The organism is Chryseobacterium joostei (genome assembly GCF_003815775.1).
GTDB classification, from domain to species: domain Bacteria; phylum Bacteroidota; class Bacteroidia; order Flavobacteriales; family Weeksellaceae; genus Chryseobacterium; species Chryseobacterium joostei.
The window spans coordinates 2,306,855-2,364,525 of record NZ_CP033926.1 but is presented as its reverse complement, the minus strand read 5'-3'; the positions used below and the strand labels follow the sequence as shown (position 1 = coordinate 2,364,525).

Sequence of the window (57,671 nt, the reverse complement as noted above, 5' to 3'; positions counted from 1 at the left end):
TCAGGGGCTATTTTAAAGAATAACTATATTGTTCTTAAAAATATAGGAACAACACTGGTTTCCCTTACGGGTGCCAGTATACAATATGCGCCGGCAATAGGTGCTTTTACGCAATATCATACACTGCCAGACTTGACTTTGGGACCCGAACAAACATATCTTATTCAGGAAGCTGAAATAGAGGGCGGAACAGAAAGCTTACCAACACCGGATTTTATTGCAACCACCATTACCAATTTTGATGGAACCCCTAATAAAATTCCAGGAATCAGAATATCTAGCGTTTCCGGAAAGATTGCTTTAGCGGGAAATATCGTACAGGTTACAAATCCTGCCGCATCCAACGTACTGGATTTTGTGGGCTATGGTGCAAATGCTGATCAATTCAAAGGTGATGGCCCGGCACCTTCCCCAACACCTACTGTGGCTATAAAAAGGAATTTGGAGAGTAATAGTGATAATATGGTAGATTTTTCCCTTGAAGGTTCAGCTAAGTCAGGCTTTGTACAGAATCCATTTATAAAAGATGGCAGAATTGTCTTCGGAATGGAGGTAAAGGATGTAAAATTATATGACACATTTAGACAGGTTGTTAAAAAAGCTCCCACAAAATTTGCTTCATTTCTCGATATTACAGAGCTTCCCAAGGGAACTTATATTGTAACAGGAACCATTAATAATGCTCCTATTTCGCAAAAGATTATTAAAGATTAATTTTTAAATACATGTTGATAAAGAAAGAACAGCCGATATAAGCTGTTCTTTTATTTTAATACCATCCTCTTCTTGCTGCGTTGATGATTGATCCAAGATTAAGAACCAATGTATATCTGATTCGTTTTGCATAATCCTTGAATGATGGCTCAAATCCCAATGAAGACTGTATCGGGAAATAAACCTCAAGAAAATCCGGAATGATTCTTACCTTAACTCCGGTATCCCATATGAACTTTGCAGGCATATCCTTGTTTTTATATATTCCTGCATCAGCATAAACATGGAAGATTTTCCACACACTGGAATCTACATTGGCAGAAGTGATCCATTGATTAACGGTACCGGGAATAAATGACTTAAACCCTCCGTCAGCTAGTATAAACTGTTGTGAAAGAAGTCCACTGCTGGCACTTTCCCCTAAAAGATTGTAGGAAAATGTATAGTTTGAAACCCTTGAAATTCCATAATCAAACAAGTTATTTCGAGTATCGTTTCTTAGAAAATATCCGGCAAATAATCGAAGACTTAATTTTTGTTTAGGAGCAAATTCCCATCTGTAAAATCCTTCAGCAGTAATTTTATTGAAGTCTTCCATTCCCTGTGCACTCAGGCTGAAACTTTTTTCATGAATCATCTGATTGTCACTATATCCGTATCCTACGCTCCAAAGATTATATTTTTTATAGTCATCATTGGCAATCATAAGAGGACTCAAATCTCTCTCAAAATAATTATATGAAAATCCGACACTTCTACTAACCGTACTTCTTGGGTTTTTTCTAAAGTTGAAATTGGAAAATAAAGATCCTTTTCTATACGCTAATCCATAATCATAGTGAAAATAAGAACCGGAAGCTCCAAACGTGAGGCTTCTGAAAATACTTTCAGCAGGTAGAAAAGAGTAGGAGACAGCTCCGGAACCTGTCAATTTTCCGGTTCCTGTACTGTACATGGGTGTAAATGAGTACAGAAATTTTTGATCAAAAAACGATTGGTTCTTTAAATTAACTCCCAAAAGGAATTTATCATATGTATTGTTGAAACGAACCCTTGGGCTTATATAAATCTCATTGTACTCGGGATTTGGAATATCCTTTATCAGCTTAAGCTTAATCTTTTTTGTATTTGAAAATATTCCTTTTGCGTACAGGAAGTTATCCCTGTAGTTAGACTCAGGGAAAATATATCCGTTGTTTAAAGTGATCTTATAAATATTGTCTGACGCCGGAAGAGAAAAATTTTTGACTCTTTCGTTTTCTTCATTTTCAATCCAATATTCTTTTTTTTCTCCCTCCCTGGTTTCTGTTTCCAGTTTTACAGGAATTGAGGCATCTGTATTTCTTGCTATTTTGATTTGAAGAGAATCATTTTCTTTTTTAATGCGCTTCAGCTTGAAATTTACCCTGTTTTTTTGTTTGAAAAAATCTGTAAGGTAATTTGTAGACTTATCTTTTTTAGACAGTTCTTTCAAAAATTCTTCCGGATTGATCTTCTTCCCTGAATTTTGTGAAATATAACTTTTTACAAGATCATTGAATGTGGAGTCACCTATTTTATCAGCTGAATAATTGAATAGGCTTCCTGTTTCAAAACTACTGATAGCCATATCATTAAAATTACTTAATACAGCAAAGTTCTCATCAATTTTCTGATCCAGATTTTGAAGCATAATATATTGATAGGCCAGTCCATAGCGGTCCAGAAGCTTAACCTTTGAAGCATGAAATAATTTTAAAGGTTTGAGGCCAAATAACTTGGACTCTGGTAATGTGCCTAAAAGTTTTGTGTCTTTATAGAATTTATTCAGATATTGGATTTCAATATATGATTTTAAACCATTTTTAAACCAATGATCTTTCTGCTTATCTGCAATAATATTCTCGTCAAGAATTTTTTTGGTAATGATTCCAAAATAATCTAGATCGGTTTTTTCTGCATCAGTAAATAACTGAAATCTGAATTTCCAGAAAGTAATGTCATTATTCCCGAAAAAATCTTCCTTGGCTCTAAATTTATCAGAAATGAATATGCTTTCCGGGAGAAAACCTAGTTTTTCTTTCAGGAATTTTAAATGAAGAGGTAAGTAAAATTCAAGATTCTGTTTTTCTTCAGGTTTAAGATTATAACCAAATTTAACTACAGTACTACTGCCATCCACATTGGTTGTTATAGAAGGATAGGCAGTTTGGGAAATTAAGAACTCAGGATCAGAATCCAGATAGCCCTTAAAAGAATTCATTTGAACCTGAGGTAGGTTTCCTTCAATGAAATTATTGACCGGAATATCAAAATTTACAGTCCAAAAAGTATTGAAGCTTACCGGCTCCTCAATGTCATGATAGTTATTTTGAGAAATATTGTCCGGATCAAAATGATCCGGAACAATAAAGAAATATTTTAGTGCAGTGTTTTGAGAAGATGTTCCGTATCCCGTAAATTTTTTATCGGGGAGCAACATCTTGTATTGAAGCTGCAGGGTAATGCTCTCGCCAGGTTTTAATGCTTCATTCAGAGGAAGAAAAAGATTTTCATCTGAAATGGTATTGATGGGGATCTCCTGATTTTCAGAATTTTTAATATTCAGTTCCAGAAGTTTTCCCAGTTCATCATTCTTAGCAAAATGCAAATCATTGTTTCTGTCTTCCAGTTTTCTGTAGACTAAAGATGTTCCGCGCTTGTTGTAGGCGGAAACCCAATTCAGAAGTTTTACTGTATTCAGGTCTTTGTCAGAATGATTGTAATAAACAATTTCCTGATTGACTTCCAAAGATTTCCTGTCAGGAGACAGTTTAGCCTCAATATAAATACTGTCTTTCTGTGCAGAAACCTGTACAACTCCCCAAAACAAAATAAGGCAAATGCTGATCTTTTTCAAATATCCGTGATAAAGCTCAAATATAACTTATTTTGTATATACTTTATAAGATTTTAACCCTGAATTGCTTTTTTTTCCAAAGAATTAATATAAGCGTTCCAACCCTCAGTTTTATAGGTAACAGCGGATGCTTCCGGATTATCAGACTTGTAGATTCCTCTCCCTACAATAATAAAATCTGTATGCAGGGTTTTGAAAACGTGCTCCGGCGTATTATATTGCTGTCCTTTTCCATCTCCTGAGTCGGCAAGATTTACTCCTGGAGTGAATAGTAATAGTTCTTCCGGAATTTTATTCTGTGAAACTCCACCAATTACATTAGGGTGAGATAGAGCAACTTTTAATGCTTCCTCACGATAGCTGGCAGTCGTTAAAGTTCCTTTAGAAGACATTCCTACAATTGCGACTACACCTACATTATTGAAGCAGTCTAGAGATTCAAAACCTCCGATAACCTGAGACGTTACAAAATCGGCCCAGTTTGTAATCTTAAAGACTCCGCTTGTAAATTGTAATTCCTGAGTATTTCCGATGTCTGCAAATTTTCTGTCTTCCATTAATAGGAATTGGTGTCTTGCAGCAATTTCCTTTAGAGGCGTGATCGTTTTTTCGTATTCAAAATCCGAAATAATATCAATATGCGTTTTTAAAGCAACAATGTGAGGTCCTACTTTTTCAGCAAAATCTAGTAGCTCTTGAGTCGTGGTTACGTCTGCAGAAGCAATAAGGTTTGATTTTTTAGCTAAAGCAGTTTCCAGTAATTTTTTTGAAACAGAATGTTGTGCATTCTGAAGCTTTTGTTCATAAGAAGATCGAGTTTCTTCTTCAAACTGAATGTGATTCCCTTGTAGGAAATCCTGAATTCTCTTTACTTCTTCATCAGATAACTCACCAGTTTCCTGAAGAATGTCACATACTTCCGAAATATTGAAAAGAGTGTGTACTCTATATCCTTTGCTTTCTAACAGTTGCTTTCCACCTTGCTCTCTATCCAGCACCACTACAATGTCAGAAACTTTAAGATCTTCCTGCTCTATTTCGGGAATGGTTTCCAACAAAGATTTTCCTGAAGTAATTACATCTTCTACCAAAAGACAGTTTTGTCCTTTCTGGTAAATTCCCTCAATCAGCTTCTTTGTACCATAGCTTTTCGCTTCTTTTCTTTTAATAATTAATGGAATATAGCTTTCCAATGACATTGCAGTAGCCATAGGAAGGGCAGCATAAGGAACTCCACATATTAAATCGAAATTATCCAATGGAAGCATTTCCAGTAAATAATTAGCAAGATTTTTTAAGATTTTAGGATCTGAGGCTAGAGGTCTCAGGTCTACATAAAACGGACTTTCAATACCGCTTTTCAAGGTAAACCTTCCAAATTTAATGATACCTAGCTTGTAGCACTCTAAGAAGAATTCTTTTTTACTTTCCATTATTTTTTATTAGATATTGCAAATTTAAGGATTTGAAATAAGGCTCAAAAATTTATCGCTCATTTGATAAATAAAAAACCATCCTGTACCTTACAGAATGGTTTGAAAATATAATAAACTATTGTTTTAAGATTTCAGCATCAATGACTTGGGTTCCCTTATATCTTTGTTCAGCTTCCCAAAGTAAAAATTTGTCAACCTCTTTAATGAGTTTTGGAATGGTAAGTGACAACACGGCCAGATCATCCATTACTCCGAGTACCGGTATGGCAAATTCGGGAAGAAGGTCAATAGGAGAGATGACATACAGAATTCCTAACAGAGGAAGAATAATGTCAATGGATTTTATTGGATAAACTCCTTTTCTCCACAGTTTTACCATTCTGAAAATATCAGGGATCTTTTTTACAAAGCCCTTGTGACTGATAGCTTCTTTTGCAAGATTTAATTTTGAATATTTCATTTTTGTGTTTGGATTTAAATAAATTTTTCAACACTATAAATTTCACAAATCCTGTACCAACTAATTATAAAATTTAGTTAAAAAATTATTTTATGATATTGTCAATAAACTGATGCACAGACTCTGTATCCCAATCCTTGGATGCATCTTCCTTAATAAGGATTCTTCCGCTCTTATCCAACAGGAAAGTAGTAGGAAATACTTTAGGAAGAATTTTTTCAGAAATAGGGCTTTGGGCAATGTATACGGGCACTGTATAATTATTTTCCTTTAAAAATTTTCTTACATCTTCTTCCTTATCATTCATGGCGATAAGAACAAAGTCTACATTTCCTTTTCTGGAATCATACAATTTCTGAATGGATGGCCATTCTTTTCTACACGGCGGACACCACGTTCCCCAGAAGTTCAGAAAAACGGCCTTATCCTTAAAGTTTTTAAGGTTGGTACTTGGTGCATTGATTCCCTTAAGGTCAACGTCGTAGTCCTCTTCACTTACATGCACTGCATTTTCAATGGTAGCAATAGGAAAAAACTGATTTTTCAGAAAATCCTTTACTCCCGGTACAAAAGCAATGATACCAATGATGACAATTAATACAATAAAAATGATACCTTTTTTCATAAGCTGTTTTTATAGCAGATCCAAGATTTCCTGAACAGCATCCTTTCCTCTGTTCTTTGCATAGTATATCTGCAGATCGTTATAGAACGTTTCTTTTGGATATCCTTCCGGATCAGCTTTGTATTTCATTAGTAATTCATACCCATACTTCGGACGAGGTCCCCAAGAGTTTTTTACATTAAAATCCTTATCCAGAATAAGAACCTTAGGAATAGATTCTGTTCCGTTAGTTAAAAACTGATTGATTAAGCTTTTATCACTATCTCTTAGAAACACTCTGATTTCATTATGTCCTTCAAAGAATTTGAATAAAGCAGGAACTGTTGCACTGGCATCCCCACACCAAGCTTCGGAAATAACTAAAATTTTTCCGTCAAAGTTCTTGGATGCCAATTCCTTTAGCTGTTCTTCATCCGGGACATATTTTTTTACAGTTCTGTCCATTCTCTGAAGCCCAAGCTCATAGTATTGTTTATATTCAAGTTCCTGTTCGTTAGCAGGATTCTCTAATCTTTTGTTTGCTATTTGAAGATACTCTTCAAAAGAAATTCCTTGATCCCAGTAATTTTTCATTACCAAAAATATTTATATTAAAAATTATTGATGTTTCTTGTTTTATTGATCAAAAATAGATCTGCCAATACAAATGCAGCAAGACTTTCCACTACAGGAACAGCTCTTGGTACTACACATGGATCATGGCGTCCCTTACCTTCTACAATAACAGGATTTCCATCCTTATCTATACTGTCCTGAGGTCTCAAAATAGTGGCTACAGGTTTGAAGGCTACACGGAAGTAGATATCCATTCCATTGGAAATACCTCCCTGAATACCTCCTGATAAGTTAGATTTTGTGGAAAAATCAGTATTGAAAGCATCATTATGCTCTTTTCCTGTCATTTTTGCCCCACAGAATCCGCTTCCATATTCAAAACCTTTGCAGGCATTAATATTCAGCATTGCTTTTGCTAGCTCTGCCTGAAGCTTAGAAAATATAGGTTCACCTATTCCTACAGGAACATTTTTGATCACACACGTAATCGTTCCGCCGATGGTATTGCCTTCTTTTTTGATTTCCTTGATTCTTGAAATCATTTTTTCTGCCGTTTCAGCATCCGGACAACGTACATCATTGCTTTCCGTCTTAGAAAAATCTAAAGCCTGATAAGGTTTTTCGCAGAAAATATCACCTACGGAAGAAACGTAAGCGTTGATTTCAATCTCTGGTAAAAGTTGTTTGGCAAGAGCTCCAGCCACTACCCAGTTCATGGTTTCTCTTGCAGAAGATTTTCCGCCTCCGCGGTGATCCCTAAAACCAAATTTTTGGTCATACGTAAAATCAGCATGGCTCGGACGATATGCTCCTGCAATATGGTCATAATCCTTTGATTTCTGATTTTCGTTTTCAATGATAAAACCAATAGGGGTACCTGTTGTTTTTCCGTCAAAGATCCCTGAAAGAAACTTTACAGTGTCACTTTCTTTTCTTTGAGTAACAATAGCAGACTGGCCGGGTTTTCTTCGTCCCAGTTCATATTGAACCTTATCGAGATCTACCGTTAAACCTGCCGGAAAATTATTGATGATACCGCCGTAAGCCACTCCGTGACTTTCTCCAAATGTTGTAAGACTAAGAAGATTACCTAATGAATTGAACATGATACAAAATTACCTTTTTTTCTTCAGATAATAAAGTTTCTAGATTTGTTCTATTTATCAATGTTTTCGATATTATTGATCACGGTTGCAGCTTCCTTTTTTTCCTCGGGAGTTATCTTTTTCCAGATAAATCCCTTTTTCATGTCATTTTTATTAATAAGTTGAGGAAAAATTCGAGCTTTTACATCATCAAAAATGTAGCTGCTAGAGATGGCTGGAAGTGGAGTGTCAAAATTATAGGGGTAATTTTTAGAAACATTGAAATTTAAATTTCCCACTTTAAAAGTATTGAATTGATGATATTGGTAAGTAGATGGCTGATAAAGTTGTTCCTTTTTGAATCCTGCCATGAAGCTTCCCAAGCGAAAACTTGGAATAGATTGTTGAATAAAACTAGGAAAGGACAATATTGAAATAAAAAATAAACTGAGTCCGGAAAAAACAACCAAAGATTTTCTTTTATCAAAATATTCATGAAACATTACAAGGAATATTACAAAGAAAACATCGATGAAAAATCTGTACTGTGCTGAAAAAGCAAGAACGAGTATACTTTTTATCAACAGGGAAATACAGATCAGAGTGATTAGTTTCTTTTTCTTCATCCATGTAAATGCTGAAAAAATAAGTAGGCTCAAAATGAAAAAAATATTAATCACTGATTTGATGCCTTTCAGAAAGAACCAGTTTTTAATATGATCAAATGTTGAAAACCTTTGAATTTCTTCATACGAATACTGCATGTCATAGGTTTTCATAATGGCATATTGTGATGAAGTTTTCAAAACTTCAGGATTGGGCTTCCAACTAAAACCTAAGTCAACTATTGATATCGGAAATATGGGATAACCAAATGTCCATATATTTTTAATAAAGAATAAAAGTAAGATTAAACCTCCAAAAAGCAATTTTTTGAAGCTTGATTTTAAAATAATAATACTATTCAGGAAAACCAGTATTGGCAGCCAGATCATGGTAGGTTTTATGAGAAAAACAAAAACAGAAAAAGCAAAAAGGAGAGAAGTATTTTTATTTCCGGATATCATTTCATTTAAAATGATCAAAGAAAATGCAATGACGGGAAGATCAGGACTTGGCGACTGTGAAAATAATAATAAAACAGGAAGAAAGCACAGATGAATCCAGCTTTTTCGCTCAATACTATAAAGGGTATAAACGATCAGTATGATGGAGTTTATTCTTAAAAAAGGATCTGAAAAATTTGAAAATCCTGCCTGAAAAATATGCCATACAGACATTTGTCCTAAGATAAAGTCCAGATTGGAAATTCCCTTTATCAACCCATATTCTGTAAGCCATTTGATCGTTGGGATATAGTATCCGAAATGATCTAATATATAAGGATAGTATGAACCGGATAATAAAATGATTGTAGAAACAATTCCGCCTAAGGCAATGTCTTTTTTTGTCAACTGATAAAACTCTTGATAAAGTTTTTCTTTAAAAAAATAAAGTAAGCCTAATAGAACAGTTATAATTTCTACATAAATATTCAAAGGGATCAAAAATGAAGTAACAGTCCATGCCAGACTTATTCCCATTACTCCCAAAAGAATTTTACCTGAGATTCCGTAAAATAAGATTCCGAAGACTTTCTCCATTATTTTCCCTATTCCCAGTAAGACGGGAATAATGAAAATTGAAGAAAACAGGATTAGTATCATAAAAAAAGATTGCCTAAAAATAAGCAATCTTTATATGTTATTGTGAAAAAAATTATCTACGCGGTTGTACTCTTCCGTCTTTTCTATCTTGTGATCTACCAATTGTATATCCAGTAGCTCCACCTACTACACCTCCGATTACAGCACCAAGGCCTCTGTTTTTCTTAGCAATGATTGCACCGGCAGCTGCGCCACCTACGGTACCAATGATGGTTCCTTTAGCAGCCTTGCTCATCCCTTTTTTTTGGGTAGTTCCTTGTGATGTACCACTTCCGTTATCTGCATAACCTCCATTGCTTCCACCTCCGGAATTGGAATTAGAGCTTCTGTCTCGGTATACAGTTCTGGTTTCTCTTATCACCCTAGGTTTTGAATTATTGTCAGCAGAAGCCTTAGCTTTTTTGCTTTCAGAGATGCTATCTGCTTTTTTCTGAGCTTCGTATACGAGCTTTTCTTTCTCAATGGCAAGTTTTTGCTTTTCTATTTCAAGCTGTCTGGCTTGAAATTCAAGTTTTTGTACTTCCAGTGATTTTTCAGCAACTGTGTCATCTTTCTTACAGGCCGCCAATAAAAAGACGGATAAAAAACCTGTTAATACTATCTTTTTCATAATTCAAATTTTAATAAGCTTAAGTCAAAACGACTCTAGATCTATTTTATTTTCAATTATGAAGCCAAGTTTCAGTTAAAAAATGTTAAAGTTGAGATTGATACTATTAATAAGCATTAATTCCTGATAAATTTCATGTGAAACTGTAGGTTTGTTGGGAGTTTAGGCATAAAGTTTGTCAATATGTTTACGGTTTTCAAATTTGAAAATTAATCTTCTAAACGAGATTCATCATAGTTCCCTGGTATTTCCGGGGAATTTTTTGTTAGAAGTAATTGTAAAATATAGTTAATCATTAGTTTTTGTTGAATTCATTTACGATGACTACTTTTGAGTATCAAAATTACTTTTAATATGAAAAAATCAATTTTTACAGTTGCAGCTGTTGTAGGATTACTGGCTGTTACTACTTCTTTTTCTTCTACGGATGTTATTGAAGTTCAAACTAAAGTTCGTTCAGAAGTATCTCATAAAGATGCAAAAACTCAGACTTTTAAAATTCGTTATGGTCTTCTGTCAAAGAGTGGAACAAAAATTCTTTCAGGTTCAGGATTTGATTTGGGAGGTTTTATTGCAGAAAATACAGCGACTGGAGAAACTTACTATAGTAATAATGGGTATAATACAGTACTTCCGCAGTATTCTGAGGAGGATCTTCCGGCAGGAACATATGCTTTTTCAGGAATTCAGGGCCAAGGAGGCTGGGTAGGTTATGGAACGGTAGTTGCTACAGTTTCTGAGGCAAATGTAGATGCGGATGGATACATTACGATATATGTTCCAATTACTTGGGAGGAATAACTTTGTGAAAAACAAAATATTTATCTAAATTTACAATCCTCGAAATGAGGATTTTTTAATCAATATACAGTAATAGATAATTACTAGCCCTAAGATTTAAAATTTTATATAAAAAAAATAGGGTGGGTACCATACAATATTCTGTTTAGATTTATCTAGATAGATTTTTTTCATCATTTGTGTTTTTTAGGCCTCCTGAATGGGAGGTCTTTTGTTTTTTTAGGTTAGAATGAAAAAAATGCTCTTCAAAAAATGCATTTAAGTCTAATTTTGCTTTGTGAATTATTTTTTTAATTCATGAATTATATAAATTTTATATTTTTTTTAATTATTAATTATTTATTAAATTTTATTTTGTTGTGTGTTTTTTAATTTTATATAATTAAATGTTTTAATAAAATTATTATAATGTATGTTAATACGGTTGTAAAAGTAAAAAATGGAGTAAGTAGGGTTTGGGAATAAAAAGCATTTTTTTTTCAAAATTTGTAATTCTTGGCACGATTTTTCAATATACAAACGCAACTCATGTTTAATTTGAGTTTTCATGGTTATTAGTTTTTATCCTCGGAATTTCCGAGGATTTTTTTTGTTTCTATAGGTTAAACTGAAATTTGAGATTAAAAAAGAAGTATGCTTAATTATTGAAAATATTCCATAATATCAGTTTTTCTGATGAATGCTCTGTTCTCTTTTTTCTGTAAGCAATGAATTGGATTTATATGAATGGTGTTTAAAGTATAGATTACTCTTATATTTTTGAATTCGAAGAAGGATATGGGGAAATAAAAAAACCTCTAAATAAAATTTAGAGGTTTTGAAGAGGTACCTAGCGGATTCGAACCGCTGTAGATGGTGTTGCAGACCACTGCCTAGCCGCTCGGCCAAAGTACCATGTTTTACCATTTTTGAGGTGTGCAAATATAGCAAAATTTCTTTATGAACAAAAGTTTTCTTACAATTTATTTCACTCAAAAATGGTAAATTTATCTTTCTGCCTGTGTTTCAGTCGTATAATTTTTAGTGCTAATTTACCTGTATTACTAGGTTTATATTTTAAAATCCGTTGACCAGTAATTTTAGGGTAGCATTTGTATCAATGACAGCTGTAATGCCTGTGCTGTTGAGAAGTATTTTACTTGGCTTCAGATTAAATACTTTTCCACTCATCTTTAAACCTTTGTAATATTCTTTATTAAAGGCGTCCTCAATACTTTTTCTGGATGTTTCTTCCAATTCCTGTGTAGGAATTCCGTATTCCTCTTCAATCATTTTTACAATTTTCCCTTGGAATAGGAGAGAGGCTGTTTTTTGAAGAATATTCATGGTTTTTAATTTGAACTTGGTATCAGACAAAACAATTTTTCTTTTGGTTTCATCGTAAACCGGAATTCCTGAAATAACAGCAGTTCCTTTAATATACCCATCAGTCTGAGCTTCAATGATAACTCTGTTATCTACACCGTACAGCCTAATGTCCGTTACCTTTACCTTTGAATCCCTGATGTCAAATTCTTTGTTTAAGAAAGTCTTTCTGGCCATGTTGCTGGCTTCTGTAAAAGGAATATTAGCGGTGGTTTGTAAAAGAAATTTATCTGCAACGGTAGGTGAGAAGTTAAAGTTGGTAGCTGATGCCACGGGTGGAGAAGCGGTGGGTTTGCTTCCTGTGAAAGTTTCAGAGTAGATATCAATACCAAGAGTTGCATTGATCTGGTTTCCATAAAATTTTAAAGGAGTAATATTAACGCCAACCGGGCTTATCTTCAACCATGTGTTATATTCCTCAGAAATATTAAATGGCTGCAGGAAAGTATTCCACGCCATAACAGCATATTGCTGAAAGTTCAGTTGAGTAGCCATCTGCTGATCGATGGTTTTACAGAATTTCTCTTGTTGTTCCTTAAGACTTTTTTCAACAATTGGGGTAATTGGTATTTGTATTCTTCCGTAATCCAGTACAGGTTTTGTTACCCACCTGAAACCATTAGGTTGTGTAGAAGTTGTAATGGTCCAGTTATTTTTAAAAGTAACAGTGGTATTAAAGGACATAACCGTTTCGAAAGTGGTATTCTGGTAGCTGTAAACGCCCAATGTTCCAATACCTTTTTCTGCCCATATTTTTAGGGGAACTTCAATCAACAGATTTTGGCTGGTTCCTCCTACCAAACGGATCGGTCTGGTTTTCCAGACCTTTACCTTAAACTGGTCATTATTGTTGTCAGTATAAGAATCATCCTGATATACCAAATCCTTTACGGAGGCATTAATCATGTTACTCAGCTCCGAAAGAGGAATAGTTACCGGCATAGTAATACTGGATTTGATCTTTGGAAAGTTGTAATTTGCCAATTGATTATCAACACCAGATTGTCCAAAAGCATTGATGAATGCTACTAAAAATAATATTTTAACGAGTCTCAATTTTGTATTTTTTTTATAAAACGAAAATAAGAATTTTAATTTTCAGGCTTGAAGCTTTTTTCCAGTTCAATGCTGGCTCCTTTCATTTCTCCCTGCATTGGAGGAGCGGTCTTGGTTATTTTTAACTTAATATAGTCGATTTGTGGAAAACGTGTATGAATTGTTGAAATAATTCTTCCGGCTACATGTTCCAAAAGTTGAGACTTTATTTTCATTTCATGATGGATAATGTCATTAAGGTCTGCATAGCTTATGGTGTCGTTCAGGTCATCAGATCCTGCGGCTTTCCACAGATCGGTATGAAGCTCTGCATTTAAAATATAATACGTTCCAATAATGTTTTCCTCAGGCAACACTCCGTGGTAGGCATATATTTTTACATCTTCAAGATATATTTTGCTCATTGCATTTAATTTTTATCAAGCAAAAATCGTCTTAATTCTTCAAAATCTGAGTTTATTTCTACAGTTTTTTTCTCCTTTTTCATCAGGTCATTCAGAGATTCCGGAATTTCAATTTTTATTTTGATGGCTTTTTCTACAGCATCAGGGAATTTTACAGGATGAGCTGTTCCTAAAATGAATCCCTTTTTCCCTGGATTTCCATTTAGGTATTGCTCCATGGAAGCAAATGCTACTGCACTATGAGGCTCGAGAATATATTTATATTTTTTATAAACTTCTGTAATGGTATCCATGGTTTGTTTATCATTAACAGAATAACCGGATATTTTATTTTTTAATGATTCAAAGTTCTGTCCAAAAAGTTCCATGATTCTTACAAAGTTGCTGGGATCTCCTACATCCATTGCATTAGATAGAGTAGCCAAAGCTTTTTTAGGCTTAAAATTCTGAGTTTTTAAATATTCAGGAACTACCTCATTGGCATTACAGGCTGCAATAAAATGTTCTGCAGGAAGTCCCCGAAGATGAGCGAGAAGTCCTGCACATATATTTCCAAAATTTCCACTGGGAACACAGATTATCGGGGCTTCTTTTTCTGATGTTTGCCATTGTTTCAAGGCCAATAAATAATAAATCTGCTGTGGAAGCCATCTCGCAATATTAATAGAGTTGGCGGAGGTTAGAAATAATTTTTTATTGATTTCTTCATTTGCAAAAGCTTGTTTTACCATGTCTTGACAATCATCAAAGCTTCCGTTCACTTCCAATGCGAAAATATTTTCACCTAATGCTGTAAGTTGTTTTTCCTGAACCGGACTTACCCTGTTTTTAGGATAAAGAATAACGACATTAATGTCCGGAAGACCGTAAAATCCATGAGCAACAGCTCCACCCGTATCTCCGGAGGTGGCAACAAGAACTGTTACTTTTCTATCTTGATCTTTCAAAAAATAGGATAGGCAGCGGCTCATAAATCTGGCTCCAATATCCTTGAATGCCAAGGTCGGTCCATGAAAAAGCTCAAGGATTGAGATTCTGTCGCTGATCTTTTGTAAAGGAATCTCAAAGCTGACAGTTTCAGCAATGATTTCCTGTAGTATTTCTGAGGGAATTTCATCTCCAATAAAATCTTTAATGCATCGGTAGGCAATTTCCTCATCAGAATATTGATGCAGATTTTGAATAAATTCCTCTTCAAATTGCGGAATATTTTCAGGGAAAAATAATCCCTTATCTTTTCCCTGCCCTTTTATTGTTGCAGTCCTGAAATCAACTTTTTCCTGACTGTCTTTTAAATTATAGTATTTCATTTTTTTATTGTTATTCGGATTCTTCAACGATTTCAATCCCGATTGGATTTATTTTTGAAACATATACAAAGCTTTCGATACTTATTTCGTCATAAACAGACTTCATCTGGGTGGCAATTTTTTCGGCAGTTTCTCTTTTTTCGGCCAACATGAAAATTGAGGGGCCGGATCCTGAAATTCCTCCTCCCAATGCACCAAGTTGAAGACTTTTCATCTTAATTTCATCAAATTTTGGAATTAAAATACTTCGTATAGGTTCTATAATGACATCATTAAGGCTTCTGCCAATCAACGAAAAATCATTTTTTTGAATACCTGCAACCAGCCCTGCAATATTTCCCCATTGCTCAATGGCGCTTTTTAGAGAGATATTTTTCTTCAGAATCTGTCTGGAGTCTGACGTTTTTACTTCAACCTGAGGATGTACAGCGGCTACAAATAAATCAGGGGTATTCAATGGAATAATATCAATAGGATCGGTTGATTTTACCAATGTGATGCCTCCATAAATGCAAGGCGCAATATTGTCTGCATGGCGAACTCCGGATGCCAGTTCCTCCCCAAACATGGCAAAGTGAATCATTTCTTCCTTAGAAAATATATTTTCTAATAAAATATTGGCCCCCAGTGCGGCTCCGGCGGCGCTAGCCGCACTGGAGCCAAGCCCGCTTCCTGGTTTTATATGTTTATGAATAACGACTTCAAAACCTTGGGTTAAGTTCAAATGTTCCTGAATTTTCAACAGAACAATTCCTGCAACATTTTTAGAAGGTTCCTCAGGAAGTTTAAATGAGTCCTTATGCTTAATGATGATTTCCGGAGTTTCCAGTAATGTGATCTCCATTTCGTCATAAGGTTCATGTATAGCCATTCCCAGAATATCAAATCCACATACCATATTGGCTACTGTAGCCGGAATTTTTAATTTTATTTTTTTCATTTTCTATGTTTTTAAATTGAACGTATAATGTCTGCAAAAATTCCACTTGCCGTTACCTCGGCACCGGCACCGGCACCTTTTATGACCAATGGCTGTTTAGAATACCTTAAAGTTTTAAAAATAACAATGTTGTCTTTTCCATAGAGGTGAAAAAGATCACTTTCCGGGGCAACATGCTGTAAGCCTACTTTTGCTTTGCCCTCCTTGAATTCGGCAACATACTTTAATATTTTTTCCTCTTGTTTAGCATCTGAAAGTAATGCTTTGAAATGCTCTTCATATTCTGAAAGTTTTTCATAGAAATGTCCTACACTTCCCTGCATACATGCTTCAGGAAGAAAACCAATATTTTCAATTTCTTCAATTTGAAGTGGATAACCTGCTTCTCTGGCAAGGATTAAAGTTTTACGGGCCACATCTGTTCCTGATAAATCCAGTCTTGGATCAGGTTCTGTATACCCTTCTTCTTGGGCCTGTGCTACCACTTCAGAAAATGTTCTGCTTCCATCATAATTATTGAATACAAAATTTAATGTCCCGCTTAGTACAGCTTCAATGGAAGTTATTTTATCACCACTTTTAATCAGGTCATTAATGGTACCTATTACCGGAAGCCCTGCCCCTACATTGGTCTCAAAGTAGAATTTACAATTATGATTTCGGGCTGTATTCTTTAAGGTTTTATACTTTTCAAAGTCTGATGAGGCAGCAATTTTGTTGCAGGCTACAATGTTAATACTTCTTTTTAATAACTTTTCATACACTTCTGGAACATCAGAACTTGCTGTAATATCTACAAAAACAGAGTTTCTTAAATTTCGGGAGATAATTCCTGTTGCAAAATCCTGAGGTGAAGATTCTACTCCTGATTCGTGCCAATTGAGGTATTCCTGCTCGGAAATTCCCTTGTCTGAAAAGATCATTTTACGACTATTGGATAATCCTGCAATTCTTAAATTAATTAAAGAATTTTCTCTCAGGTATTGATTTTGTTCATAGATCTGCTGAATCAGCTTTGAGCCTACATTACCGGTTCCACAGATGTAAAGGTGAATTTGTTTTATCTCAGCTTCAAAAAATTCTTCATGGAGGATGTTTACAGCCTTTTTAGTATCCTTTTCTGAGATGACAATGCTGATATTTCTTTCTGAGGAACCTTGGGCAATGGTTCTTATATTGATTCCGTTGTTTCCCAGACATCCGAACATTTTTGCACTTACACCACTTTTACTTTTCATGTTTTCACCTACTATGGCAACAATGGAAAGGCCACTCTCAATTTTGACAGGGTCAATTCTCTTTAAGCTAATATCATCTGCAAATGATGAATTGATGGCGCTTTCAGCAATAGATTTATCTTTTTCATGAATAGCAAGAGTAATGGAATGTTCTGATGAACCTTGTGTAATAAGAATGATATTGATTTTCTCCTGACTAAGACATTGAAATAATTTTGCTGAAATACCGGGAATACCAACCATTCCGCTCCCTTCCAAAGTAAGCAGGGCTATATTACTCATATTTGAAACCCCTACGGCTACCTGTTGTTTTTCATTTTCCGGAATATCAAGATTGTGAGAAACCAAGGTTCCTTTTGCATTCGGGTCAAAAGTGTTTTTGATTTTCAGATCAATATTTTTCACCATCACAGGTTGAATGGATGGTGGATAAAGAACTTTTGCCCCAAAATGAGAAAGTTCCATTGCTTCATGATAGGATATTTCCGAAATGGGTTTTGCATTGGAAGCCAGACGCGGATCGGCAGTCATCATGCCACTTACATCTGTCCAGATCTGAAGTTCTTCGGCATGAATGGCAGCGGCAATAAGGGAAGCTGTATAATCTGAGCCTCCTCGTCCTAATGTTGTAGCATTGTTTTTATCATCACGGGCTATGAAACCGGGACCTATGATGATTTGGTTTGGATGGTCATTAAGATAATTCTTAATGTTATTTTCTGTAATTTCAGAATTAACTTTTGCGTTGGTAAAATTACTGTCAGTTCTGATGAGATCTGCAGAATTCATCCATATACAGTCTAGTTGCTGATATTGTAGTCTTGCAGCAATGATATGAGAAGATAGAAATTCCCCATATGATGCAATCTTATCCTTGATTCTGTCTGTAAGTTCACCCAAAACAAAAATTCCGTTGTATAGGTCTTCTATGTCATTGAAATGTTTTTTAACGAAACTTAGCCATGAGCTTTGCTCTAAAATAGGGATAAGATCTTTGACTAAGCTTAAATGTTTTTCTTCAAGGTTTTTTACAATTTGTAAATAGCTTTCATCCTTGGCAGAAGCATATTCTGCTGCTTTAATGAGTTGGTCTGTAGCTCCGTGAAGTGCTGATACTATAACGACGATCCTGTCTTGCAAGGATTCTTTTTTTATAATGTTTTCCACCAGAAGTATATTCTGAGAATTGGCGACTGATGTTCCACCGAATTTTAAAATTTTCATCAATTATTTTTTTGAGGTTAGAGAAAGTAGAATGGCTACTCTTTAAAAAAAAGAGTACAGGTCCCGAAAATAATATGTGAAAATTTACCCCTTTATGGGGTAGTCGTTGTAGTTGTGAATGTAGAAACAGAAGATATGCCTGAAATAGGTGACTTCAGGGCAGAAATATCAGATATGTTTCTTAGACAATTCATTATAGTGAAACAAATGTACAAATTATTTTTGAATAACAACTTTTTAACATAATAAATTAATAATTCCTTTTTCGGAGAAATACTTGGTGTAATTGATTAAAAATCTTACATTTATATTTAAACTATAATTAAAATTAATCATGAAAAATTCAAAAAAAATTAACAGAGAGAATCTAAAGTCCATTAATGGAGGAGGAATAAGTCATTGTAATGAGTCTTGTCCTCCGGGTCCTTATGGTCCGAATGAACCAAAATCATGTGGAGAGTTTATGGGCTTACCGGAATGTTGTAAACTAAGAGTGCTGGTAAGCATGGATTGTTTTGGCCCTTATTAATTATTGTAATCATAGAATAACATTATAAGATAGTGTTCTATATTTCTCATTAACATCAAATTAAAATATCATGAAAACAATTAAAAAATTATCAAGAGAACAAAAGAAAACCATCAATGGTGGTTTTACAGACATCCAAATTGAAGCTTGCGGCGGAGCGCAGTTCGTTTGTTTCAAAGGAGGAGGGAAATGGGGATGCTCATTAAAACCGGGTGGAACGTGCTATGACCCTAAATTATAATTAAGTATATAATCTGATACTTATAATAAGTTTAATTCATAAAAATAAATAGTATGAAAAAGTTATCAAGAACAAAACTGAAGAGTATCAATGGTAAGGGAATAGCAGGATGTGCAGGGTGCCCAACCGGAGGAAATTATGGAGAGGGTCCTGAGTATACAAATAGCTGTTCCAGCTATTGGGCATTATCTCCAAACTGTAGAAATTGCGTAGATGTAAGCGTGGATTGCTATGGTCCGGATTATTCCGATTTTTATAATTAAAGATTCAAATATTTAATACCAAAAAAATAAAGCAACTATGAAAAATCTAAAAAAATTAAACAGAAAAGAACTTGAACAACTCAATGGGTCAGCGGGAGCAAGCTGTAGTGGATGTCCGAGAAATACTACTTATGGAAATGGACCTAATGATGCTCCTTGTGATGCTTATAATGCGCTTCCTTTCCGTTGCAAAATGTGTGTGATTGTAAGTATAGAATGTATGGATGGTGGTGTTTCTTAATACACCCATTCATTGAAATAAAAAAGCACTGTGAAAACAGTGCTTTCATTTTATTAACAATTAGGAGGGAAATGTTCTCCTTTTGGAATACAAATTGGTTCTCCGTTGCATCCTGATCCACAGGTTTCATGTATTTCACAAAAGTTGCAGAAATTTCCTGCTCCACCGTTTACTCTTTTAAGATTTTCTCGGTTTAATTTTTTAAGATTTTTCATATTTATTATTAGTTTGAATGCTAAATATAATAAATATTCAAAAACAAAAAAAAATTATTTTATGCTTTTGGAAAGATCAAGCATAGCCTCAATTGGCTTTAATGCTCTTAATCTTAATTCTTCGTCAATAAGAATCTCAGGAAGTTCATACTTCATACATAAGTACAATTTTTCCATGGTATTACGCTTCATGTAGAAACACTCAGAACAGTTACAGCTTTCGTCAAAAACTAAAGCTGGAATTAATTCCTTATGCGGTGCGCGTTTTCTCATTTCGTGAAGAATTCCTTCTTCAGTCGCAATAATGAATTTCTGGCAGTCATCTTTTTCTACAAAGTTAAGTAGAGCTGAAGTAGAACCAATGAAGTGAGCCAGTTTTAAAACAGCTTCTTCGCTTTCCGGGTGTGCAATCATTTTAGCGTCAGGATTGTCTGCCAACTGCTTGGCAATTCTTTCCATAGAAAATGCTTCGTGTACTATACAACTTCCATCCCAAAGGATCATATCACGACCTGTCTTTTTAGATAAATATCTTCCAAGGTTTTTATCCGGTGCAAAAATAATAGGTCTGTCAGTTGGTAGCGCTTCAATTACCGTTTCAGCGTTAGAGCTTGTTACAATGATGTCACTTTCTGCCTTAGTTTCAGCATTACAGTTAATGTAGGTTGCAATTAAGGCGTTAGGATGCTGTTCACGCATTTTTCTCAATCCTTCACCTGAGCATCCGTCTGCAAGAGAGCATCCGGCCATAGTATCAGGAAGAACTACTTTTTTAGTTGGGTTCAGAATTTTAGCCGCTTCCGCCATGAAGTGTACTCCGCAGAATACAATCATGTCAGCATTGGTATCCTTTGCCTGTCTTGCCAATTGTAGGGAATCTCCAAGGAAGTCAGCGATATCCTGAATTTCTCCCGGTTGGTAATAATGCGCAAGGATTACAGCATTTTTTTCTTCCTTAAGTTTTAGAATGGCTTTTACCAATTCTTCTCCCTGAGGAATTGCTATATCTTTTATATCCAGAAATCCTTTTACAGGAATTGCAGATTTAGCTTTTTCTAATGTTTCGGTACTCATATCAACCTCAATGTTTTTTATTATCAGAAATTAGAGATTAGAAATTAGAAGTTAGATAAGAATGGGAGTATATGACTTCCATTTTCTGACCTCTATCTTCCAGCCATTAATTGTTGATAAAACTTTTTATTAAACTTTCTATTTCTTTTTTAGCTTTGTCCAGATCAGAGTTAATCACGATCTTATCAAACTCGCCTGCATAAGACATTTCTTCTTCTGCCTTTTCTACGCGGGTTTTAATGGTTTCTGCATCATCTGTATTCCTTGTAATCAATCTTCGTTCCAGTTCTTCAATGGAAGGGGGTTCTATAAAAATAGACAATGCCTTTTCTCCGAAGTATTTTTTTAAGGAAATTCCTCCTTTTACATCTACATCAAAAATAACAACTTTTCCCTGATTCCAGATCTTTTCTACTTCAGATTTTAAAGTACCGTAATATTTATCAGTGTATACTTCCTCATATTCTACAAAAGCATCTTCTGAAATTTTCTGTCTGAATTCATCAGGAGATAAAAAATGATAATCCACTGCATGAATTTCACTTCCTCTTGGCTGTCTCGTAGTACATGAAATTGAAAATTCAAGTTCAGGAAATGTTTCCAGAGAATGTTTTACCAATGTAGTTTTTCCGCTTCCAGACGGTGCTGAAAATATAATTACCTTATCCATAGAGTTATCAGTTGGATGTTGATAGATAAAATTTTACTATCAACATTCAACTATATTATAATACGTTTAACGTTTGTTCTTTAATTTTTTCTAAATCATCTTTCATCATCACCACCAGCTTCTGGATTTCAGCATGGTTGGCTTTAGAACCTAATGTATTGATCTCTCTTCCGATTTCCTGAGAAATAAAGCCCAGTTTTTTCCCGTTGAAAGATTCATTGTCCATTACTTCCTTATAGTATTTCAAGTGCTGGGTAAGTCTTACCTTTTCTTCTGAAATATCTAATTTTTCTGTGAAGTAAGCCATTTCCTGATAAAAACGAGTTTCATCTACATTTTCGAACTCCTTCAGAGATTTTTGATAACGTTCTTTTACACTCACGATTCTTTCTTCCTCAAAAGGAATCACCTCACCCAGATATTTATCAATGTTTTGAATATTTCTGTTCAGTTCTTCGTGTAAAATACCGCCTTCAGTTTTTCTGAATTCTTCAAATCTATCAACAGCAGCATTAACGATTTTTGCTAACGACTCCCATTCACCCTCTGTAAGTTCATCAGGTCTTGATGTAATGGCATCAGGAAGTCTTACCGCCATTTTCAGATATTCGAAATCAGGTCCGTCTGATGCAATGTTTCTAAGTTCATTGACATAAGATTCAATCAAACTCTTGTTGATTTTCACATCATTGGACTCTTCAAGGTTTTCCAGGTTAACGTAGCAGTCTACCTTTCCACGGATAATTCTATCATTAAGAATTTTTCTGATCTCAAATTCTTTTTCTTTATAACGTAAAGGAATTTTGATATTTAAATCAAAGCTCTTGCTGTTCAATGATTTAATATCTATTGTTATTTTTTTTCCTTCAAAAACACCTTCGGCTCTACCGAAGCCAGTCATTGATAAAATCATAGTTTTTTATTGTTCTACAAAGATAAACATTTAAATTAGCACTGTGAAATCTGTAATGATTCCATCTGACCCATAAAATAATGAACGTGAACTGATGAAAAATCTAATTTCTGTAGTAGGACCCACCGGAATAGGTAAAACGAGACTGGCAATTGATCTGGCAAAACATTTCAATACTGAGATTGTCTCCTGTGACTCCCGGCAGTTCTTTAAGGAAATGAAAATAGGTACTGCATCTCCTTCTGAAGAGGAACTGGCTGAAGCACCTCATCATTTTATTGGAAATCTTTCAGTAGAAGACTACTATTCTATTGGGCAGTACGAAGAAGATGCCCTGCAAAAACTTAATGAACTTTTTAAAAATCATAACACCGTAATTCTTGTCGGTGGAAGTATGATGTATGAAAAAGCAGTCATTGAGGGATTGAATGATCTCCCGGAAGCTAATGCTGAAAATCAGGAAAAACTTCAGAAACTGATGGAGGAAGAGGGAATTGAAAAGCTTCAGGAAATTTTAAAGCAGCTTGATCCCGAATATGCTGAGGTAGTAGATATTCACAATCACCGAAGACTTCTGCGCGCCATTGATGTGATCTGGCAAACGAACAAAAAATATTCTGTACAAATTGCGATTTCTCAGGACTCCAGAGATTTTAATGTCATCAGAATTGGAATTGAGGCGCCTAGAGAAGAATTATATGACAGGATCAATCGCAGGGTTGATATTATGATGGAGAAAGGTCTTTTGGATGAGGTAAAAGGTTTGGAGAAATTTAAAGGTCTGACTGCTTTGAATACGGTTGGTTACTCAGAACTATTCAAATACTTTGATGGGGAATGGGATCTTGATTTTGCTGTTTCAGAAATTAAAAAGAACAGCCGCAGATATGCCAAACGCCAATTAACCTGGTATAGAAGAGCGGATGATATTCATTATTTACAATTGGGTTATTCTCAACAAGGCTTTGAAAATTTGATTTTGTGGATTGATGAGCAATTTCAAAAATAATTTTTTTAATAGGCTTAGTGTCTTATCGTTTTTCCAATATATTCATTAAGTCTGTTTAAAATTAACCACAAAAGTCACAAAAGTTTTTATTTTTTTACACTTTAGAAAGTGTAATGAAATACTGCACAATTAAGTTTACATAAGATGAAAATCTTTGATTTTCAACAAAACTTGAATGTCCTTTCTTATACATAAAGTATATCATTTAAACAGCTTTATTATAAAAAATGCGGTCCTGTAAAGAACCGCACCCTCAAACAATATAATTAAATTTACTACTTCCAACCGCCGCCTAGCGCTCTGTATAGGTCTACAATGCTGCTTAATCTCTGTCTTTTAATGGAAGCAAGATTCAGCTCGGCCTGAAGAGAATTTCCTTGTGCGGTAATTACCTCCAGATAATTGGCTGAACCTCCTCTGTAAAGAAGCTGTGCGCTTTTAATTCCATCTTTCAATGTAGTGGATTGCTCTGTTGCTTTTTGTTCCTGAATTTTTAAGTTTTCATTGGAAACAAGGGCATCAGAAACTTCGCCCACGGCATTCAATACCGATTGACGGAAAGCCAATACATTTTTTTCTCTTTGAATTTTAGCCACTTCCAAATCCGTTTTTAATTGTCTTTTCTGGAAAATAGGTTGGGTAAGCCCCCCTAAAACAGATCCAAATAATGATGCCGGAATTTGAAACCAGTTATCAATTTTGAATGAGTTAACCCCTCCGTTGGCTGTGATTTTTAATGCAGGATACATATTGGCCTGGGCAATTCCTACCATAGCATTGGATTCCAATAAAACAAGTTCCTGCTGACGTACATCAGGTCTTCTGCTTACCATAGCTGCAGGAAGTCCTGCCGTAATATTTTGTGGCAGGGAAGTGTCAGACATTTCAATCGTTCTGTTCACTTTATTAGGTGTTTCGCCTACCAAAATACTTAAAGCATTTTCCTGAATGGCAATATTTTGTTCCAATTGAGAGATCAGAAGTTCAGTAGCCTGTTTCTGAGCAGCAGCCTGTTGTACTCCTAAAGAGGTTGTATCACCACTTTCCCACATTTTTTGTGTAATCATTAAGGTATTACTGCTCAACTCCAGATTGGATTTTGCAATACCCAATTGTTTATCAAGCATCAAAAGATTGTAATATCCCTGGGCAATGGCTGCAATCACCTGCGTCTGGATAGCTTTTGAACCTTCATAAGTTTGTAGATACTGTATTCTGGAAACTTCCTGCTGATTTTTGATCTTTCCCCAAATATCAGCCTCCCAAGATAAGTTGAATGCAGCGTTGTAATCTTCAACATGGCTTTGTCCTAAAAATAAATTTAAGCTCTGCCCATTCATACTGTTTTTGGATGGTTTTGAAATCTGTGCAGATACCCCGAAGCCAACGTCCGGATATTGCATATATTTTGCCTGTTTTAGTTTTTCCTGCGAAGAGGCAACCTGTTTTAAGGCAATTTGAAGATCATAATTATTTTTAATTCCTTTTTCAATCAATCCCTGTAAAATAGGATCGTTGAAAAATTGTTTCCATTCCAGATTGGCAATGCTTGCCGTATCAGCAGTTGCTGTGTACTGAAACTTTTCCGGAAGCGGGAGGTCCGGCTCCGTGTATGCCAGTTTTGACACACATGAAACAGATCCTATAGCCAGCGCAAATGTTAGAATAATATTTTTTACTCTTTTCATAGGTTTTAAACTTTTAATTGAATACAAAACTTAGAGAGGTTCTTGTTGATACAAAAATTGTCTTTAGTAGGAGAAAATATTTAGCTTTTTAAACCAATTAAGAACAGATAAGACAATAGGCAATCTTTTGTGCTCTTAAAATTTTCTCTAAGTTTTTGTAATTCATTTTTTATTAGTGAGTAGCAGTTGAAAGTTCTTGCTCCATTTGTTTTTTCAGAAGTCTTTTCTTTTTTCTGCTAGGCATTTTTTCATGCAGATATTGGAAGACCACATACATTACCGGAATAATAAAAATCCCGAATACAACTCCTGTAAGCATTCCACCTACCGTACTATAACCAATGGAGTGGTTACCTTTTGCAGAAGCTCCCTGCGTCCATACCAATGGAAGCATCCCCACGATAAAGGCAAAAGAGGTCATCAAAATTGGTCTTAAACGTAATCTTGAAGCCTGAAGAGCAGATTCAATTAATGATCTTCCTGCTTTTCTTCTCTGAACGGCAAACTCTACGATCAGGATGGCATTTTTCGCCAATAATCCGACCAGCATGATCAATCCAACCTGTACATAGATGTTATTATCAATTCCTGCCAATCCAGTGAAAGCAAATACCCCAAAGATCCCTGTTGGAATAGTTAAGATAATGGCAAATGGAAGAATGTAACTTTCGTACTGTGCAGCCAACAGGAAGTAAACAAAAAGAATACTTAAAAGGAAGATGAATGTAGTTTGTCCACCGGTTTTAATTTCTTCACGGGTAATCCCTGTCCACTCATAGCCATATCCTCTCGGAAGTGATTGTTTTGCTACTTCTTCTACTGCTTTGATGGCATCTCCGGTACTGTACCCAGGTTTTGGAGTACCATTAATCGTCACAGCGTTGAACAAGTTATTTCTGGTTACCGTTTCAGGTCCAAAGGTTCTTTTTAAGGTAACCAATGTTTTGGCTGGAACCATTTCTGCCGATTTATTTTTCACATAGATTCCTTCCAAAGAATTGATATCTGTACGATAAGGAATATCTGCCTGTGCCATTACTCTGTAATACTTACCGAATCTGTTGAAATCTGAAACGAAGCTACTTCCGTAATAAATCTGCATAGTCTGCATTAATTCTGTAACAGAAACTCCTAACTGATTGGCTTTATCTGTATCTACATCAATCGTATATTGTGGATTTCCGGCTGCATAAGTGGTAAATGCAAATGCTATTTCAGGACGCTTCATCAACTCGCCAATGAATTGTTGCGTTGTTGTTCCCAATTGTTCAAAAGAACCGTTGGTTTTATCCTGAAGCATAAATTCAAAACCGGAAACGTTACCAAATCCCTGAATTGTTGGGAAGTTGAAGAAGAATGCGTTGGCATCTTTTACCTGACTTACTTTTCCTGTTAATGTAGCAGCAATCTGATCAGGATCTTTCATTTCACCACGTTTATCATAATCTTTAAGCTTGATGAAACCAGCAGAATAAGGCGAAGCATTGGCATTACTGATAAAGTTCATCCCATCTGCTACCCAAAGGTGATTGGTTGCTTTTTCTCCGTTAATGATTTTATCAATTTGTGCAGTTGCATTATGTGTTCTTTCCAGTGAGCTTCCCGGAGGAGTGTTCACTGCATATAAGACAAATCCCTGATCTTCCGTTGGAATAAATCCTGAAGGGGCTTTTTTAATCATAAATATGCTGACTGCAGTAATCAAAACAAGACCTCCGATAGCAACCCATTTATTTTTAATTAAAAACTTAAGGCTATAAATATATTTTTTGGTCATGTTATTGAAGCTCGCATTGAATGCGTTGAAGAATCTTGCTCCAAAACCTTTCTTATGACCGTGCTCACCATGTTCTCCCTGAGGATCATTAAGGAAAAGTGCGCATAAAGCAGGACTTAATGTCAATGCATTTACCGCTGAAATCAAAATAGCAATGGCTAGTGTAAAGGCAAACTGTCTGTAGAAAACCCCTGCAGGACCCTGCATAAAGCCTACCGGAATAAATACCGCACACATTACCAATGTAATGGAAATAATGGCTCCGGAAATTTCACTCATTGAGTTGATGGTGGCTTGTTCCACGGGCATTCCCGTTTGTTCCATTTTGGAATGGACAGCCTCCACCACTACAATGGCATCATCCACTACAATACCAATAGCCAATACCAATGCAAACAGTGTAAGCATATTGATACTGAAACCAAATAATTGAAGGAAGAAAAACGTACCAATAATGGCTACCGGAACCGCAATGGCTGGAATTAAAGTAGATCTGAAATCCTGAAGGAAAATAAATACTACGATAAATACCAAAACGAATGCAATCACCAATGTTTCCACTACCTGATGAATAGAAGCATCAAGGAAATCCTTGGAATTATACATGATAATGGGTTTCACTCCTTTTGGAAGAGAGGTTTCCATTACTTTTACCTGCTTTTCAATCTCAGTTAAGATCTCATTAGCATTTGATCCTGCAGTTTGAAGGATGGCAAATCCGGCAACAGGTTTCCCGTCTACTCTGTTAGTTGCGGTATAGGTGTAAGATCCAAATTCTACTCTTGCAACATCTTTTAATCTTAGGAATGATCCGTCACTATTTGCTTTAATCGCAATACTTTCGTAATCTTCACCCTTGTTCAGCTTTCCTTTATATTTAAGGATATATTCATAAGTTTCCTTACTTCCCTGTCCCAGACGTCCTGGAGCAGCTTCAAGGTTGTGGTCTTTAATGGCATTCAAAACTTCCTGTGGAGAAAGATTGTTGGCGGCCAGTCTATCCGGTTTTAGCCAGATTCTCATGGAATAGTCTCTAGTTCCGAAAACCTGAGCCTGAGCAACCCCCGGAATACGCTGAATCTGAGGAATCACGTTGATCTTAAGGTAATTCTGTAAGAAAAGTTCATCATATTGTTTCGGATCCTCACTGGATAATCCCATGAACATAATCATACTATTCTGAACTTTCTGTGTAGAAATTCCTGCTTGTACTACTTCCTGAGGAAGTTGGCTCATTGCTTTTGATACACGGTTTTGTACGTTTACGGCGGCATTATCAGGATCAGATCCCTGCTTGAAGAAAACGCTCAGTGTCATGGTACCATCATTACTTGAGTTAGAAGTCATGTAGGTCATATTTTCAACCCCGTTCACTGCTTCCTCAATAGGTGTTGCTACAGAACGAGCTACTACCTCAGCATTTGCTCCCGGATAAAAGGCCGTTACCTGAACACTCGGCGGAGCAATGTCCGGAAAGAGGGCAATCGGTAAATTAAAGAGAGACAAAGCTCCCAATAATAAGAGTATTATGGAGATGACCGTTGAAAGGACCGGTCTTTCTATAAATTGTTTTAACATAAGAAGTTTATTTTTTAATGTTGTTTAAACCTTTTTAAACACTTAAGTTGATTTAGTTTTAAGGCATGAGAATAGTAAGTACACCTTAGATTATAAGCTTATGTATGCTTAATCAACAGAATGATGGTGACTTCAAAAACTTAAGCGTTAAAAAAGAATAATGTTTAAACTGCTCTTAAATAATCATATTGAAATCTATTACAAAGGTTTTGCTCTCAATAAACTATCAGAAGAGATTGCTTTCGGTTTAATGGAAACTCCATCCTTTAGGCTTCCAATACCGGTAAAGACAATCTTGTCTCCTGGTGAAAGTCCTTCAGAAATAAAGTAATAGCTGTCGGTTTTTCCTGAGATCTTGATGGGTTTCCCGGTCACTTTCTTATCCTTGCCCATTACATAGACATAGGTTTTATCCTGAATTTCAAAAGTAGATTCCTGTGGAATAATTACTGCATTTGAAATAAGCTGTGGCATACGTATTCTTCCTGTATTACCGGTTCTCAAGGTTCCGTTTGCATTAGGGAAAACTGCACGTACACTGATGGAACCTGTGGTTTTGTCAAACTGTCCGTCTACAATACTTAATCTTCCCTTTTCAGGATAAGTACTATTGTCAGCAATTACCAGTTCTACCATCGGCATATTTTTTAGTTTCTCATCTAAAGTAGCCCCAGGATATTTATTTTGGAAAGCAATGAAATCAAGTTCACTTAAAGAGAAGTAGGCATAAATTTCACTGATGTCTGACAATAAAGTCAATGGATTAGGGTCTGTTCTAGAGATTAAGCTTCCTTTTTTATAAGGAATTCTACCAATATAGCCACTTACAGGCGCTGTAATTGTTGTAAATCCTACATTAATCTTTGCGCTTCCTACAGATGCTCTTGCTTGTGACGCAGCAGCAACGGCAGCTTCGTAATTGGCTTTTGCTGTTTTAAGCTGTACATCGGATACTACTTTTGCAGCAACTAGTGGTTGAAGTCTGTCAACCTCTACCTTTGCTTTCTGTATATTGGCATTAGCGGCCTGAAGATTAGCTTGCGCCATATTCATTTGCTCGCCATAGCTTCTTGAATCTATCTTGAATAAAGGCTGTCCGGCTCTTACATAAGCGCCTTCCTCTACATAAATTCTATCAAGATATCCATCTACCTGCGATCTGATTTCCACATTATTTTTTCCTTCCAAAGCGGTTGGTAATTCTTGATAAATGGTAGCAGGAGAGGTGATAACGGTATAAACCGGAAGTTCTGGAGCTGGAGGTGCGGCATTGGATCCTTCCGCAGCCTTGGTGCAGCTCTGTAAAAGAATTATACTTGATATAAGTACAATAAACCTTGTTTTTCCAGGTATTTTCATTGTGGGTTTAATTTTTTTAATGAAGTGTTAGATTTAAGTAATGTTTCTTTTTTAATAAATGCTGTTTTTTTTCCTAACAGTGTTAATGATTTGTTCAAAAAAAATTACAGAATTTTTAATGTCCGATCAGATCGATATTTTCCATAATTGAAATTGTTTTTAAAATATTTAAGTATATGAAGATGTGAGGTGTAATGTGTGTTATTTTTGCTAACAGTGTTAATTTTAAAAGAAAAAATAACTACTTTTAAAAAATGAATGGATTAAGATTCTACATAAATGATTTTGTTTTTTTATTAGGTTTAAATGAATTATGTATATTAATTCAGTGTTAAATTTCCTAACGGTGTTAATTTTTAGTTCAAAAAAATATTACAAAGACTTAATAAAAGACGAAACAGTTTCATCTAAAGCCGATTTATTCATAGTAGACGGAATATCTGCCGTACGCATCATCATAATGGAAATCATCCCATGTACCGCCGAGAACAGCGCATGAGACATATGGCATGCATTATCAGGATTTGATCCATTTTTCTGGATAATACTAGAAGTACATTCGTAGATCAGCTCCTGAAATGATGAAAATTCTTTCTTCATCTGCCCTTTCCCACAACATTGCATTCCCAAACCAAACATAAGTTGGTAATATTCCTTATTCTTAAAAGCAAAGCTCCAATAGGCGTCTACAATGGCAACAAGTTGCTCTTCCGGAGTATTGTGTTTCTGCTGTGCCTTTAATAATTCTATATGTAACTTGTGAAAGCCATCTAATGAAATCTCAAATAAAATAGCTTCCTTATTTTCAAAATAATCATACACCACCGGTGCGCTGTATTCAATAGCGTCTGCTATTTTACGCATGGAAAGTGATGCCCAGCCTTCAGTTTTAGCCAAAGTGAATGCAGCCTGCAAGATATTTGCACGAATGGATTCTTTTTCTCTTTGACGACGTTCATGTAGGCCCATGATATTTGTTTACTAACAGTGTTAGCAAAACTACAAACTTTTAAGGTTATCTTCCAAAGGTTATTTTAATTTTAACATTTAACGAAAGTTTATAAATTCCTGAATAGTCTATTAATAAAAGAAATTTTTATCTTTGTGAACTAAAGAAAAAAGGATATGAATACTCCCTCAAATATGTTGGCATTAGGAACAAAAGCTCCGTTTTTTGAGCTTCCAAACCCGTCAAAAACGAATGAACTTCAGTCTTTAGAAGAACTGAAAGGAGAAAAAGGAACATTGGTGATCTTTATGTGCAACCATTGTCCGTTTGTTCTTCATGTGATCGACAAGATCAATGAATTATACGAAGACTATAATGAAAAAGGTATTGAATTCATCGCGATTAATGCTAATGATATTGAAAAATATCCGGCTGATTCTCCTGAAAAGATGATCGAGTTTCAAATCGACAGAAATTTTGATTTTCCTTATTTATTTGATGAAAGCCAGGCAGTGGCAAGAGCATATGATGCAGCATGTACCCCTGATTTTTATTTCTTTGATGATAAACTGGACCTTGTTTACAGAGGGCAGATGGATGATTCAAGACCTGGAAATAATAAGGATGTAACCGGAGAAGATTTAATTATTGCCTTTGAAAATCTTTTAATTGGCGAACCTCAGGAAGAGATCCAAAGACCAAGTATGGGATGTAATATTAAATGGAAATAATTTTCCGATTACTAATTCTTACTAGTATAATACAGAGCTGTTCTTTGAAAAGAACAGCTTTTTTATTTCTTGCTGGTTTTATTTTTATGATATTTTGCCCGCTGATTTCGTAGATGAGGCAGATTTTTTGTGTAACCTTTCCGTTCTTTATAATAAAGAATCTGCAAAATCTGTGAGATTTGCGTGATATTTTACATTATCAGATTGAAATAAAAGTCTGTACCCATCCAAAATCATACTTACACATTCACCTTATTATGAGAATAATCCTTAATAAACTCTGAGGGGGTTTTCGCAGTATACTTTTTAAACATTCTATTGAAGTAAGTTACATTATTAAAACCGCAACTATAGCTGCATTCTGAAATGGATTTATCCTGGGCCATCAGTAAACAAGCCTTATTAATACGATAGCGGTTCACAAATTCGGTAAAAGTAATCTGGGTTGCTTTTTTAAAAAAATTACAAAAGGCCGACAAGGTGAGATTGGCGAGCTTGGCTACTTCTTCAATATTGATTTCCTTATCATAATGATGCTCTACATAGGTGAAAATATTTTCCAGGCGGGTTTTATTCTTTGAAATAATGGTGTAAGGCATGATTTCCTTATTCAAAAGGTCATAGTCCTTGCACTTTGACAGCTCGAAAAGGATTTCCAACAGCAGCAGATATCTTTTATATCCTTCAGATTCAAGCATAAGCTTTAGTTTCGGAAGCATGGCTTTTTTTACCTTATGATGGAAATGAATACCATATTTAGAAAGTTCCAGCAAATTTTTGATAGATCGGGCCTCAATTTCCTGTTGAGGAAACTGAAGAATCTCTTCCTTGAATTGCAGTACAATTTCCTCATGCGGATCAATGGAGTTTAACCCAAATCCTGAATGCGGAATATTGGAACCTATCAACACAAGATCTCCATTCGTATAATTGCTTTTATGATAGCCCACATGGCGGGTTCCACTCCCGGAAATTACACATACGAGTTCAATTTCGGGATGATAATGATATTCCCATTTGAATTCCGAAATAGGGGAGTTATTATGAATCGTGCGAAAAGAGCTTTTCTCATTGGGAATTACTCTTTCAAAAGTAACTTTCATTTAATTAATCATATTTAATCACTAAAAATACTAATTATATTAATATTGTTCAAATATTGGTTTATTGTGTTAAATTATCGTTAACACAAATGCTTCTATCTTAGCCGACAAGAAATGATCTGGATGAAAAATTTCAACATAAAGGCGGTTTTGTTTTTGAACTATTTTGTTTTCGCAATTCTTTTGAATTCTGTGGGAACGGTTATTTTGCAGGTACAGCAGAACTTTGGAATTTCAAAATCTTCTGCCAGTATATTGGAGGGATTTAAAGATCTTCCCATTGCAATCTGTTCATTCATTCTGGCTTCATTTCTTCCCAAAATCGGAATCAAAAAATCCATGCTTATTGCTTTGTTTTTGGTAAGCTGCATGTGTTTTGTAATGCCGTTTACAAATGATTTTTGGGTCTTTAAATTATTATTTGCCATTGTTGGAGTTTCCTTTGCGCTGATTAAAATATCCGTTTTTACTTCCATTGGACTGGTTACAGAAACAGATAAGGAACATTCGAGTTTTATGGGATTTCTGGAAGGGTTTTTCATGATTGGTGTATTGGCTGGAAATGTTTTATTCAGCTTATATATTGATGATCATAATCCGAAATCTACCCATTGGCTGAATGTATATTGGGTATTGGGAGTACTTTCAACACTATCGTTTTTGTTTTTATTCTTTTCAAAACTGAATGAAAGAGAGGCGAAAAGTGAAAAAACAGATTTATTGGGTGATTTAAGAAATAGTGCCAGCCTGTTCAGTTATAAAAAAGTGTTGTGCTTTTTACTATGTGCTTTCCTTTTTGTATTGGTAGAACAGAGTTTTCAGACATGGACGCCTACATTTTATAAAGAGATCTTGAAAGTTCCGACCTCAATGAGTATTCAGGCGGGCGCTGTACTGGCAGGAGCTTTTGCTCTAGGAAGATTTTTATCAGGCTTCTTTTCCAAGAAATTCAGCTGGATTTATGTTGTCTCATTCTGTGTGGTTGGTTTTGCTATAAGCTTACTTTTGGTTTTACCGCTGACGCATGATATTCATATTGACACCAATACAAATTGGCTGAATGCTCCACTGGTTGTGTATTTATTTCCCTTGATGGGAGGTTTATTGGCACCCATTTATCCGAGTATTAACTCTGTTATTCTGGCTTCCATTCCTAAATATTTACACAGTGCCATGTCGGGGTTGATTGTCGTGTTCTCTGCGATTGGAGGAACGATAGGCTCAATCATTACAGGCTTTGTATTTCAGGAGTTCAGTGGGCAGCAAGCATTTTATCTTTCACTGATCCCACTTTCATTGTTGATCACGTCAGCAATTTTCATGAATAAATTAAAAATTAATCCTAAAAAATAATAATGAGTAATCAACTTTACATCAACGAAATCCAGACTCTTTTTGATGCAGTACAGAAGTCAAAGATCTTTGAAGATCAAAAAATGATGACAGATGCAGTTCCGTTGTTTTCGATTGCTGAAATCAACGCAAAGTATGAGCAAGAAAAAGATTCTGATGGTTTTGACCTAAGAAATTTTGTGATGAGCCATTTTGATTTTTTAGGAGCAAGAGTTTCTGTTCGGAAAGAAGATCATCTTCCCATTGGACAGCATATTGAAAAGCTTTGGGATGAGCTGACACGTACAGCTTATGAAGAAAAAGGGACACTTTTAAAGTTACCCAAACCTTACATTGTTCCGGGTGGACGCTTCAATGAGTTTTTCTATTGGGACAGCTATTTTATTATGCTTGGACTACAGGTTTCCGGCAGAGTGGAAATGATGGAGAATATTGTGGAAAACTGTTCTTATCTTATTCAAAATGTTGGATTTGTACCCAATGCAAGCAGAACCCATTTTTTAAGTCGTTCACAGCCACCGTACTTTTCGCTGATGCTGGAGCTTCTTGCTGAGACTACAAATGATGAAACAATTTACACCCACTATCATGATACTTTAGAGAAAGAATATGCTTTTTGGATGGATGGGAAAGAAAAAGTTGAAAGTGGTTCAGGTCTCCAACGAGTGGTAAAAACCGTTGATGGTGATATTTTGAACAGATATTACGATGCAGCAAACGAACCGCGTCCTGAAAGTTATTTAATTGATATTGAAGATCATGAAAATGCTTCAGGAGAAGAGTTTTACAGAAATATAAGAAGCGCCTGCGAATCTGGCTGGGATTTTTCCAGCAGATGGTTTGCAGATGGAGAGCATATACAGACAATTGAAACGCTGAACCTTTCAGAGGTAGATTTGAATAGCCTTTTATGGCATTTGGAAACAACCCTGGCAAAATCTTCAGCACTTCAGAATCTGAGAGAAAAAGAAAATTATTTTACCGAAAGAGCAGCAAGCCGAAGACAGATGATCAACAAATATTTCTGGGATGAAAAGACTAAGATTTACAAAGATTATCATATTATAAAAAACACAAACACACCGTCTGAACATATTGCTGCTCTTTACCCTTTATTCCTTGGAATTGCAGATAAGGAACAAGCCGAAGCTATGGCTAAGGCTATCTCTGAAAAATTTTTATATCAGGGAGGGCTGGTAACTACTACCAAAAAATCTGGCCAGCAATGGGATTTACCGAATGCCTGGGCACCTTATCAATGGCTTGGCTTTAAGGCAATGAAGAACTACGGCTTTGATGAGTTGGCTGAGAATATTAAAAACAACTGGTGTTTTAACGTAGAAAGGGTTTATAAAAACACAGGAAAACTGATGGAAAAATACAACGCATTAGATACAGAAACAATAGCAGGAGGCGGGGAATACCCCAATCAGGATGGATTCGGTTGGACCAATGGAGTGTATTTAAAACTACAACAAAACTGAAACTAACAATAAAAAATATGGCTATGAAAAAAAAATCAATCTTTTTAATCGCCGCAACAGCTACATTATACTTTAATAATGCTTATGCTCAGGAAACTCCGAAAGATTCCGCAAAGGTTTCCTCTATCGATCAGATTGTAATTACGGGTAACTCCAATCCCAAGAAAAAAATAGAATCCAGTACTGCTATTTCAACGTTCAGTGCTAAGGAAATTCAAAAGCAAAATCCAATCAGTGCCGCTGCTTTGTTGCAGAGAGTTCCAGGATTTGCAGTGGAAACATCAGGTGGTGAAGTAGGGAATAACCTTTTTGCAAGGGGAATTCCATCTGCAGGAGCCTATGAGTTTGTGCAGGTACAGGAAGACGGTCTTCCGGTTTTTGAGGATGGGGCACTTCAGTTTGCCAATGCTGATAACTTCTTCCGTGTAGACAATACAGTGAGCCGTCTGGAGGCTTTAAGAGGAGGTTCAGGTTCCATTTATGCCAATAACTCTCCCGGAGGGCTTATCAACTTTATTTCCAAAGAGGGAACTAATGATTTTAAAGGAACGGCCAAGCTTGAAACCAGTACATATGGATTAATACGTACAGACCTTAACCTTGGCGGGGCTTTGGTGAAAGATAAACTATTTTTCAATGTCGGAGGATTCTACAGATCTGATGATGGTATCAGAAAAACAGGATTCAAGGCCAATAACGGAGGTCAAATCAGAATGAACCTTAAATATGTCTTTGATAAAGGCTACGCTAAAGTTTATTATAAAAAATTAGATGACAGGAATACATTTTTCCTTCCAATTCCATTGACGCAGGATGGAGATAAATTAAAAGGGTTCCAAGGTTTTGATCCTAATTATGGAACCTATAGTTACAGAGCCATCAGTCAGCTCAATATTCCACAGGCCGGAGGTGGTTTTTTCAATAGAAATCTGGAAGACGGAATTCATCCAAAGGTAGATGTACTAGGGGCAGAATTTAAATATGATCTGGGAAATAATTTCAGTGTTTTAAATAAAACTCGGTACACCAATATTGATATGAACTATACAGGTATTTTCCCGGCCGGAGCACCCAAAACAGGTGCTGATTTCGCAAAAGATATGAAAATGGCCAATTATCAGTATTCATTAGTAAGTACGGGAGCGGTTGTTGATCCTGCGTTTGTACAAAAACTGGGATTCTGGGCAATTGATAAGCAGATGAATAACTTTGTGAATGATCTACAGTTTAATTACAAATTTGATAAGGGAAATGTAACAGCAGGTTTTTATAAATCAAACTGGAAATCCCATCAATACTGGAACTGGAGTAATATTCTGGCTACTGCAACAGACCGCCCTGAGCTGTTGAATCTGGTAGATCCATCTCTTAGCCCAAGCAGTGTAGGGTATTCTAAAACCTATAACGGAGTTACGGACATGTCTACTTTGGTCAGAGATTCACAAATTCAGGGAAGCTTGAATGATCTTTATTTAAACCTAGATTATAATGTAACCGATGCATTAAGTTTTAATGGAGGAATTCGTTACAGCAGAGATTATTATAGAGGGTATAAAGTGAATACCACTAGAGCCAACCTTAATAATTCTGGTTTAACAGTGGATGGAACTCATGGTTTTGAAACCACTACGGCAGATGATAACATGAATGTTCTGGGAAATCAGTTTAATTATTGGTATTATGATATCGATAAAGTGTCTTATACATTGGCTTCCAATTATAAGATTAATCGTGAAAATGCTGTGTATGCCCGTTTCTCTCATGGTTTCAGATCTCCAAATGAAGAAGCGTATTACAATAATATATCAGATCTTAGTGTAATAAAACCGGTGTTGACCAATCAGTTGGAAGTAGGATACAAATATTACTCGCGTACATTTGATATTGCTGTGATTCCTTTTTACTCAGCTCTTAAAAATCTTTCATTTACAGATGTTTATATAGATGGAACATCTGAAAATAAATTTGCCAATACCACTAACTTTGGGGTAGAGATTGAGGGATATGCGAGATTATTCAATAATGTCTTTGAAGTAACTTTTAACGGAACAGTTCAGAGTCCGAAATACAAAGATTTCAAGGGTAGAAATGGTGACGGAACTGCATTTGATTACAGTGGAAATACTGTAAGAAGAATTCCTAAGTTTTACTTCAACATCTCTCCGGCGGTGAATATCACGAAAGAATGGCGAGCCTATGTAAGCATGAACTATTATGGAAAGCGTTTCCAGGATGAAGGGAATACCGATGAAAACAAACTGCCATCATTCACAGAATTTGGAGCAGGAATGTCTTATCAGCTTGGGAAAATTCGTTTTGCTGTAGATGGTACCAATATCTTTAATACCATCGGAATTACAGAGGGAGATCCAAGATCTCCGACAGGATCAGGATCCAATATCAGAATGGCAAGACCCATTATGGGGGCTGCTGCCAGAGCTTCAATTACTTTAGATTTCTAAACTCTATTTCTTTATAACACGAAACCGTCAGGAACTATTTTCTGACGGTTTTTATTTATTGTTTGCGAATCTCAGGAAAAATAAAATCTACTTTATCTGCAAAATCTGAGAGAAAAATAGTTTTGAACCTAGAGTTTGTTATTTAAAAAACGGATTATATTGTTTCTCAAAACCTATTGAGGTAGGGTTTCCATGACCCGAGAAAACCTGTGTATCAGAATCTAAAACGAAAAGTTTAGTTTTTATTCCATCAATCAATTGCTCATAGTTTCCTTTATAAAGGTCTGTTCTACCGATGCTCCCCTCAAAAAGAACATCACCGGAGATCATGAATTTTTGATTTTCGTTATGATAGACAACACTTCCCGGAGAGTGTCCCGGAACATGATAAATCTTGAATTTTTCACCATCCAGATCCAATTCATCATCCTCCTTTACATATTCCACATCTACTTTTACAGGATCAACAGGAAAACCAAATCTCATTCCACTGGCCTGAAGCATATCCAGAACTTCCTGATCCTCCTGATGCATATATACAGGCACTTTAAAGGTATCAAATGCCCACTGAAGCCCTAAAACATGATCAATGTGAGCATGAGTTAAAAGAATTTTCTGAATTTTCAGCTCATGTTCTTTGATAAAATTATCAATGGCCTGAGTTTCCTGAGCATTCATATTTCCCGGATCAATTAACCAGGCATTCTTGTTTTCGTTATAAATGATATATGTATTTTCGCTGGCAAAGTTGAATACGAAACCTTGAATCTGAAGCATAATCTGAATATTTTTTATTCAAAAATACGATATTATTAAGAAAATGGCTATTTTTCGTTATCTTCGTAATAATGAAAACTTTGCGAATACTTTTACTCTCCTTGGGTGGGCTGGTTTACGGACAAAATATCCAAAGTATCCAGTTATTCAACCCTCAGACGAATGATGAAACTCCGGTAATAAAGTTCGGTGAACAATTGGTTCTGAGCTTTGATGACCTTACCAATGGCAGCGAAATCTATAGATATACCATTAAACATTACGACAGAAACTGGAATGATGACAACCTGTTTTTCACAGAGTTTGCCAGTGGAAGCATGAATGCGCTTCTGGATAAATTTCAATATTCCTTCAATACATTACAGGCTTATACTCACTACAAGCTAACGTTTCCCAATGATAAGATACAACCAAAAGTATCGGGGAATTTTGAACTGATTGTGTACAAGGATTCAGCTGATAAACCTCTTTTCAAAAGAAGATTTTATCTGGTGGAAGACATTGCGTCGGTAGGAGTGAATGTTTCAAGGATTGCAGATGCAAAGAATCCCAATCTGAACCAAAGGGTAGAAGTAAAGGCTTCACCAAAAGGAGGAGATCTTTCCTCCAATGTGAATTCCATATCATTAAATGTGATGCAGAATAACAACCCGAATATGGTTATTTCTAATCAGAAACCAAGTACTGTTTTAGGAAATCAAATGCTTTTCCAGCAAATGAACCTTACCTTTCCGGGAGACAATGAATTCTATTATTTTGATAATAAAAATATGACTATCGCTGCAGACATGGTTCGTGCGGTAGAGGTAAAGGATGATGGCAATTATACCTATTTGCATCCGGTATGGGCATTTCCTTTAAACTATCAGTATCAGCCCGATGTAAACGGAGCCTGGTATTACAGAAGAAATGATCTGGGAAGAGAAAGAGATGCAGAAAGGGAAGCAGATTATTCATGGGTGTATTTTTACCTGGAATCAGAACCTGTGGATAAGGAAATTTATGTTCTTGGCGGATTTAATAATTTTCAGGCTAGTAAAGAAAACCAAATGCAATACGATGTGGCAGGTAAGCAATATGTGGCTAAGATTTTCCTGAAACAAGGTTTTTATAACTATATTTTAGCAACGAAGCAGGGGAATGGTCCATTGGATTTTGGCGAAGTAAATGGTAATTTCTGGCAGACTGATAACCTTTACCAGGCATTTCTATATTATGCTCCTTTTGGTAGAAACTATGATGGTTTAATAGGGTATGGAGAATTCAGAACTCCGATTAGAAAATAATTCCTTTTTTTAATTAAACTGTATAAAATATTTTTGGCTGTCTCTTTTGAGATGGCCTTTCTTTTTTTACGTAATAATTGATTGATAGAATTATTTCCAGTTTAATGTTTTGCATAACAAAAAAAATAATTCACAAAAATTTGATTTTTATTAAATTAATTAATAAAAAAATCAATTAATAATAAAATTATGTTTAATTATTTCTCTTCTTTTTAAAATCATTATTGTGTTTTGTTTAATGATTTATATTTTCTATTGAATTTTAATTAAATTATATGTCATTTTATTGTGAAAAATTTATAAATTCGTTTTCACATCAAACCAATATTATTATGAAAACAAAATTTATCCTAGCAGCAAGTGTTGCAGCTTGCTCTTTTGCTTTTGGACAAAACACACCATCAAAAGTAGTTCCTGGTAAAAGCGGACTACATGCAGAGTTTATGAGATTTGAAAAAGATGGACCTACTTTTCAGGGAAGTCCGGTTTTATTCAATGAAGCTTCTCAGCGACTTTCTTCCGGAGAATCCCGTAAGATTGGATTAGAAAAAGATGGATTGGGTTTTGAAACCCACAGATTTCAACAAACAGTCAACGGAATTCCTGTAGAATACGGAATGATGGCTGTACAAACTAAAAACGGTAAAATTGTAGGAGAGTCCGGAAAATGGATTCTTGATGTTCCTCAGGGAATAGAAAAGAAATCTAATATTTCTGAAAGTACAGCATTGCAAAGTGCACTTTCATTTGTGGGAGCAGATAAATATAAGTGGCAAAATAAAGAAGAGGAAGATTTTATTAAAAAAGAATCCGGTGATGATAAGGCCAGTTTCGCCCCTAAAGGTGAGATGGTATATTATTCAGAGCCTACAGATGAAAGCTTAAAAGAGCTTAAACTAGCTTATAAATTTGATATTTATGCAGAAAAACCACTAAGCAGACAATATGTTTTTGTAGATGCAAAGAATGGTAAAGTCTTAGGAGTAGATGCCATTATTCATGATGTAAATGCTCCGGGAACTGCTACTACAGGATACAGTGGAAGCAGAAATATCGTTGCTGATTCTTATAATGGAAGTTACAGACTGAGAGAAACCGGTAGAAATGGAGGAACAGCTGTAGAAACCTATAATTTGAAAAAAGGAACCAATTATTCTTCTGCAGTAGATTTTACAGATACCGACAATGTATGGAACAATGTGAATACCAATAAAGATCAGTATGCTACCGATGCCCACTGGGGAGCAGAAATGACACTGGATTATTTCTATACAAAGTTTGGCAGAAAAAGTATTGACAACAATAACTTTGCTATAAAATCGTATGTTCATTATTCAACCAACTATTTTAATGCATTTTGGGATGGGTCTAGAATGACTTACGGTGACGGAAGCTCTTCTACAAATGGAGGTAAACCGCTAACTGCACTTGATGTTTGCGGTCATGAAATTACCCACGGAATGACTTCTAAAACAGCAAATCTTGTTTATCAGAGAGAGCCTGGAGCTTTAAATGAAGGATTCTCGGATATTTTTGGAAATACAATAGAAAAATGGGCTAGACCAAGCCAGGCTAGCTGGACACTGGGAGAGGACTTCAGTTATGTGATCAGAAATATGGCAAATCCTAATGCTTATAGCCAGCCGGATACTTATATGGGAACTTACTGGAAAACAACTACCACTTCAGGATGTGCCAGCCCTAGCCAATCTAATGATTATTGTGGAGTTCATACCAATTCAGGTGTTCTTAATTTTTGGTACTACTTATTGGTAACTGGAGGAACAGGAACCAATGATAAAGGTTTTGCCTATAATGTTTCCGGAATAGGGTTAGATAAAGCAGGAGCAATTGCTTACAGAACTTTAACTACTTATCTTACTTCCACATCTACTTATGCTAATGCAAGAACGTATTCTCTTCAGTCAGCTGCAGATTTATACGGAGCAGGCAGTAATGAAGTAACACAGGTTACCAATGCATGGAATGCAGTAGGTGTTGGTGGTGGTACTTCTCCGGCAGGATTGGTGGCAACAGCAGCAAAAGAATCACCTTATACCATTAGTCCAAATCCGGCAACAGACAGATTTACGGTTGCATTTGACGGAAAAGCAGGTAAAGGAACAGTAGAATTGGTAAGCTTAACAGGTAAAAAAGAGATTTCTGAAAAAGTGATCCTTACTGATGGAGCTAATAAAATCAATATACAGCTTCCAACCAATATGCTTCCTGGAGTTTACATTGTAACAGTGAACGGACAGACCGCAGGAAACCTTATCAAAAAATAAACTTTAATATATTCCAAAGAAAAGGCCGTAGAAATATTCTGCGGCCTTTTTGTATATTTTGGATGAATGATTTATACCAAATAAAAATCATTCAGCTTTTCTTCACAAAGTGTCTTTACCACTTCTATCCATCGGTCTTCATCATTTAAACAAGGAATATATTGGAATGTTTCTCCACCTCCATGCATGAACTGCTCTTTTCCTTCCACAGAAATTTCCTCCAGTGTCTCAAGACAGTCTGAAACAAATGCAGGACAAACAATAGCAAGATTTTTCACTCCTTTTTTAGGAATGGTTTCCAGAGTTTCGTCCGTATAAGGTTCAATCCATTTATCTTTTCCTAATCTTGACTGGAAAGAAACGATAGTTTTTTCTTTAGGTAAATTTAATTTCTCAATGACAAGCTGCGTTGTTTTATAACATTGATGACGATAGCAGAACTGATGACTTGGATTATCTTCTCGGGAACAACAATCATTAAGATTACAGCTTTTGGTAGGATCTGTCTTATAAATATGTCTTTCAGGAACTCCATGGTAAGAAAACTGGAGTGCGTCAAAGTTCTCAGGAAGCTTTTCCTTAATACTTTCTGCAAGACAATTAATATAAATATCCCTATTGTAAAAAGGCTGAATATAATTGATCTTCACCTTTGGGAATTTTTTCTTTCTTACTTCCTCTGCTTTTTCAATAACAGTTTCGGTTGTACTCATTGCATATTGAGGATACAAAGGAAAAAGAACAATTTCAGAAATACCCTGATCCACCAGTTTTTGAATTCCGGTTTCAATGCTTGGTTCTGCATATCTCATTCCAATTTCCACGGAAACATCTACCACTTTCTGAAGTTTTTTCCGAATCTTTTCAGTAATAACGATCAAAGGCGAACCTTCATCTGTCCATACCGTTTTATAGGCTTCAGCAGACTTGGCAGGTCTTGTTTTCAGGATTACACCCTGAACAAGAAGAGCACGGAAAATCCAACGGTAATCGATGACTCTTTCGTCCATTAAAAATTCGTCAAGATATTCTTTTACATCGTTTACCTCAGTAGATCTCGGAGATCCGAGATTCACCAGTAAAATTCCTTTTTTATTCAATGTTTTTAATTTTAATTATGAAACAGAATCGTTGAAATCTGTTACTAATTTTGATACTTTAGCAAAGGTATTACTTTCAACCGTGCCATCATTACTGAACTTACCTTTTATTCCCTTTATCAAAAGCTGATGTTTATCATTAGTTTTTGCTCCAAGAGTTTTTAAAAGCAATAATAATTCTTCATGACCTTTTTCACCATTGGCAGAACCTGTAATAAAAGCAACAGGTTTGTCTGAGAAAACATTGGTAGAAACACACCATTCCAGTAAGTTCTTTAATCTGCTCGGAATACTGAAAATATATTCCGGAGTAGAAAATATTACTCCCGCCGAATGATTAATCTTCTCCCTTATCTTTACGACTTCCTCAGGGATATCAACATCAGTTAAGGATGTATCAAAGTGGGGAAGAATAGAAAGATCATGATGCATTTGGAAATTAATATTGGGATTTTTTTCCAATACCTGTTCCATCAGTTTCTGATTGCTGGAAGCTTTTGTGGCACTTCCAACAATTACAAGAATTTTTTTTTGGGAGATCATGAAGTATAGGTTATCCGTTTACAGCTTCCACTCTTTCTACAAGCTCCGGAACAAATTGTTTCAGGATGTTTTCAATACCATTCTTTAAAGTAGCGGTAGAGCTAGGACAACCTGAGCAAGCTCCCTGTAAAAGCATTTTTGCGGTTTTGGTAGATTCATCATATTCCATTAAGGAAATTTTTCCACCATCATTTTCCACAGCAGGAGCTACATATTCATTTAAGATATCAGAAATTTTCTGCTCATCATCCGTATAATCTCTGTTGATGATTTTTTCAACAGGATTTTCGTGTTTTTGAGGTTCAATATTAGAAATTTCACCTCCATTTTGAAGATAATCAGAGATAAGAGCACGAACAGTAGTCATTACTTCATGCCATTCCACAGTATGATTTTTGGTAACTGCCACAAAGTTATCTGAAATGAAAACCTCTGTTGCAAAATCAAACTCATTGAAGATAGCTGCTGCCAAAGGAACTTCGGTTGCTGCTTCTCTTGATTTTACCTCTACAAAACCCTCCATAAGTAGTTTGCTGGAAACAAACTTCATTACATTTGGGTTAGGTGTCATTTCTGAATAGATCTGATACATTTCTTTTTTCTTCTGAAGATAAAGTCTGGGATTAGCCAATAATTCATCTTCAATTACATTTTTCAGGCTTTCAGCTACATGTTCCCATTCTATGGTATCCTGCTTGGCTACTGCTACAAAATTAGCCGTAATGAAAATTCTTTCCACAAACGGATAATTGAAAAGCTCCTGTGCCAAAGGAATTTCTGAAACATCTGAATTTCTATCCAATTCCAAAGACCCGGGAATCAAGTTGTAATCTGCAACAAATTTCATCACTTTTGGGTTTTCGGTTGGTTCTATAAGTACGGTACGCATTTTTTTCGTTAAATTTGAGATACAAAAATACGCATTAGAAGTCAGAAGCTGAAAGTTGAGAGTTAGATTTTTGCTATCGCTTTAATTTAGAAGTTAGATGCTAAAAATAAAGTGTACTAAATCATAATTTTCAAACAGGCTTATTTTCAAAATTTCAAATTAAAACTATGGCACTAATAAAAGAACTTTTAGGGAAAAGCCCACAGATCGGAGAGAACACTTTTTTAGCTGAAACGGCTACTATTATCGGAGATGTTACCATGGGAAAAGATTGTAGCGTTTGGTACAATGCGGTGATCCGTGGAGATGTTCATTATATTAAAATGGGAAACAAGGTGAATGTTCAGGATAATGCAATGCTGCACTGTACCTATCAGAAACATCCCCTGAATATAGGGAATAATGTTTCCATCGGGCACAATGCAATTGTTCACGGATGTACTATTCATGATAATGTATTGATCGGAATGGGAGCTATTGTTATGGATGATTGTCTGGTTGAAGAAAATTCAATTGTAGGAGCGGGCTCAGTGGTAACACAGGGAACTCACATCAAGTCCGGAGAAGTTTGGGGAGGTGTTCCTGCCAAAAAAATCAAGGATATTAATGCTCAATTATTGGAAGGCGAAGTCAACAGAATTGCAGATAACTATGTGAAATATTCGTCTTGGTATAAAGAAAATGTAAAAGATTACGAGTTGTAGATTAAAGTTTAGGGTTCAAAGTTTAAAGTTTAGGTGTTAAACATTTGTTATTACCCATTATCTCAGCTGTACTGCTTTTCAGAAATAAGTAAAAATCCCGATCCTAGGATCGGGATTTTTGTTGATTTGATTATGGAACCTTTGCTTTATTTTTAATTATCATCGGGGGTGATAAGTCTTACTTTTCCGTGGATGCACTTCAGAGAAGTCGGGGGAGTAATCACCATACAGTCAGAAGTAATATTGTATTTTTCATTAAAAACCCTTACTTTATCTGTATATTCATTGATCCTTGGTAGAATACTGGACTCTATCTTTTTAGAATAGGCGATGTATTGCTGAGGTCCGCCGCAGGCTTTTACTCCCATCGGAGCAAATGTCCATTCACTAACATCTGTACATTTTTCTCCTGTTGCTTCAGATTCAATAGAAGCTTTTAACTTATCCAGCTGGGCCTGATCATATTTTTGACTGTCTTCATCAGCAGGTCGGTTTGCAATATCTACAGGAAGATTGGTATTAAGATTCTTAGACGAATTACAGGAAACCAGAGTTAGTGTAGTACAGAATACTACTGCAGGAATGTAGAGTAAAAATTTTTTCACAATAGACTTTTTTCTTTTTAAGAATTTTCAAAACTTATGCCAAGGTAAGAAATTCAAATTCATTTCCGTATTTTTGACAACGATGAACAATCATTTTTTTGACTTAATAGAGTACACCAATAGAAGTGTTTTCCTTACTGGGAAAGCGGGAACGGGGAAAACAACGTTTCTTAATGATTTTGTAAGACGAACCAAGAAGAAGCATATTGTAATTGCTCCTACAGGAATTGCTGCCATTAATGCAGGAGGAGTGACTATTCACTCCATGTTTGGATTACCATTGAGAACTTTTTTGCCTACAACAGAAAGAATAGACACCAGCTTGGCTAATAATATTGCCGATCTGATGCCTCATTTCAAATATCGAAAGGATAAACTTAAGCTTTTAAGAGAGGTTGAGATCATCATCATTGATGAGGTTTCCATGTTAAGGGCTGATGTTCTGGATATGATGGATTTTTCCTTACGATTTATCAGAAGAAATAATCAAAGATTTGGTGGGGTACAAATGTTATTCATCGGGGATTTGTTTCAGCTTCCACCAGTGGTGAGAGACGAACATATTCTGAAAATGTATTACAATTCCCCATTCTTTTTCGATAGTCATGCCATCAAGGATATTCCGATTGTTACTATTGAACTGACAAAGGTCTACAGGCAGTCTGATGAAGAATTTTTGGAGATTTTGAATGCCATTCGTGATGGTGATGTTGCCAATATAGATTTTGATCATCTGAACAAAAGGTATGATCCTGATTTTGATATGGGGAAAGAATCCTATGTCTATCTATGTTCACACAATAAAATGGCAGATGAGATCAATCAGGAAAAATTAACGGAAATAAAAGTTGATGCTCAAACCTACGAAGCAAAATTGGTAGGAGATTTTAAGGAAAATCAGTTTCCCAATGAACAGTTTTTAGAATTAAAAATTGGTGCTCAGATTATGTTTATCAGAAATGATATTTCCGGAGAAAAGAAATATTTCAATGGTAAATTGGGTGAAATTATTGGTCTCGATGAAAATGAAATTCGTGTAGTTCTAGATGAAAGTGAAAGAGAGATTACAGTAAAAAGAGAAACCTGGGAACAGAAAAAATATTTTCTGGATACTGATAAAACCATCAAGGAAGAAGTTTTGGGAAGCTTTGAACAGTTTCCTATTAAATTAGCCTGGGCGGTTACCATTCATAAAAGCCAGGGATTAACCTTTGATAAGGTAATTATTGACGCAGGAAAAAGTTTTACGGCCGGTCAGGTATACGTTGCATTATCACGTTGCAGAACACTGGAAGGTATTGTTTTAAAATCAAAAATTACTCCTGAAGTAATCTTCAAGGATAATAGAATTTTGCATTTCCATACGGATACTGTGGCGAATGATCACGTAGAATCTATTTTGAATCAGGAGAAATATGATTACAGCATCAGAAAAGTACTTCGTACCGTTGATTGTCAGTGGTTTTTAAAAGAAGTTGAGGATTGGAATAAACTTTCCATTGTGACTAAAAATATAGATCATGTAAAGACTAATCAATTGTATCTTCAATTGAAGCATGAAGCAACTAATCTCGGAAAAATCTTTGAAAAGTTGGAACGTGTAATCTTTCAGAAGGTAAATAATTTCATTGAACAAAAAGAAGAGTGGTCGGAGATTGAAAGTAAGTCAAAAGGAGCTGTTAATTTCTTTTTTACTGAAACCAGAAATAAAATCTTTGATCCGTTGAAAGAGTTTTACGCTGAAATAAAGGGAGCAAAAGGTCTGAAGCAATACAATGAAGAATTCAAAGGCTGGTTGGAAGATATTGAAGAATATCTAAACAGTCTGAAGGAAATTCATCTTCTTGATACAAAGCTTTTGGATGAAAAGAATGATAAAGAAGTCAGTCTGAAAATAGCTAAAGTTCCGTCACAGGTTTTAACTTTCCAGTTATTTGAACAAGGTAAAACCATTGGAGAAATTGCTTTGGAAAGAGGATTGGTAAAAGAAACCGTAATCGGGCATCTTGCCAAGTTTGCAGAACAGGGATTACTGGATATTTCAAGAGTAATTGTTTCTGATAAAATCAAGGCTTTTGAAACAGAGTTTTACAAAAATCCACATGAAACCTTAACGGAGTGGAAGAATGCATTGCCAAGCAATTTTGAGTTTAATGAGATCAGAATTTTGATCAATCATTATAATTATAAAAAGGAAAAGAATTCGTAAAGAATTCTTTTCCTGCTTTAAGCCTTTGATATTAAATATTATGGATACATCGTATTGATCGTATTGATATCTCCGGTTGTAAATCCGGTTCTATTATATGTAAAGGTTGTATTATTGGCTCTTTTAATGGTGGGTTGTCCATTTTTAGAATAAGAATTTGGCCAATACATCATCACCGAATTAATATTGAAAGGACCTATGTCCGTTCCTGAGTTGTAAATATTAAAATTATAGGCCTGCCCATCCTGAATATTGTTCCACTGAATACTAAGATACTGATCTCTGTCTTTACGGGAATGTTCGTGATAAAGTCCCACTGTATGTCCCATTTCATGAATGACTGACCCTACAGAAATGTACTGATCCAAAGAAACAGTCTGCTTTCCGCCCTGATAGCCGATATGTGCCCATCCGTCTGCTCCGGATGAACTTCCGAAAATAAATTCTACATAATTACTCTGATTGGTACGAGGAATCCATTGGGTATTTGTTTTGGAGTTATATTCACTAACAGCCGTATTGATTTTATTTACGTTGATAGAGCCCATATTGCTTGCAATAGTGTAATAAATTTTACCTCCGGGCCATCTTGAGAAACTGGCACCTCCTTTATTGGATGAACCCTCTTCCATTAACTGTTGGTCTGTAAGAACGATATCTCCCTGAAAGAAATTCATTCCATCTTTTTTCTCATAAGTAATCTCCTGACCATTCAGTTGGCCCTTTATAACGTTTTCCATATTGGAGGCTGTTGTTTGTGCCTCTGTTGCAATCTCTTCATTATTTTTACTACAAGAAATGAATGTAGCTGCAACAATAAAGCTCATGAAGATTGTTCTTTTGGTTAGTATCTTCGGAGAAAATAAATCATTAAGTTTTTTGTTCATATTAATATTTTTAAAGTGGTGTGTTTGTTTAAATTTCAAATACTAATATAGTAATTTATTTCTCTTATTGATGAATTATGTGTGTTAAAATGCTTTGCTTTTTAGTGATTATTATCTTCTTGTGTACTGAATGGGAAATATGAATAATTGAGAAGCGGGAAATAAGTAATGAAAAAGAGATTTTGACGGTGGCCAAAATCTCTTTTATTTTCATGAAAAAAATCACAATTATTTTCTAGTCATTGCCTCAAAATACATCTTCACATATTCCCAATTTTGATCTCTTTTAGAATGGTATCCGATGAATCTTTTTTCCCTGTCTTCAATTTCATGAGGAATCTCAACGAACTCTGTAGCGATTTTTGTTGTGTCATCTTCTTTTGCATAAAAGATGATTTCATATATATTTTTGTGAAGAGTGATTCCTGTGATCTTAATCGTAGCCACTTTCATAATTTTTTGGATGATGGCCACCATCAATTGTTGTAGATTCTCTTCATCATTTTCAATATCATCAAATTTTTTCAAATCAATTCGCCAGCACCAGCTAAAGTCACTTTTTTGGGTATCGTCGATTATGCTTTTATTGATCCATAATTCAAAAGGTTGATTGTCGATATTGAATATTCTTCTTTTGAATTTTACTTCTCCTTTCATAAGTTTATATACTATTAGTTTTTCAAATATAATAAAGATAATGGTTAGAAAATCTTTAATTCTCCATCACATAAGGTTTCATAATCACTATAGATATGATCAAACCCACTATTCAACGTCCATTCATGGGAATAGATGAAAGATATATAATTCCCAATATAAGGTCTTGTTTTTTTGTTCATCTCAGCATATTTATACTCCATCCATATTGATAGGGAATCATTTTCTTTAGGTTGATAATTTTCAAATATAACCTTTGAATTGAGTAAGGATAGGATGGGCTCATACGATAATCCATTAGACAATTGAGGGCTTGAAGATTTATGCTGAAAATCAATCCCGTTATATTCTTCCATTTTCAAAACTCGAGATAATCTCCACAACATAAATGTTTCTTCATATTGAGATTTTGTTAGTTTGATTTTATTCTTTCTTGTATTCTTATTGTGAATTGCTTTTCCGTCATCCATTGAAGCCTCCGACTCTTTCATGATAAAATCAATTCTGGATTCTGAATTTGCCATGGTTTTCTTCAATTGATTTGACGGGTTTTTATTTTTCCTATAGGCTCCAAATATACAAAATGAATTAAAAACGATAAGCTCAAAAATGTATAAGTAAAATCGGCTAAATAAAAATTGAATTTCAATAGTTTTTCCCTGAACTAAGCAATCAATCCTATCAATTACAAAAAGTAACTAATGCAGTTTTTATGTTTTAAATTTGTTTGGTTTTTTAAGACCCCGATTTAAAATTATGAAATCAACAAAGGAGATTTCATTTCACCTTTAGAAAATTAGCCTTTCAATATGAAAAATTTTGAAATTTCTGTTTTAGATCTTGCGCCAGTAAAGCAAGATAAGAGCATTCATGATACTTTTCAGGACAGCTTGTCCTTAGCCAATCACGCTGAAAATTTAGAATATAAAAGATTTTGGCTGGCTGAACACCACAATATGGAAAGCATTGCCAGTTCTGCAACCTCAGTTTTAATTGGTTTTATTGCCAATGGAACAAAAAAAATAAGAGTTGGGTCAGGAGGAATAATGCTTCCGAATCACAGTTCCCTGATTATTGCTGAACAATTCGGTACACTAGAGTCCCTTTTTCCCGGAAGAATTGATCTTGGGGTAGGGAGAGCACCCGGAACTGACGGTTTAACAGCTCAGGCATTAGGTAGAAACCCTGCTATTATAAACGAGCAGTTTCCAAGACAAATTTTGGAACTTCAAAGATATTTTTCCAAGGAAAATTCTAATGCAATGGTTCGTGCTATTCCTGGAGAGGGATTAGATATTCCTATTTATATTTTAGGATCAAGTACGGATAGCGCCTGGCTGGCAGCGGAACTTGGTTTGCCATATGCTTTTGCCGGACATTTTGCTCCGGAACAGATGGAAATGGCTTTTAAAATTTACAGAGAACACTTTCAACCGTCACAATATCTTGCTCAGCCTTATATCATTGCCTGTGTAAACGGAGTAGCAGCCGAAACTACGGAAGAAGCACATCGAATTTCCACGACTTTATTTCAGGCATTCATCAATATTGTAAGAAATGACAGAAAGCCTTTTGCACCGCCTGTAGATGATATGGATGAAATCTGGTCACCAATGGAAAAATCTATGGTTTTACAAAAGTTGAGATATACCTTTATCGGGGATCAGTCGGAAGTTCAGGAAAAACTTAAAAGTTTTCAGGAAAAATTCAATGTAGATGAGCTAATGATCAATTCACATATTTACGATCATCAGAAAAGATTAAGATCCTACGAGATTTTCAGAGATGCTGTGAACTCTTTATTCAAAGCGTAATAAACCATTCATATTAATTGGCAGATGCTTATTTTTATGAGTATCTTTGCAAAAATAAAAAGTAAAAATGTCTGATATTAAATTAAATACTATTCCAGAGGCTATTGAAGACCTTAAAAATGGTAAAATAATCATAGTAGTAGATGATGAAGACAGAGAGAATGAAGGAGATTTTCTTTGTGCAGCAGAACTGACAACACCTGAAATTATTAACTTCATGGCACTTCACGGAAGAGGGCTGATTTGTATGCCACTTCCTGAAAAAAGATGCGATGAGCTAGGACTTGAGGTGATGGTAAGCAGAAGCAGCGATCCTAAGGAAACTGCTTTTACGGTATCTGTTGACCTTTTAGGTAACGGAACTTCCACAGGTATTTCTGCAGGTGACAGAGCAAAAACTATTTTAGCTTTAATGGATGAGAAGTCCAAGCCTACAGATTTTATGAGACCTGGTCACATTTTCCCGCTTCGTGCAAGAAAAGGAGGAGTATTAAAAAGAGCAGGACATACAGAGGCTGCTATTGACCTTACACATTTAGCAGGATTAAAAGAAGGAGGTGTGATCTGTGAGATCATGAATGAAGATGGAACAATGTCTCGTTTACCTGAGCTTCACGCTTTTGCTCAAAAGCATGATATGAAGATTGTTTCTATTGAAGATTTGATTCACTATCAGCTTAAAAAAGGAAACCTTGTTGAAAGACTTGAAGAGAAAAAAGTAAAAACTCATTACGGTGATTTTGATTTTTATGCATTCAGAGAGACTTCTAATGACCAAATCCACTTTGCATTGACAAAAGGAGCCTGGACAGTAGATGAGCCGGTTCTGGTAAGAGTTCAGTCTTCAGATTCTTATTTCGATGTATTAACAAGATTGAATAACGGTGAAAAACCTTTGTTGGAAAAAGTAACCAGTATGGTAAACGAAGCTGGTAAAGGAGCAATTATCTTTATCAACAACGTTTCAAATTCTGAAAATACATTAAGAAAACTTCAGCAATTCCTAAACTATCAGGACGGGCAGGAGCAGCATCCTACTTTAGCGTACAACTATAGAGATTATGGTATTGGAACGCAGATTTTAAAGAACTTAGGAATTAATAAGTTTAAAGTTATCACTCAAAACCCTAATATTAAGCCTCAGGTTGGAGGATATGATGTAGAGGTTACCGAGTTGGTACAATTATAATACATAAATGATCAGCTGTGAACTGAGTTCACTGTAACTGATTGTTTAATAATGTAGAATAAAAGGTTTAGGATTTTTCTAGGCCTTTTTTTATTTTTAAATTATGACAGAATCTTTAAAAACACACATTCGAGAATATGTTGACATTTCAGATGAAAAGCTGGAAAGATATTGTAATGCCTTTATGCTCAGGAAAATTAAGAAGAAAGATTTTCTTTTGAAGGAAGGTAATATTTGCGAATTTGAGGGATTTATAGTTAATGGCTGTTTTAAGGTTTCTCACACCGATTGAAATGCTTCTGAACAGATATTATACTTTGGTATTGAAAACTGGTGGATTTCAGATATTGATAGCTTTATCAACAATATCCCATCTAAGCTGAGTATTCAGGCTCTTGAGGATAGTGAAATTCTTCTTATTTCAAAGGAAGATAAAGAAAAATTATATCTGGAAATGCCTGAAGTAGAAAGGCTGATGAGGCTTAAGTTTCAAATGTCAATTATAGCATTGCAACGCAGAATTATTGATAACTTAAGCAAACCTTCAGAAGAACGTTATATTGAATTCTTAAAAGATTACTCAAAAACAGCCCATCGTCTTACCAATATTCAGATTGCAGCTTATTTGGGAGTAACTCCTGAATTTATTAGTAGAATCCGTAGAAAAATAGTCAATAAAAATTGATAAAAAAAAACACTTTAGTTATAGCAAGTGTACTTTAATAGGTGTAAAGCTTGTTCCTTGAAATAACTAAAGTGGTTGATAATTTCTTGATTTTGAGATCTAAATAAGTATATATTTAATCCTGTAGAGTAATCTCATCAAAGTTTCTGAAACCGTTCAGAAAATCTTTCACATTCATTCTTTTTTTACCCTCTAATTGAAGTTCTTGTGGATAATAAATTCCGTCTTCAGTATAAATTTTAAATTCGTTCTTTGAAATATCTAAGGTCCCTGAAAGTTTTCCATGGTTTGAGATTTCAAACTTACCGCCGAATATTTTTAATCCTTTTTCTTCCTCTCCAATTTTTAAAGTGGTGAAGGCTGCAGGGTAAGGTGACATTCCAAGGATAAATTGATGAATTATTTTTGACGGTGCATTCCAATTGATTTTGGTGTCTTCTTTAAATATTTTATAGGCATTTTTTGGATGCTCTACCTCTGGTTGAGGCCTTTCCTTAATGGTACCTTCAGCTAATCCATCCAATGTTTTTACAACCAATTTTGAACCCATTTCCATCAATCTGTCGTGAAGACTTCCTGCATTTTCATCAAGTAGAACTTCGATTTCGTTTTGAAGAAGAATGTTTCCTTCATCAATCTTTTCATTAATGAAAAAAGTTGTTGCTCCGGTTTTTTCCTCACCATTAATCACAGCATAGTTGATAGGAGCAGCACCTCGGTAATCAGGCAATAAAGATGCATGAAGATTGAAAGTTCCCATTTTCGGCATTTCAAAAAGGACTTTAGGCATCATTCTGAAAGCTACAACTACAAAAACATCTGCATCCAGTTTTCTTAGTTCTTCCAAGAATTCAGGATTTCTTAATTTTTCAGGTTGAAAAACAGGAATGTTATTTTCTGCAGCATACACTTTTACCGCTGATTGGTTAATCTTTTGTCCGCGGCCACTTGCTTTATCAGCTACAGTTACCACACCTACCACGTTATGATGAGATTGATGAATAGCCTCCAATGAAGTTTTTGCAAACTCAGGAGTTCCTAAAAAAACGACTTTCAATGATTTCATACTACAAAGATAAGTTTTTAGTTGAAAATTGAGAAGAAGAGAGTATGTGATGTGCCAAACGAAGTTACAGGTTCAATGGACGAAATAAATGGTTGGAGAGAAATTGAATTTTTAAAAATTTACAAGATATTATTACCCTTGATTCAGTGCATATGTTCTGAAATTCAGCATTCTTACCTTTCCGGAATCTAGTAAAAAGATCAGGCTTTCCAAAATACTTTCTTTGGAATGGTAGCTTAGCTGTACAGAAAGCTCTTCTATCGTTGAAGATTTCTTGGCTAATAGATTGATGATCTGCTGAGAGATATTTTTCCCGAAAATAGACTGCTTATTTTTTTCACAGACAGAACAATGCCCGCAGTTCTTTGAATTTTTTTCACCAAAATAAGCAAGGATGAGTTTCATTTTACAATAATCATTGTCTTCCACATAAAACTTCATTTCTTCCCATTTTTGGATCTTATTTCTTTGAATATGTTCAAAAAGTTTCCAATAGGCATTATGAATAACCCTTTCATCTCGAGGTTTTAAAAACTTTATACTGGATAAGGCTCCGTCTATATATTCCAGATAATTTTTTTGCTGAAGCTCTTTCAAACGTTCTTTGATTAACGGGACGCTAACTCCAATTTTATTACTTACCTGCTGTTCACTGAACAATACTTTGTGGGTTGTAATTCCGGACATCGTACGGAAAAGAAGCTCCAAGAAATAAGCGTCTTTTTGTGGCAATTGATCTATTTCATCCGCCTTGATGAAAAGCTCTAAGGATGACAGGCTTTTGTTAGCATTATAATAAATGATTTCCTGATTGTGCAGGAAGTTGAGAACATTGTTGATCTTTGCTTTGGATAATCTTGTGAAGTTTTGTATTCCGACTGTATTCAGCTGAAATGTTTTTTCCGGTAATTCAAATTCTGCAACCTGAAAAATAGAGTAGAGGTAGCTGATGATCTTCAAAAATTCTGCCTTATTGGGAATTTGATTTTTTAAGATCTGATCAAAATTCAGAAGCTCTTGTTTATTCCAAAGCATGAAAGCAAAACTTTCTTTTCCATCTCGTCCTGACCTTCCAATTTCCTGATAAAAATTTTCCAGTGATGGGGCTGGAGAGCAATGAAGAACAAATCGTACATTATCCTTGTCAATACCCATTCCAAAGGCATTGGTAGAAATTAGGACTTGATTGTCACTATTGTTCCAGGTATTTTGCTTTGAATTTTTTTCCTTTGTTGTTAAACCCGCATGAAAATAGTCTACATTCTTCAGGTGGTTTTTTTTCAGAAATTCGGCTAAAAGCTCAGCCTCTTTTCTCGTTCTTACATATACAATTCCGGAATCGTTATTATACTTTAAAATATCAAGTACGCGTTGAAATTTATCAGAAACCTCTTCTGTAAAGATTTTGATATTATCTCTTTTAAAACTTTTTTGAAAGACAGCCGGATTTCTAAGTTCAAGTTTGTTTTTAATTTCTTTCAGAACCTTTGGTGTTGCGGTGGCTGTTAGAGCTAAACAAGGAATTTCTGGATTATTGCTTCTAAATCCTTTAATATTTTGATAGCTTGGACGAAAATCCTGTCCCCATTCTGAGATACAGTGGGCTTCATCTACTGCAATAAATGATAATTCAATTTCCTCCATATTTTGAAGAAACTGAGTATTGGTTAATCTTTCAGGAGAAACATAAAGAAGCTTTGTGAGTCCTTCTTTGCAACGGTTATAAATGGTTTCTGCATCATATTCGTCAAGTTCTGAAGATAAATATTCTGCTTCTATTCCTCTGAATTTAAGCTGATTCACCTGATCTTTCATTAATGCAAGCAAAGGGGAAATAACCAGACAGGTTCCTTCTTTAAGTAAAGCCGGAAGTTGATAACATAATGATTTTCCGGCACCTGTAGGAAGAAGTACCAGTGTATCTTTTTCATTAATAACAGCATTGATAATCTCCTCCTGAGAATCTCTGAAACCAGTATAGCCCCAGAAATACTTAAGAGTATCATATTTTAGCTTTTGAAAATCCTGCGAAGAAATCATGTTGTAAAAATAAGGAAAGAATTATGACAAAAAAAGCCACGCAATGCGTGACTTTTGTATAATAAATTAATAAGTTTATTATTTAGCTTCGAAGTATACTCTTCTGTTTGCTCTGTTTTTCCACTCAGGACACTTAGTTGCTGGTTCACACTCAGGGTATTTAAGGTCTTTTTCACCTTTACCTACTGCGTTTAGTTTACCAGATTGAACTCCGTTTTTGATCAAATAGCTCTTAACGTTGTTTGCTCTTCTTTCAGATAGTTTTTTGTTGTAAGCATCAGTACCTCTTGTATCAGTTGCACCTATTACACTATAAGAACCATTTGAAGAATTGATATAATTTACAGCATTGTTTAGAATAGGAGTATTTGAAGGTAAAATTCTGTCAGAATTTAAATCAAATTCAATTCCTTCTAATTTAGTTTCTGTTTCTACTACAGGTCCGGTAGTGGTTGTAGGACATCCGTTGTTTTCAACAGGTCCAGGAACCGTTACACACTTGTCGTAAAGGTCAATTACACCATCAAGGTCAGTGTCAAGGGCAACCCCTGCACCATCTACTCTTGCTCCAGCAGGAGTGTCAAGCTGTCTGTCCCAGTCATCACATACTCCGTCATTATCAGCATCACCTTTCTTACATACTTCAATGTCTTGATTTTTATTTGCCAATACATCAAGCTTGTAATAAATTTCCTGAAGCGGATCATGCCACATTAGGTGAGACTCATGTTTACCTAGTTTTAAAGAAAGACCTAGGGTTGCATTGAAGAAGTTATCAGAAACCTGCTCCTCACGTCTGTTGACAGCACTGTATTTGTCACCACCACCATCAAATTCATCATCGCCGGTAACCACGTACATTAATCTACCTTCAATGTCGATTCTT

At 35.3% G+C, this 57,671-nt stretch carries 52 protein-coding genes and 1 tRNA gene (2 of these 53 running past the window's edge); 19 read left to right on the top strand and 34 right to left on the bottom strand.

Features of this window, described 5'->3' with window-relative positions; translation table 11 throughout:
• Positions 1-714, top strand: partial view of a lamin tail domain-containing protein gene (locus EG359_RS10805; protein WP_228435059.1) — the 3' portion only. Its footprint begins 99 nt before the window's first position; 714 of the gene's 813 nt are visible here — the last part of the coding sequence; its start codon lies beyond the left edge, outside the window; it ends in the stop codon at positions 712-714.
• A 55-nt stretch (positions 715-769) separates the two neighbouring features.
• Here EG359_RS10805 and EG359_RS10800 read toward each other — a convergent pair whose 3' ends face one another.
• From EG359_RS10800 to EG359_RS10765, 8 genes are all read right to left on the bottom strand, one after another.
• Entirely contained in the window at positions 770-3,592 is a 2,823-nt protein-coding gene (locus tag EG359_RS10800; protein WP_076354564.1) for an aminopeptidase, read from the bottom strand.
• A 53-nt stretch (positions 3,593-3,645) separates the two neighbouring features.
• Positions 3,646-5,025, bottom strand: coding sequence for an orotidine-5'-phosphate decarboxylase (gene pyrF / locus EG359_RS10795; protein ID WP_076354562.1), 1,380 nt, complete (start codon positions 5,023-5,025; stop codon positions 3,646-3,648).
• 118 nt (positions 5,026-5,143) lie between these two features.
• A complete protein-coding gene (locus EG359_RS10790; RefSeq protein WP_076354560.1) occupies positions 5,144-5,488 on the bottom strand; it encodes a YkvA family protein in 345 nt (114 codons plus the stop codon).
• A gap of 85 nt (positions 5,489-5,573) precedes the next feature.
• Positions 5,574-6,113 (bottom strand): TlpA family protein disulfide reductase, encoded by a 540-nt coding sequence (locus EG359_RS10785; RefSeq protein WP_076354558.1) that lies wholly within the window; start codon positions 6,111-6,113, stop codon positions 5,574-5,576.
• Positions 6,114-6,122: 9 nt separating this feature from the next.
• On the bottom strand, positions 6,123-6,686 hold the full coding sequence (locus EG359_RS10780; protein ID WP_076354556.1) for a thioredoxin family protein: 564 nt from the start codon (positions 6,684-6,686) through the stop codon (positions 6,123-6,125).
• A 17-nt stretch (positions 6,687-6,703) separates the two neighbouring features.
• Positions 6,704-7,774: a chorismate synthase gene (gene aroC / locus EG359_RS10775; RefSeq protein WP_076354554.1), complete on the bottom strand. Its 1,071-nt coding sequence runs from the start codon at positions 7,772-7,774 to the stop codon at positions 6,704-6,706.
• Positions 7,775-7,824: 50 nt separating this feature from the next.
• The gene (locus EG359_RS10770; protein ID WP_076354552.1) at positions 7,825-9,459 is read right to left on the bottom strand and encodes an LIC_10190 family membrane protein; all 1,635 of its coding nucleotides are present in this window, start codon (positions 9,457-9,459) and stop codon (positions 7,825-7,827) included.
• Positions 9,460-9,511: 52 nt separating this feature from the next.
• Positions 9,512-10,069, bottom strand: coding sequence for a YMGG-like glycine zipper-containing protein (locus tag EG359_RS10765; protein WP_076354550.1), 558 nt, complete (start codon positions 10,067-10,069; stop codon positions 9,512-9,514).
• Between the two features lie 354 nt (positions 10,070-10,423).
• Here EG359_RS10765 and EG359_RS10760 point away from each other — a divergent pair, with 354 nt between their 5' ends.
• A complete protein-coding gene (locus EG359_RS10760) occupies positions 10,424-10,870 on the top strand; it encodes a hypothetical protein (RefSeq protein ID WP_076354548.1) in 447 nt (148 codons plus the stop codon).
• 823 nt (positions 10,871-11,693) lie between these two features.
• Here the strand turns inward: EG359_RS10760 and EG359_RS10755 are convergent.
• From EG359_RS10755 to thrA, 6 genes are all read right to left on the bottom strand, one after another.
• Positions 11,694-11,764 (bottom strand) — tRNA-Cys (locus EG359_RS10755).
• A gap of 162 nt (positions 11,765-11,926) precedes the next feature.
• Positions 11,927-13,291, bottom strand: coding sequence for a DUF4403 family protein (locus EG359_RS10750; protein WP_076354546.1), 1,365 nt, complete (start codon positions 13,289-13,291; stop codon positions 11,927-11,929).
• A 35-nt stretch (positions 13,292-13,326) separates the two neighbouring features.
• A complete protein-coding gene (gene folB, locus EG359_RS10745) occupies positions 13,327-13,695 on the bottom strand; it encodes a dihydroneopterin aldolase (RefSeq protein ID WP_076354544.1) in 369 nt (122 codons plus the stop codon).
• 5 nt (positions 13,696-13,700) lie between these two features.
• On the bottom strand, positions 13,701-15,005 hold the full coding sequence (gene thrC / locus EG359_RS10740; protein ID WP_076355252.1) for a threonine synthase: 1,305 nt from the start codon (positions 15,003-15,005) through the stop codon (positions 13,701-13,703).
• A gap of 10 nt (positions 15,006-15,015) precedes the next feature.
• Positions 15,016-15,945, bottom strand: a complete 930-nt coding sequence (locus EG359_RS10735; protein WP_076354542.1) for a homoserine kinase — start codon at positions 15,943-15,945, stop codon at positions 15,016-15,018.
• Between the two features lie 11 nt (positions 15,946-15,956).
• Entirely contained in the window at positions 15,957-18,407 is a 2,451-nt protein-coding gene (thrA, locus tag EG359_RS10730) for a bifunctional aspartate kinase/homoserine dehydrogenase I (RefSeq protein ID WP_076354540.1), read from the bottom strand.
• Positions 18,408-18,741: 334 nt separating this feature from the next.
• On the opposite strand from thrA, the gene EG359_RS10725 reads away from it, so the two are divergent.
• From EG359_RS10725 to EG359_RS10715, 4 genes are all read left to right on the top strand, one after another.
• On the top strand, positions 18,742-18,936 hold the full coding sequence (locus EG359_RS10725; RefSeq protein ID WP_076354538.1) for a bacteriocin-like protein: 195 nt from the start codon (positions 18,742-18,744) through the stop codon (positions 18,934-18,936).
• A gap of 70 nt (positions 18,937-19,006) precedes the next feature.
• Complete coding sequence (locus EG359_RS22435; protein ID WP_164463059.1) at positions 19,007-19,177, top strand: bacteriocin-like protein; 171 nt, start codon at positions 19,007-19,009, stop codon at positions 19,175-19,177.
• A gap of 53 nt (positions 19,178-19,230) precedes the next feature.
• Positions 19,231-19,440 carry a hypothetical protein gene (locus tag EG359_RS10720; RefSeq protein WP_076354536.1) on the top strand — a complete coding sequence of 70 codons (210 nt, stop codon included), beginning with the start codon at positions 19,231-19,233 and terminating at the stop codon, positions 19,438-19,440.
• Positions 19,441-19,477: 37 nt separating this feature from the next.
• On the top strand, positions 19,478-19,681 hold the full coding sequence (locus EG359_RS10715) for a hypothetical protein (protein WP_076354534.1): 204 nt from the start codon (positions 19,478-19,480) through the stop codon (positions 19,679-19,681).
• Between the two features lie 53 nt (positions 19,682-19,734).
• Here EG359_RS10715 and EG359_RS22995 read toward each other — a convergent pair whose 3' ends face one another.
• The 4 genes from EG359_RS22995 to EG359_RS10695 all read right to left on the bottom strand — a co-directional run bounded on the left by EG359_RS22995 (position 19,735) and on the right by EG359_RS10695 (position 22,553).
• Positions 19,735-19,896 carry a bacteriocin-like protein gene (locus EG359_RS22995; protein WP_276876688.1) on the bottom strand — a complete coding sequence of 54 codons (162 nt, stop codon included), beginning with the start codon at positions 19,894-19,896 and terminating at the stop codon, positions 19,735-19,737.
• A gap of 54 nt (positions 19,897-19,950) precedes the next feature.
• Positions 19,951-20,970 (bottom strand): quinolinate synthase NadA, encoded by a 1,020-nt coding sequence (nadA, locus tag EG359_RS10705; RefSeq protein ID WP_076354533.1) that lies wholly within the window; start codon positions 20,968-20,970, stop codon positions 19,951-19,953.
• 106 nt (positions 20,971-21,076) lie between these two features.
• Positions 21,077-21,640, bottom strand: a complete 564-nt coding sequence (gene gmk, locus EG359_RS10700) for a guanylate kinase (protein ID WP_076354531.1) — start codon at positions 21,638-21,640, stop codon at positions 21,077-21,079.
• A 55-nt stretch (positions 21,641-21,695) separates the two neighbouring features.
• Complete coding sequence (locus EG359_RS10695) at positions 21,696-22,553, bottom strand: YicC family protein (RefSeq protein WP_076354529.1); 858 nt, start codon at positions 22,551-22,553, stop codon at positions 21,696-21,698.
• 94 nt (positions 22,554-22,647) lie between these two features.
• Here EG359_RS10695 and miaA point away from each other — a divergent pair, with 94 nt between their 5' ends.
• Positions 22,648-23,562 carry a tRNA (adenosine(37)-N6)-dimethylallyltransferase MiaA gene (gene miaA, locus EG359_RS10690; protein ID WP_076354527.1) on the top strand — a complete coding sequence of 305 codons (915 nt, stop codon included), beginning with the start codon at positions 22,648-22,650 and terminating at the stop codon, positions 23,560-23,562.
• A gap of 275 nt (positions 23,563-23,837) precedes the next feature.
• On the opposite strand, the gene EG359_RS10685 is transcribed toward miaA, so the two are convergent.
• The 4 genes from EG359_RS10685 to EG359_RS10670 form a co-directional block, all read right to left on the bottom strand.
• A complete protein-coding gene (locus EG359_RS10685; RefSeq protein ID WP_076354525.1) occupies positions 23,838-25,250 on the bottom strand; it encodes an efflux transporter outer membrane subunit in 1,413 nt (470 codons plus the stop codon).
• 172 nt (positions 25,251-25,422) lie between these two features.
• A complete protein-coding gene (locus EG359_RS10680) occupies positions 25,423-28,605 on the bottom strand; it encodes an efflux RND transporter permease subunit (protein WP_076354523.1) in 3,183 nt (1,060 codons plus the stop codon).
• Positions 28,606-28,803: 198 nt separating this feature from the next.
• A complete protein-coding gene (locus EG359_RS10675; RefSeq protein WP_076354521.1) occupies positions 28,804-29,964 on the bottom strand; it encodes an efflux RND transporter periplasmic adaptor subunit in 1,161 nt (386 codons plus the stop codon).
• 372 nt (positions 29,965-30,336) lie between these two features.
• Positions 30,337-30,933: a TetR/AcrR family transcriptional regulator gene (locus EG359_RS10670; RefSeq protein ID WP_076354519.1), complete on the bottom strand. Its 597-nt coding sequence runs from the start codon at positions 30,931-30,933 to the stop codon at positions 30,337-30,339.
• Positions 30,934-31,089: 156 nt separating this feature from the next.
• On the opposite strand from EG359_RS10670, the gene EG359_RS10665 reads away from it, so the two are divergent.
• Positions 31,090-31,644, top strand: a complete 555-nt coding sequence (locus tag EG359_RS10665) for a thioredoxin family protein (RefSeq protein ID WP_076354517.1) — start codon at positions 31,090-31,092, stop codon at positions 31,642-31,644.
• A 239-nt stretch (positions 31,645-31,883) separates the two neighbouring features.
• Here the strand turns inward: EG359_RS10665 and EG359_RS10660 are convergent, their stop codons facing one another.
• A complete protein-coding gene (locus EG359_RS10660; protein ID WP_076354515.1) occupies positions 31,884-32,747 on the bottom strand; it encodes an AraC family transcriptional regulator in 864 nt (287 codons plus the stop codon).
• A gap of 123 nt (positions 32,748-32,870) precedes the next feature.
• On the opposite strand from EG359_RS10660, the gene EG359_RS10655 reads away from it, so the two are divergent.
• Genes EG359_RS10655 through EG359_RS10645 form a run of 3 tightly spaced genes read left to right on the top strand, consistent with a single transcriptional unit; the run spans position 32,871 to position 38,046 of the window.
• A complete protein-coding gene (locus EG359_RS10655) occupies positions 32,871-34,100 on the top strand; it encodes an MFS transporter (protein WP_076355248.1) in 1,230 nt (409 codons plus the stop codon).
• Positions 34,101-34,102: 2 nt separating this feature from the next.
• Positions 34,103-35,584, top strand: a complete 1,482-nt coding sequence (locus EG359_RS10650) for a trehalase family glycosidase (RefSeq protein ID WP_076354513.1) — start codon at positions 34,103-34,105, stop codon at positions 35,582-35,584.
• A 23-nt stretch (positions 35,585-35,607) separates the two neighbouring features.
• The gene (locus EG359_RS10645; RefSeq protein WP_076355250.1) at positions 35,608-38,046 is read left to right on the top strand and encodes a TonB-dependent receptor; all 2,439 of its coding nucleotides are present in this window, start codon (positions 35,608-35,610) and stop codon (positions 38,044-38,046) included.
• A gap of 138 nt (positions 38,047-38,184) precedes the next feature.
• Here EG359_RS10645 and EG359_RS10640 read toward each other — a convergent pair whose 3' ends face one another.
• Entirely contained in the window at positions 38,185-38,823 is a 639-nt protein-coding gene (locus tag EG359_RS10640; protein ID WP_076354511.1) for an MBL fold metallo-hydrolase, read from the bottom strand.
• A 71-nt stretch (positions 38,824-38,894) separates the two neighbouring features.
• Between EG359_RS10640 and EG359_RS10635 the strand changes: the two genes are divergently transcribed.
• Both EG359_RS10635 and EG359_RS10630 read left to right on the top strand, forming a co-directional pair.
• Entirely contained in the window at positions 38,895-40,109 is a 1,215-nt protein-coding gene (locus tag EG359_RS10635) for a type IX secretion system plug protein (RefSeq protein WP_076354509.1), read from the top strand.
• Positions 40,110-40,441: 332 nt separating this feature from the next.
• On the top strand, positions 40,442-42,397 hold the full coding sequence (locus EG359_RS10630) for a M4 family metallopeptidase (protein ID WP_076354507.1): 1,956 nt from the start codon (positions 40,442-40,444) through the stop codon (positions 42,395-42,397).
• A gap of 71 nt (positions 42,398-42,468) precedes the next feature.
• Here the strand turns inward: EG359_RS10630 and hemH are convergent, their stop codons facing one another.
• The 3 genes from hemH to EG359_RS10615 are packed head-to-tail and all read right to left on the bottom strand — an operon-like array spanning position 42,469 to position 44,929.
• On the bottom strand, positions 42,469-43,497 hold the full coding sequence (hemH, locus tag EG359_RS10625) for a ferrochelatase (protein WP_076354505.1): 1,029 nt from the start codon (positions 43,495-43,497) through the stop codon (positions 42,469-42,471).
• A gap of 15 nt (positions 43,498-43,512) precedes the next feature.
• Entirely contained in the window at positions 43,513-44,040 is a 528-nt protein-coding gene (locus EG359_RS10620; RefSeq protein WP_076354503.1) for an NADPH-dependent FMN reductase, read from the bottom strand.
• Between the two features lie 10 nt (positions 44,041-44,050).
• Positions 44,051-44,929, bottom strand: a complete 879-nt coding sequence (locus tag EG359_RS10615; protein ID WP_076354501.1) for a NifU family protein — start codon at positions 44,927-44,929, stop codon at positions 44,051-44,053.
• Between the two features lie 167 nt (positions 44,930-45,096).
• On the opposite strand from EG359_RS10615, the gene EG359_RS10610 reads away from it, so the two are divergent.
• Positions 45,097-45,633, top strand: a complete 537-nt coding sequence (locus EG359_RS10610) for a gamma carbonic anhydrase family protein (protein WP_076354499.1) — start codon at positions 45,097-45,099, stop codon at positions 45,631-45,633.
• Between the two features lie 152 nt (positions 45,634-45,785).
• Here EG359_RS10610 and EG359_RS10605 read toward each other — a convergent pair whose 3' ends face one another.
• On the bottom strand, positions 45,786-46,238 hold the full coding sequence (locus EG359_RS10605) for a hypothetical protein (RefSeq protein ID WP_076354497.1): 453 nt from the start codon (positions 46,236-46,238) through the stop codon (positions 45,786-45,788).
• A gap of 82 nt (positions 46,239-46,320) precedes the next feature.
• Between EG359_RS10605 and EG359_RS10600 the strand changes: the two genes are divergently transcribed.
• Positions 46,321-48,447, top strand: coding sequence for a helix-turn-helix domain-containing protein (locus EG359_RS10600; RefSeq protein ID WP_076354495.1), 2,127 nt, complete (start codon positions 46,321-46,323; stop codon positions 48,445-48,447).
• A 38-nt stretch (positions 48,448-48,485) separates the two neighbouring features.
• Here EG359_RS10600 and EG359_RS10595 read toward each other — a convergent pair whose 3' ends face one another.
• The 3 genes from EG359_RS10595 to EG359_RS10585 all read right to left on the bottom strand — a co-directional run bounded on the left by EG359_RS10595 (position 48,486) and on the right by EG359_RS10585 (position 50,515).
• Positions 48,486-49,334 carry a M12 family metallopeptidase gene (locus EG359_RS10595; protein WP_076354493.1) on the bottom strand — a complete coding sequence of 283 codons (849 nt, stop codon included), beginning with the start codon at positions 49,332-49,334 and terminating at the stop codon, positions 48,486-48,488.
• A 228-nt stretch (positions 49,335-49,562) separates the two neighbouring features.
• Positions 49,563-49,991 carry a hypothetical protein gene (locus tag EG359_RS10590; RefSeq protein ID WP_076354491.1) on the bottom strand — a complete coding sequence of 143 codons (429 nt, stop codon included), beginning with the start codon at positions 49,989-49,991 and terminating at the stop codon, positions 49,563-49,565.
• A gap of 44 nt (positions 49,992-50,035) precedes the next feature.
• Positions 50,036-50,515 carry a hypothetical protein gene (locus EG359_RS10585; protein ID WP_123867351.1) on the bottom strand — a complete coding sequence of 160 codons (480 nt, stop codon included), beginning with the start codon at positions 50,513-50,515 and terminating at the stop codon, positions 50,036-50,038.
• Between the two features lie 285 nt (positions 50,516-50,800).
• On the opposite strand from EG359_RS10585, the gene EG359_RS10580 reads away from it, so the two are divergent.
• From EG359_RS10580 to EG359_RS22890, 4 genes are all read left to right on the top strand, one after another.
• Positions 50,801-51,805 (top strand): LLM class flavin-dependent oxidoreductase, encoded by a 1,005-nt coding sequence (locus EG359_RS10580; protein ID WP_076354487.1) that lies wholly within the window; start codon positions 50,801-50,803, stop codon positions 51,803-51,805.
• 67 nt (positions 51,806-51,872) lie between these two features.
• A complete protein-coding gene (gene ribB, locus EG359_RS10575; RefSeq protein WP_076354486.1) occupies positions 51,873-52,994 on the top strand; it encodes a 3,4-dihydroxy-2-butanone-4-phosphate synthase in 1,122 nt (373 codons plus the stop codon).
• Positions 52,995-53,097: 103 nt separating this feature from the next.
• Positions 53,098-53,286: a cyclic nucleotide-binding domain-containing protein gene (locus tag EG359_RS22895; protein ID WP_317127458.1), complete on the top strand. Its 189-nt coding sequence runs from the start codon at positions 53,098-53,100 to the stop codon at positions 53,284-53,286.
• 162 nt (positions 53,287-53,448) lie between these two features.
• A complete protein-coding gene (locus EG359_RS22890; protein WP_317043357.1) occupies positions 53,449-53,679 on the top strand; it encodes a cyclic nucleotide-binding domain-containing protein in 231 nt (76 codons plus the stop codon).
• A 115-nt stretch (positions 53,680-53,794) separates the two neighbouring features.
• On the opposite strand, the gene fmt is transcribed toward EG359_RS22890, so the two are convergent.
• The 3 genes from fmt to EG359_RS10555 form a co-directional block, all read right to left on the bottom strand.
• Positions 53,795-54,745 (bottom strand): methionyl-tRNA formyltransferase, encoded by a 951-nt coding sequence (gene fmt / locus EG359_RS10565; protein ID WP_076354484.1) that lies wholly within the window; start codon positions 54,743-54,745, stop codon positions 53,795-53,797.
• 132 nt (positions 54,746-54,877) lie between these two features.
• On the bottom strand, positions 54,878-56,785 hold the full coding sequence (locus EG359_RS10560; RefSeq protein WP_076354482.1) for a RecQ family ATP-dependent DNA helicase: 1,908 nt from the start codon (positions 56,783-56,785) through the stop codon (positions 54,878-54,880).
• Positions 56,786-56,863: 78 nt separating this feature from the next.
• Positions 56,864-57,671: the 3' portion of an OmpA family protein gene (locus EG359_RS10555; protein WP_076354480.1), read on the bottom strand. Its footprint extends 632 nt past the window's final position; 808 of the gene's 1,440 nt are visible here — the last part of the coding sequence; the start codon falls outside the window, past its right edge; the stop codon is at positions 56,864-56,866.

What these genes read in the sequence shown, in the direction of transcription:
- EG359_RS10680 (WP_076354523.1), bottom strand. Translation starts at nt 28,605, where the DNA reads ATGTTAAAACAATTTATAGAAAGACCGGTCCTTTCAACGGTCATCTCC.
- nadA (WP_076354533.1), bottom strand. Translation starts at nt 20,970, where the DNA reads ATGAGTACCGAAACATTAGAAAAAGCTAAATCTGCAATTCCTGTAAAA.
- EG359_RS10725 (WP_076354538.1), top strand. Translation starts at nt 18,742, where the DNA reads ATGAAAAATTCAAAAAAAATTAACAGAGAGAATCTAAAGTCCATTAAT.
- gmk (WP_076354531.1), bottom strand. Translation starts at nt 21,640, where the DNA reads ATGGATAAGGTAATTATATTTTCAGCACCGTCTGGAAGCGGAAAAACT.
- EG359_RS10620 (WP_076354503.1), bottom strand. Translation starts at nt 44,040, where the DNA reads ATGATCTCCCAAAAAAAAATTCTTGTAATTGTTGGAAGTGCCACAAAA.
- EG359_RS22895 (WP_317127458.1), top strand. Translation starts at nt 53,098, where the DNA reads ATGACAGAATCTTTAAAAACACACATTCGAGAATATGTTGACATTTCA.
- EG359_RS10650 (WP_076354513.1), top strand. Translation starts at nt 34,103, where the DNA reads ATGAGTAATCAACTTTACATCAACGAAATCCAGACTCTTTTTGATGCA.
- EG359_RS22435 (WP_164463059.1), top strand. Translation starts at nt 19,007, where the DNA reads ATGAAAACAATTAAAAAATTATCAAGAGAACAAAAGAAAACCATCAAT.
- EG359_RS10615 (WP_076354501.1), bottom strand. Translation starts at nt 44,929, where the DNA reads ATGCGTACCGTACTTATAGAACCAACCGAAAACCCAAAAGTGATGAAA.
- EG359_RS10720 (WP_076354536.1), top strand. Translation starts at nt 19,231, where the DNA reads ATGAAAAAGTTATCAAGAACAAAACTGAAGAGTATCAATGGTAAGGGA.
- EG359_RS10630 (WP_076354507.1), top strand. Translation starts at nt 40,442, where the DNA reads ATGAAAACAAAATTTATCCTAGCAGCAAGTGTTGCAGCTTGCTCTTTT.
- fmt (WP_076354484.1), bottom strand. Translation starts at nt 54,745, where the DNA reads ATGAAATCATTGAAAGTCGTTTTTTTAGGAACTCCTGAGTTTGCAAAA.
- EG359_RS10640 (WP_076354511.1), bottom strand. Translation starts at nt 38,823, where the DNA reads ATGCTTCAGATTCAAGGTTTCGTATTCAACTTTGCCAGCGAAAATACA.
- thrA (WP_076354540.1), bottom strand. Translation starts at nt 18,407, where the DNA reads ATGAAAATTTTAAAATTCGGTGGAACATCAGTCGCCAATTCTCAGAAT.
- ribB (WP_076354486.1), top strand. Translation starts at nt 51,873, where the DNA reads ATGTCTGATATTAAATTAAATACTATTCCAGAGGCTATTGAAGACCTT.
- EG359_RS10685 (WP_076354525.1), bottom strand. Translation starts at nt 25,250, where the DNA reads ATGAAAAGAGTAAAAAATATTATTCTAACATTTGCGCTGGCTATAGGA.
- EG359_RS10610 (WP_076354499.1), top strand. Translation starts at nt 45,097, where the DNA reads ATGGCACTAATAAAAGAACTTTTAGGGAAAAGCCCACAGATCGGAGAG.
- EG359_RS10785 (WP_076354558.1), bottom strand. Translation starts at nt 6,113, where the DNA reads ATGAAAAAAGGTATCATTTTTATTGTATTAATTGTCATCATTGGTATC.
- EG359_RS10645 (WP_076355250.1), top strand. Translation starts at nt 35,608, where the DNA reads ATGAAAAAAAAATCAATCTTTTTAATCGCCGCAACAGCTACATTATAC.
- EG359_RS10665 (WP_076354517.1), top strand. Translation starts at nt 31,090, where the DNA reads ATGAATACTCCCTCAAATATGTTGGCATTAGGAACAAAAGCTCCGTTT.
- EG359_RS10780 (WP_076354556.1), bottom strand. Translation starts at nt 6,686, where the DNA reads ATGAAAAATTACTGGGATCAAGGAATTTCTTTTGAAGAGTATCTTCAA.
- thrC (WP_076355252.1), bottom strand. Translation starts at nt 15,005, where the DNA reads ATGAAATACTATAATTTAAAAGACAGTCAGGAAAAAGTTGATTTCAGG.
- EG359_RS10600 (WP_076354495.1), top strand. Translation starts at nt 46,321, where the DNA reads ATGAACAATCATTTTTTTGACTTAATAGAGTACACCAATAGAAGTGTT.
- EG359_RS10715 (WP_076354534.1), top strand. Translation starts at nt 19,478, where the DNA reads ATGAAAAATCTAAAAAAATTAAACAGAAAAGAACTTGAACAACTCAAT.
- EG359_RS10585 (WP_123867351.1), bottom strand. Translation starts at nt 50,515, where the DNA reads ATGGCAAATTCAGAATCCAGAATTGATTTTATCATGAAAGAGTCGGAG.
- EG359_RS22890 (WP_317043357.1), top strand. Translation starts at nt 53,449, where the DNA reads ATGCCTGAAGTAGAAAGGCTGATGAGGCTTAAGTTTCAAATGTCAATT.
- EG359_RS10560 (WP_076354482.1), bottom strand. Translation starts at nt 56,785, where the DNA reads ATGATTTCTTCGCAGGATTTTCAAAAGCTAAAATATGATACTCTTAAG.
- EG359_RS10670 (WP_076354519.1), bottom strand. Translation starts at nt 30,933, where the DNA reads ATGGGCCTACATGAACGTCGTCAAAGAGAAAAAGAATCCATTCGTGCA.
- EG359_RS22995 (WP_276876688.1), bottom strand. Translation starts at nt 19,896, where the DNA reads ATGAAAAATCTTAAAAAATTAAACCGAGAAAATCTTAAAAGAGTAAAC.
- miaA (WP_076354527.1), top strand. Translation starts at nt 22,648, where the DNA reads ATGAAAAATCTAATTTCTGTAGTAGGACCCACCGGAATAGGTAAAACG.
- EG359_RS10655 (WP_076355248.1), top strand. Translation starts at nt 32,871, where the DNA reads ATGAAAAATTTCAACATAAAGGCGGTTTTGTTTTTGAACTATTTTGTT.
- EG359_RS10790 (WP_076354560.1), bottom strand. Translation starts at nt 5,488, where the DNA reads ATGAAATATTCAAAATTAAATCTTGCAAAAGAAGCTATCAGTCACAAG.
- EG359_RS10590 (WP_076354491.1), bottom strand. Translation starts at nt 49,991, where the DNA reads ATGAAAGGAGAAGTAAAATTCAAAAGAAGAATATTCAATATCGACAAT.
- EG359_RS10765 (WP_076354550.1), bottom strand. Translation starts at nt 10,069, where the DNA reads ATGAAAAAGATAGTATTAACAGGTTTTTTATCCGTCTTTTTATTGGCG.
- EG359_RS10595 (WP_076354493.1), bottom strand. Translation starts at nt 49,334, where the DNA reads ATGAACAAAAAACTTAATGATTTATTTTCTCCGAAGATACTAACCAAA.
- EG359_RS10695 (WP_076354529.1), bottom strand. Translation starts at nt 22,553, where the DNA reads ATGATTTTATCAATGACTGGCTTCGGTAGAGCCGAAGGTGTTTTTGAA.
- folB (WP_076354544.1), bottom strand. Translation starts at nt 13,695, where the DNA reads ATGAGCAAAATATATCTTGAAGATGTAAAAATATATGCCTACCACGGA.
- pyrF (WP_076354562.1), bottom strand. Translation starts at nt 5,025, where the DNA reads ATGGAAAGTAAAAAAGAATTCTTCTTAGAGTGCTACAAGCTAGGTATC.
- EG359_RS10635 (WP_076354509.1), top strand. Translation starts at nt 38,895, where the DNA reads ATGAAAACTTTGCGAATACTTTTACTCTCCTTGGGTGGGCTGGTTTAC.
- EG359_RS10660 (WP_076354515.1), bottom strand. Translation starts at nt 32,747, where the DNA reads ATGAAAGTTACTTTTGAAAGAGTAATTCCCAATGAGAAAAGCTCTTTT.
- EG359_RS10675 (WP_076354521.1), bottom strand. Translation starts at nt 29,964, where the DNA reads ATGAAAATACCTGGAAAAACAAGGTTTATTGTACTTATATCAAGTATA.
- aroC (WP_076354554.1), bottom strand. Translation starts at nt 7,774, where the DNA reads ATGTTCAATTCATTAGGTAATCTTCTTAGTCTTACAACATTTGGAGAA.
- EG359_RS10770 (WP_076354552.1), bottom strand. Translation starts at nt 9,459, where the DNA reads ATGATACTAATCCTGTTTTCTTCAATTTTCATTATTCCCGTCTTACTG.
- EG359_RS10735 (WP_076354542.1), bottom strand. Translation starts at nt 15,945, where the DNA reads ATGAAAAAAATAAAATTAAAAATTCCGGCTACAGTAGCCAATATGGTA.
- EG359_RS10760 (WP_076354548.1), top strand. Translation starts at nt 10,424, where the DNA reads ATGAAAAAATCAATTTTTACAGTTGCAGCTGTTGTAGGATTACTGGCT.
- EG359_RS10580 (WP_076354487.1), top strand. Translation starts at nt 50,801, where the DNA reads ATGAAAAATTTTGAAATTTCTGTTTTAGATCTTGCGCCAGTAAAGCAA.